The sequence below is a fragment of the Aquimarina sp. RZ0 genome, from assembly GCF_008370685.1.
Taxonomy (GTDB): Bacteria; Bacteroidota; Bacteroidia; order Flavobacteriales; family Flavobacteriaceae; genus Aquimarina.
The window spans coordinates 1-41,927 of sequence record NZ_VTZU01000062.1 but is presented as its reverse complement, the minus strand read 5'-3'; the positions used below and the strand labels follow the sequence as shown (position 1 = coordinate 41,927).

The window sequence follows — 41,927 nt, the reverse complement described above, 5'->3', positions numbered from 1 at the left end:
TACCTCGATCAAAAAAGAAAACTAGGACTAGTGAAAAGAATTAGAAAACAAATTGATAAATTTGGATTAACTAATGATGATTTGCAAATAACTGTAAATCAGTAGTGTAATTTTACGTTAGTCAGAAATACTAAGCAGCGTATTCAAAGGTTTTGAAATTAGATTTTTGAAAGCTAAGTATAACAATTTTATAGAATTATATGTTTGTTGAAATGTGATTTAACTCTTTGGTCATGAGTAATAATGATCAAATTACTTTTACAAATTTGAGCTTCTTTCTTCAATAAGGAAATGACCTTTTCGCAATTCTTATCATCCAAGTTAGAGGTAGGTTCATCTGCTAATATCACCTTTGGTTTGTGGATAACCCCAAGAGCAATCGAAAGTCGCTGCCGCTGACCTTCGCTTAATTCATGAACCTTCTTATTTCTAACTTCGGTTAACTCTAATTGCTCAAGTAATTGCCTCCTTCTGTCTTGATCAGTTGTTTTTTTAGATAGCTTTTCTCGTATCTTCATATTTTCTAATAAGGTCAAAGATTTAATGAAATATGCTCTTTGAAAAATTATTCCAATATTTTTCCCTCTGAAATTATTTAGTTGATTTCTTGTGAGTTGGTGTACACAAGTATTACCAATAAAAACATTCCCTTTTTTAGGAATCAAAAGACCTGCCATAAGATGCAATAAAGTGGTTTTGCCAACACCTGAAGGACCCAGAATTAACGCATTCTGTTCAAATGATAAATCTAGGTCAGGAAAACAAAATGTATGAGTTTTTGTATTCTGATATGTAAACCTTAGCGATGTCGTTCGGATCATAAAATCATTTTTGACAAAAATAGATAAATTTATAAACGCAACAAAGTTGCGTTTATAAAATATATAGTATCTTTGCCCTCATTAAAATATATACACTTTTATTTTGAACATTTTACACATACGTAGCAACTCCGACACATTAGGTATTATAGCCAGTAGTTTATGTTTAGTACACTGCTTGGCAACTCCTTTTTTATTTTTAGTTCATACAGGATTGATAATTTCTGAAGGAACACATCCGTTTTGGTGGAAATCTTTAGATTTTATTTTTTTAGGACTATCTTTTATAGCTGTATATAAAACTACACAGACCACTTCAAATCAAAAAATGAAGTATATTTTTTGGATATGCTGGTCTCTTCTATTCGCAATTGTAATAAATGAAAAACTGGATCTTGCACCATTAGCTGAAGAGTTTATCTATGTTGTTTCAATTTTTTTAGCTAGCCTACATTTTTACAATCAAAAGTATTGTAGATGTAACAATAAAAAATGCTGTACAAATTAATTTATCATGAACACTAGAAATAAAAACAAAATAGAATCCATTGGAGATGCACATATTTCCAATTCGACAGAAACGCCTTTACGAGCAGATGCTTTTGATACGTCTGACGCTGATAAGATTAAAAATATACAATATCATTTTTCGGAAATTATGAAGGAGTTAGGATTAGATTTAACGGATGATAGTCTTTCTGGAACTCCCTATAGAGTGGCTAAAATGTATGTAAAGGAACTCTTTTATGGTTTAAATCCTAAAAACCGTCCAAAAACTTCCATTTTTGAGAATAAATATCAATATGATAAGATGTTAGTGGAGCAAAACATAAATATTGATTCTTCTTGTGAGCATCATTTCCTACCAATTGTAGGTACTGCTCACGTAGGGTATATTCCTAAAGGAAAAGTAATTGGATTATCTAAGATCAATAGGTTAGTTGATTATTATTCTCATCGCCCTCAGGTACAGGAAAGACTTTGTTTACAGATTCTAAAAGACTTGCAGCAAACCTTAGGAACTGAAGATGTCATTGTAGTAATACAGGCTAAACACCTTTGTGTTTCTTCAAGAGGAATTAAAGATAAAAGTAGTTTCACTACTACAATCGAATATAGAGGAAAGTTCGTTGAATCCGATACCAGAAAAGAATTCTTAGCGGTTGTAAATAAACCTTTTGATGTAGCTTAAATGTTGTTGTATATCATAAAATAAAACCCAATAATGAGATATAAACTAGCATGACACACTATATCATATTGGTTGGGCGGTAGAAAAAATAAGGAGTACGGTACCGATAGTATTTTAAGGGAATCTTAGGTACAGTCAGACAATTTTAATTATCCAGATAAAAGTGTCCTTTTATCTTTAGAGATTTTACGTTTTTAAAAACGTCATATTATATTTCACCTGGAAACTTCATCGCAGAGCTTTAATAACATATTTCTTTTCTCAAATATCTGTTTCAATAATCTTATATAAGCTCTAAAGTAGTTGGCTAAATAATACAAAAGATGTTTGACTCTTTTATAATAATCGCATCAATCCCCTCAAAAGTGATTTCAGTTCCGGAATGTTTTCCATATAATACCGTATCACCAACTTTTACAGTCATGGGTTCATCTTTTTTACCCTTTCCTACGGCCAATATGATCTTTTTTTGAGGTTTTTCTTTAGCTGAATCAGGGATAATAATGCCTCCTTTTCATTTTTCTTCTGCTATGTCAGCTTTTACCAATACTCTATTAGCAAGCGGTTGTATTTTGAATTTATGCATACTCTTTTTTTCTTAATTACAAAAATTCAATAGGTTTGTAGTTCCGCAAAAAGCAACTCTAACTCTGCTCTGGTTTTCTTGAGTTTAACAGCAAGATTATCAAACATCATTTCTTTTTGCTCATCTTCAAAATCAAAATCTTTGTCAGATAAAAAAGAAAATCTCCGTTTAAGCATTACCTTTTGCTCTCTCCAACTTCTTGTAATATTTGTTTTAGCCATTTTATTTGTTGCCGTTAAGCATTTTTTTGGGTAGTTGAGTTGTTGAACTTATAATTGTTTTCGGATCTAATAGAATACTTTTTTTTCTATCAGTACTAAACGCTGGAATAAAGTTGACATTCATATTATTAGAACTACTTGATATTTGATCGGTTGTCAAGGCTTCCTCCAAGATGTTCAATATAGATTCATCTACTCCTTCGTCAAATTTTCGTGCGAATAAGTTATCTGCTTGCATTAAAAAGTCAATGTCTGATCCTGTCAAAGTTTTTGGTTTTAATTTCATGTTTTCATCTGGTATCCATATAACAGCTCTTTTATCATCGTTTACAATAATTTCTTTGAATGACGTATTCATGAGTAAAGTCTGAAAAAATGATTTCTCAGCATTTAGTGTATTACGATAAAAAGTTTCGAATTTTTTTACCTCAGGACTACCACAGATAAATTTGCAGCACGCCCGAGTCAAGATCATCCATTGCCCACCGACATACCAAGTCACATTTTTTATAAAAGATTTTTTAAAAGGTATCCTCGAAAAGCCTATATCGATCTGTTGAAAATCGTTTTCAATATGGTTTAATCTATCAGGATACTCTTTAATGTGATTGGTTATTTTTATGAAGTTTTTTTCTTTATTTCTGTGCAAAAAATCAAGAATAGAATTTTGAGACTTTAATGGAAAATCCTGATCGCTTAGATTAATAAAAAAATCCCATTTCAAACAGCGGTTCAGTAAGTATTTCATTCCATTAAGTTGGGACTGTACTGTACTATATCCTCCCCTTTCTATATTTTTACTCGCTAAAAGATAAGCGCTGGAGTAATTTCCTAAAAATGCTTTAATATCTCTTTCTGTGGCGATGTCAACTTCTTTATCGATATGGATCAAGTAGTGATTTTCTGGATGGTAAATGGATTTAAGCAATCGTTCGAGCTGTTTGGGAAAACGATCAACCAATATGAAGTAGGCTATTTTTGGTTTGCTTTTTAGCGTATTAAAATGAATTTTTTGCTCTTTTGTAATGCTTAATCGTTCTGTCATCTGGTATATGTTTTATCTAGAGTTCTTACGTTTTGTAGTAATACACAATAATTATAAAAGTTCTCTTTCAAAAAATACGACTTCTTTTTTATTGGGATCTTTCGCAAACGTACAGTAGTATATTCGCCGGTAGTATAGCCGTACAATCAATTTAACATCAGGGTTTATTTTGGCATAAACCATATCACCTGGCTTGAATTTACTTTCTTGTTCTATCATATCCGTTATATTTAGCTTTTAAATACTTATATCCTCATAACCACTCTTGATGATAATAGATACCATTTTAAAACGCTTATCAGCTTTTACTATATTCCTTGCATGAGCAGGGATAATGATTATCTGACCAGTTCCAATAATATTTGATTCTTCATTAATAATAATCTCAGCTTCTCCTTCAATAATCTGAATAAGATTGTCAAAAGGAGATGTTTTAGAAGATAATGCTTCTCCGCTATCAAATGATGATATAGCTACGACTCCTGTTTTTTTCTTCAGGATTGCTTTTATAACGACAGATCCCGGTATGTAATCAACAGTGTCTGCTAATTCATGCATACAAGATTTTTCTAATTCACTATTTTTCATTGATAAGATGTTAGAAGGTTTGATACTAACTAGTAGAAGGTGATCAGATGGTTTCTTTCATAACATTTAATCATCACTCCTTTTCTGCTTTCTTTTTTCTGCTTTTGCTGCTCTTTTTTCTTTCAAATTTTTTGCAGGTGCTTTTTTACCTGACTTGGCCTTACCTTCTTTTTCTTTTGACATGATTTTCTGTTTTTAAGATTATAAATAATATGCCCATTTATGGACAGTTTCAAAATGTATACAAAAATCAGTTAATTAAAGATTTCATGTGTTACACTGCGCTGAATGGACATTACATATATCACACTTTTAACTATTTCCAATAACAATTGACTTATCTATTTTTTGGCTTGCTATGCTACTGTTGATGACCGTTTCACTGCCAGAGTTATTATGATATAACTAACACCACAATTACCACAGAAATGTTGCTCTATTTAGTTATGAAATCTATTATTTTTCATAGGTAGTGATTTGTATTTATCAAATCCAATATGAAGCTAAAAGCTACTTTTGATTGTTTTAAAATAAAAAAAGCTGATCTTAAAGATTATGCAAGACTATTATATCCTAACCTACTACTTTGTTTTAAAGAATACATTTTGTAATGCTGCATTTTTATTAGTAGAAATCGAATGAATCAGCACAAATAAAATTATCTTATCATTGTTTTAACTTTTTAGCTACATCACTTACTCCTATGAAGGGTATAGCGCCTGCTCCGGTAACTTGTGGCAAAATTCCATTCCATTTTTCTATGGCTTTTAGGTTTGCTTCGATCTTTCTGAGTTCAATTAGATCGGGTGAAATATTCATTTTTTGTAAACGTAGCGCTTCTGCCTCGGCTGTTGCTGCAGCAATAGTTTGCTCTGCTTCGACTTTTATCCTATCCAAATCTCGCTTTGCTTTTAATGCATTTTGTTCAGCGGTTTGTTTTGCTTCAATGGCATCAGTAAAAGTTTGGGAAAAGCTAAAAGAGATAATCGAAAAGGCATCAACGGATATATTTGATGCAAGCAATCTCAAGGTGAGTGCTTCCTGCATTTCGGTACTGACAGCGGGTCTTTTGGTAATTAATTCTTCTGCGGTATACCTGGCAGAAACGGCTTTCATCACCTCTTGAATAGCAGGATCAATAATACGTTCTTTAAATTCTGCCCCAATGGTTTGGTATACAAGATTTGCTTTATCGGGTATGATATGATAATTCAGTGCTACTGATAAATCTACATCCTGAAGATCAGAGGAAGAAGAGGCAGCATCAGTCATTGCTTTTTGGATTTTTACATCTATTAGCGTAACTGTTTGTACTATGGGGATTTTGAAATGAATCCCTTCTCCTAGTACAACATCTTGAACTGCACCAAAATTCTGAACAATTCCTCTTTCACCAGCTCCCACTTGAGTCCATGGCTTAAATGCTATCAATATTATAAGTAGTACTGCTAGAATGAATAATTTTTTCCATTTACCATTTTTTAAAATTTCCGTTATTTTTTTTAAATCTTGATCGTCCATTGTAATTACATTTTGATACAAAAATGTGATAATTATATACATATTACTTTACACTACACTAAACTCATATTACATATATCACACATTATTATATGTCAAAAAAGAAAAGGTTCCTTAGGATGAAAAAATAATGTTCTGAGCTACCTATTGTTTTTAAAAAACAACCTAAACTTTGTGGTGATGAATAAAAAGGTGATGCCCATTAACGTTAACAATAAGGCTAAAAAAAAGAGTAATCATAGAACTTAATGAAGAGTATTTTATAGTCTGTAAGTATCAGGACAATATATCTGTTTATCTGAATGATGCATAATTGAGGAAATGGTATCCTGTAAATTGGTATAAAAGAATGATCTATACGTTGAGAATTTGGTTACTACTTTTTAATCAAGATGAGTTCAATTATAAATCATCCAAATTTTGTTTACGCTTTTCTTTTAGTTGCTTATAAAATGTAGGAGTCAAACCCGTAACTTTTTTGAATTGATTAGATAAATGGGCAACACTGCTATAGTGTAGTTTATAAGAAATCTCAGTAAGATTTAGTTCATCATAGATCAGCAATTCTTTGACTCTTTCAATTTTATGCATAATTATAAATTGCTGAATAGTAATACCCTTCACTTCTGAAAATATATTAGCCAGGTAGGTATAATCATAACCTGTTTTTTCACTTATATACTCAGAATAATTGACTTTAGGCAATTCATCAGTGTAATGAATCATTTCGATAATAACATTTCTGATTTTTTCAATTAGAATACTTTTTTTATTATCCATTAATTCTAATCCTAATTTAATTAGGTTTCTTTTCAGTTGAAAACGTTGTTTCTTAGTTATGTTTTCTAAAACTTCAATACCCCCTAATTCAACAACGATATAATGCAAACCAAGTTTTTTTAGTTCTTCTTTTACCATGAGTTTACATCGTAAACTGACCATATATTTTATGAAGAGTTTTGTGCTCATGATGTTATCAGTTTATATTTTACAAGGTATTTGTTTTATACTACAAATAGGAGGGTTTAAGAAAATAAACGCTATAAGAATCTCTATGCTATAAGTCGCTTTTTCCTGTGGAAACAAGCAAGGGTTCAGATCTTTTACTCGATAATCGAGATTTAAATGCTCCGAGGCTTGCCTCGAAATCAAAATGTTTTTTTCAATAAATGCCTCGTGGGCTTGCCCCGAGGTAGTTTACTATTAAAATTCGGAGTCGTATATCATTCTCAAAAATGTTGCCCAAGCACAATACTCTGTAGGCGTATTATAGTTGATACTTCTCTGCTGCCTTTTTCTTCTGTACGTATATCCCTAGTAAACGAAATGATAAAATTTTCTCCGATATGTGTGTCGATATGTAATGGATATTTTTCGAGTATAACGGACAGGATTTCATTAAAAACCATGGTTTTTTCAAATCCAGATGCAGTTTTAAAACAAAACGAATAACCGTTCTCAACTCGTCCTTGATACCCTCCTTCCAGTTGTTTTATTCGATTTGTTTCCTGGGAAGGGGACATGGCAAATGAAGCTAGTATTATTAGGAATAGTTGTATTCGCATTGTCATTTTTTTACCTTTTGTAATGAGTAATACGTTCTGTATATATATATAAATGCTCTCGTGTAATCTCAATATCTCAATTATGTTTGAACTTGGATTTGGACAATCAAAATTTAAATACATTACCAGCATAGGAGATAAGAGATAAAAGAACTATTATTTAATCAATTCAACATTGACAGCATTCATTCCCTTTTCACCTCTTTCCATCATAAATTTTACGTTGTCGTTCTCACGAATTTCATCTATAATACCGCTTTGGTGTACAAAGACATCCTTATCAGAATCCTTGAGTTTAATAAAACCAAATCCTTTGGCACTATTGAAAAATTTTACTGTTCCTTCTTTCATTTCTTTATATTTATTATTCTATTTAATAGTTGTTAGATATAATTATTTACCCTGTTTATCAATATTTTTTGATAAATATGAGTTCGCTATTTTTGGGGGTTTTTAATACTATCATTTTTTTTAAGCCCGTCCTTGCGTAATTTGGGACAACGAATAATTATAAAAAGATTGAGAAACGAATAGAAATATCTAATTGTGAAGACTTGTTCTATATTGAAAACGATACCCAAACGAATGTTCCTATCCTTACATTTAGCTTAAAAATGTTTTTGCACTATTGCCGAGAAAAAAGAGAGCAGAAAAAGAATATTGAATTTGAGAAAACAAGATTAAATTGGAGCTTTCCGAATTTTAACATTGTAAATATACCTTTAATTTGAATACTATTCACAAATCATATGTTAAATACTGACATACAACATTTAAAGTCTTCAATACAGTAGTTTACACAATAACCTTAAACTATGGATGAATCTTAAATTACTTTATAAAAAAAGAAATGCAAACGCATCCAAAAATTCCTTTAATGCAAAGATAAAAGCCTTGAGAACGCAATTTAGAAGTGTCAAAAATATAGAATTTTCCCTCTTTAGACTAACAAGAATATTTGAATAAACACAACAATTGCTCTTGATCGCAGAAAACTGGATTTAACCGTATAGCTTGAATTTTTTTCAGTCCGAATCATAAAAAAGACCGTTCAAAAAAAACGGTCTTTTTTTAATAAGATTTTATCTATTAAAAGATAAATAGTATTTAGAATTAATCAATAACTTCTACGTTAATTGCATTTAGTCCTTTATTTCCTTGTTCAGTTTCATACTGTACTTTGTCATTTTCTCTAATATCATCTCTTAAACCAGAATTATGAACAAAAATGTCTTCACCTGTTTCTGTTGATTTAATAAATCCGAATCCTTTTGAATTGTTGAAAAATTTTACTGTGCCTTCTTGCATCTTTACTTAATTTTAAATTATTAATTATTTTTTCACAATAAAGAATATCCTAATTAAGAAAAGCATACTAAAGAGTTCTAAATAAAATTATAAAAACTATTCGTATAACTTAAAAACACTATTGAAAAAGTAATTGTAAAAATAAAATTGGAAAGAAGAGAAAAACTCGTAAAAACTAATTGTACTATATACTACCTTAAAATTCTATAGGTATCTTTTATTGTGGTGCAAACTTACGCCATTTATCTGGCACCACCTAATGTTTTATTATAAAAGTTATTCTGCAACAATCAATTAGACTAATCAGATTCCTGAATATGCAAACATAAAACTTCAGAAAAATTAAAGATTAACGAAAGAAAAGCCAATGGGTACCAATGCATTCTATGAAAATTAGTGCTTAAACCGTTATTTTAAATTCTTCTCAAAAGTTTAAAGTATTTTGCATCATAATTCCCTTAGCAAGCTATTAACAAAGCTTGTTCCTCTTTTGCATATTCTGTAATTTCTTCTAAGTATTTTGCAAGAAAGTTTGAAGCGTGATTCATGGAGGTCACGAATAAAATAAAGGTTTCAAAACTAAACCATAAAAACTGATATTCATAATTCGGAATTTAAATCTAAAATTTCAAGATTATAAAACGTATACAAAAAAGCATTAAAACAAGTTCAATGAATTATTAAAACCTACTGATCAGATACCCGTTAAATCCACTTTCATCACTAACAGACCAAGAAGCATCAGAACTTGAAAAGACGATTACTGTTACTTTGTCATTAGAATTTATTAATAGTTTGCTATTTAGTTTATATTGATCTTGATAAAACCTCTTTGTTAATAAGGTTTGAAAGCAATTACTAAATAGTATTAATTATTTAACGATTAATAAAACAGTGTTCGTATCTACAGCAGATGCGTCAGTTACAACCATTGATCCATCATCTATTGTAGCTCCTAATTCCACATAAAATCACCTTCAACAATTTCCTGAGGATTGGCTCCTGTTAAAGTAATTACTGAAGCAGTGGTATCTACTACATTTACTGTTCTAACGAGCTCTTCAGGATTAGCAATTACCTACTAGTAGTTCTGATACCAATGTAGCTACTGTTTCTGGAAATACGGTAACAATTGTTGGAGAAGGTTCTGTTATTATTTCGGCTCATCAATCTGGTAATAAAAATCATCTTTCTGTTAATGTTGTGACTAGAGTTTTAACCATACTTCCTGGAAAAATACAAGAAGAACTCATAAGAATTTATCCTAATCCTGCAGTAAATGAGATTCAAATTTCTGAAATTCAATCAAATAATCGTTTATCGATTTACGACGCAAACGGAAGGTTCGTAAAACAAATAATTGACTATTCGAAAGATGAAACGATAAATGTAACCGAATTACCTTCTGGGATTTATATAGTAGAAATTGTATTTTTTGATTATAAAAGAAAATCAATTGTAAAGAGGTTTATAAAACAATAACTTATTCGATTTTATAGACACTATTCTGGAAAGTATATACTATTTATATCCTCAAAGTATTTTACCTGCAAAGTAATAGCACATATTCATTTTTTAAACTTTGAGCGTTTAAATCACTTCACAAAAAAACGTAATAAAACTAAATCATTGCGTTTTCTTATGTTCACTTTTTAGTTTAGAACGCATCTTGACTTTTTGTTTTTTTAGGAAATAGAAAGTCAAGATGCGTTCTAAATCATAAAATATATTATATGAATCTAGATCATCACATTTTTATAAATTTATGAATCTGTTCCTTATGATTCTCAGGCTTGAACCTTATAATATATATTCCTTTCTGAAGTTGATCAAAATTAAGCAATTCGGCATCATTATGCTTTGTTTTAAACGTACCATTTTTAACAAGTTGTCCAGTAATAGTACTCACTGTATAATAAATGGGTTCGCCCGCATAATTACTTAGATCTACTTTTAATTTTGTCTGAACTGGATTAGGTGAAATTGTAATTCCAGAAAGTACTGCTTCTGATGATCTTGACGTAACGGGTATCAACTTAAATTTTTGATTATTATTAGCAATTGTATAATCCCATAATTTAACATTACCATCATCTCCCGTACTTTTATCTAAAGCCATCGTTGTGCAATGCGTTGGCCTTAAAAAATGATTTTTCCCAATTTTAGTTACATACCATTTTTGATGGTTTGCTCCTGCTGAAGTCCAGGTATTAATATTGGCATTTTTATCACATTTACCAGCAGTTGTTTCTAAAAATCTATTCGTCCCAATGTTTTTAATTTCGTGTATTCCATTTCCTAAATGCCTGAATTGCCATTTATGATCGTTAAAAATTGTATTCGAAGCATACATTCTAACATTATGATTTTCCCAGCTGGGAGCAATAACATTTTGATTATTACCAGTATTCTGAATCAAATACTCGCCATTAACCTCTATATTTTGTTCTCCTTGCCCTTGATTTCTAGATACTTTCATAGAAGAAACTTCGTCATTAAAAGTTTTAGCTGTAAGGCAATTGTCATCAGAGGTTAAAGTAATTGATCTTCCTTCAAAATTATAGTGTTCATATAGTGTAATTTTAAAACCAGATCTTATTTTAAGAGAAGAGGCATCATCATTTTTGAAACCTTCATTTGTGATATTTGGGTAGTCACCGACTCCTAGTTTTATCCTATTTCCAACATAATTGCAATGCTCATATAGTGTGACAATATCATCATTTCCTCCTCCGTTATTTCCTGAAACTGGTACATCAGCCTTTTGAAACCCGGTTCCTGGAACACCTACCATTACAAAAGGTTTATCCTGATTAGATATAGATACTGCATTGCCAAAAGGATATGCCATTCCTTTATTTTGTTTTACCCAATTTGCTCCACCGTCTTTTGAAAACCAAATACCGTTACTTTCATCTTTTAGTCCTCCTGAATATAGGGCACTTGAAGAGGTGGCATACAAAATATTAGAGTTTTTAGGCATAATTGCTACTTTTCTCATAAACTTATCTGTGAGCAACTTCTCCCAGCTATTTCCTTTATTTTTACTTCTGAAAAGACCTCTTTCCTTACCAGCCTCAAATACCGTTACATATACCCAATTTTTATTATTAGGGTCTGTTTTTATATCATAAATACCTTTATAACGATTGTTCCCAAATTCTAACAATGTATTGTCTGCTGGTAAATTCTTATTAAAAGAACCCAATCTATTCCAATTTTTGCCTCCATTTGTAGATCTCCAGAGCCCTTTGGTTCCTCCTGCATATATTAAGTTTCTATCCTGTTGATCGATTGCTGTAAAATTACAATTACCACCAACTAATACCTTTGACCATTTATTACCATCGTTGATACTTTTATACACATCTCCATTAGCTGTTGCAAATAGAGTTCTATTATTTCTTGGACTTTTGACATCTATAGATAACCCATTTACAAATTCTTTTGATTCTAAACCTGTGCTTACCTCTATCCAGCTTGACCTTTCTCCTTTATTGGTGCTTTTTAGAATAAATCCTTTTCTAACAGTAGTCCACACCACATTTTCTCTATCCGGATCTGCAATAATAGAGTGAGCATTCCCTCCTTTACCATTTCCCCATCCGTATTTTATATCATCAGTATTACAATTCTCCCACGTTTGTCCTTTATTTAGGCTTCTCCAAACTCCCATATCAGCGAGAGCCAGATAAATAATATTTGGGTTTTTGGGGCTAATACTCATGTCATAATTTACGATATTATCTACTCCTGTACTTTGCCAACCATTTGCACCTACTTTTTTAGCGTGTAGAACATTAAAATTTTTACCTCCATCTTTGGAGCCCATTACCCATTGAGAGTTTGTCCAATAAAAATTATTTGCATTTGATAAATCTTCTCCAACTGTTCTACTATATCCATCTCCAATACCACTGTAGGTACCTTGTGTTTCTCCATGAAATGTAGTCTGCCACTTTGTTACATCACTTAGTTTTGTGAATGACCTACCTCCATCAGTAGATAATCGAGTACCAGACTTTGGATTCCAACCAGCAACTGCTCTTGTTTCTACAAGTGTAATGTTTGAGTTTTGAGGATGAATAAATATTTGACCTCCCTGATCTTGCATTTTTGTCCAGCTATTTCCTCCATTAGTACTTTTATAAAATTTACTAGCTAATCCATCCATCCAAAAACGATTATCACAATCTGCTTTTACTGCTGTAATATATAATGTATTGGGATTCTTGGGATCTATTGCAAAATCTGCAACTTCTGTAAATCCTTCAAAATTATTATTTGCAGTGATGTTTTTCCAATTGATCCCTCCATTGGTACTTTTATAAACATCAGCAACAGAGCAAACAGGTCTTCCTTTTCCTGTAACCAGATATACCTCGTCTGCATTCTTTGGGTTTACTACTATCTTTATAATTCTTGTTTTAGGCAGATTCCTATCAACTCTAACCCAGGAGTTTCCTGTGTTTGTAGTTTTCCATACTTCGGCATTTAACGTATTCCAATTTCCTTTATGCCGTGATGCATATCCAATCCATGGCTTGTCTGTAGCTAATTCTATGTCACTGACATATCCACCGCCATCCATAACTCTATCCCAGGAATCCCCCCCATTTGTGGTTTTGTATATTCCTCCAGTTGCTATAAACATGATGTTACCATTGGTGCGATGAAACCCCATACCCCCTATATGGGTATCATTAATTCCTCTACTTGCACCACAGACATCCCAGGTTCTGCCACCATTTTTACTTCTGTAGGCACCGCTTAAATCACTTCCCGCCAAGACAATTCCAGATTTACTAGCTCCAATGGAACTAAACCAACCTCCTCCTCCAGGGTTGGTCCGTTTCCATTGATGCGATTGAGAATGAGAAATACTTGAAATAAGTATTAATATCAAAAAAATATAAAGTTTTTTCATAATTAAGTTAGGTTAAGTTGAGTTTGTAGTTTGTAGTTTGTTAATGATAAAGGTACATATGATATTCTCTGACTACTCTTTTCTTATAGTATTCGCATATGATTACTGAGAATCTGTTATCATTTTTAAAGTATTCGATATTATACTAAAAAACAACAACTCACACACCACCTATAACACTAATAATCAAAACAATAAACTACTAACCAATACTTATTTGACAATACCTAAGTACATGTTTAGTTTTGCAGAACTCATCTTGATTTTTTATTTTTTAAGAAATAGAAAAAATCAAGATGAGTTCGTAGTTAATAATCCTGCTACTTTTTTGATTTTTTTCTTTGATTTTGTATCGTTTTTTGGCTTACTGTTCCAATAAAACCTGTAATAATCCAATTGAATCACTGAACTTTATATATTTTTATGATAAAAAAGGAAGATTTTGTAGGTTCGTTAAAAAGCAAAGTTTAGAGTTAAAAAGAATTAGTAGTTAAGTTTTTGTTGGTAAGAATTCCTTGCGTATAAAAACAAAGCCGTTGAAGGCATAGCTCAAAAATAATTCTCAAGACTATGAGAAAAATCTTTCAAAGGAAAAATCATAATAATTTAAGCCGTTCATCTCGTGTTAAAAAAAATACAAAATATGATGAATTATTTAGAAACCAATTAAATAACTTGTGATATATTCGCGGACTAAAGATTTTTTATTAACTTCTCCGAATGTAAATAATTTATTAAATCTGAAATTATTACCACTGCGCGATAAATATCTTCTAGAGATCTATGAAAAAGAAGTCTGTTTGTGAAAAGAAAAATTTTGAATCAATCTTTAATGAATATTCTGCATCATTAAGAAATATTATTTATTATAAATGTGGGGATATGGATCTTGCTGAAGACATTATTCAAGAAGCATTTGTAAAATTATGGGCGAATTGTAAAAAAATATTATTTGAAAAATCCAAGTCTTTTTTATTTACTGTTGCCAATAATAAACTACTAAACCATATAGCACATCAAAAGGTAGTTCTTAAGTATGAACAAAAACCTCATCATTCTGAAGTCAATAATCAAGATCCACAGTTTATTATGGAAGAGAATGAGTTTATGAAAAAGTTAAAAAAAGCAATTGATGAACTACCGGAAAAACAACGGGAAACATTTTTGTTATCCAGAATAGATAAAAAATCGTATAAAGAAATATCAGAAATAACAGGTGTATCTATAAAAGCAATAGAAAAGAGAATACACTATGCTATGTTAAATTTAAGAGAAAAATTAGGAGATGTTATATAATAATTTAGGGTTAAAGCTGTTGTACTTGTTTATTATACACTATGCTATACTAAATTTTAAAAATTTAGCATATATTTTAGAATATAAAGTATAGGGTAAAAGCCTTTAAGTTTGTTTATTAATATGATGGGGGCTATAAACAAAAGATAAGAAACCATGAAAAATCCGTATCCAGATGATAATTTTTTAGCCAGATGGCTAAGTAATAATCTGACTACCAATGAGAAAGAAGAATTTGAAAAATCTGAAGACTATAAGAAATATAAGAGAATTATTGATAAAGTAGATACCCTTGGTTCACTTCCTTATGATAAGAAAAAATTATTCAATTCGATACAAAGAAATATTGAAAAAGAGAGCAAAACAATACAATTAGTTCCAAAATGGATCTATGGTGTTGCTGCAACTTTATTAATGATCATGGGGTTATTTGTTTTATGTGATAGTTCTACCAAGTATTCTACTGATTTTGGCGAACAAACTTCACTAACATTGCCTGATGGCTCTGAAGTTATTCTAAATTCTAAGTCGTCGTTAAAATTTAAAAAAGCTGATTGGGACACTAACCGAACTGTGACATTGACTGGAGAAGCGTTTTTTAAAGTTAAGAAAGGCTCTGATTTTCTCGTAAATACATCATCAGGAGATGTATCCGTACTTGGCACTCAATTTAATGTAAATAGTAGTAGTGATTTCTTTGAGGTAATGTGTCACGAAGGAAAAGTCAAGGCCATTGGCACTGCTGGCAAAACGATTATTCTAACTAAACAGAAAGCTTATAGAATTGTTGGCAATACTGTTGAAAATTGGGATATCAAAGAATTAAAACCCAGTTGGCTATCTGGAGAAACTACTTTTCTTAATACTCCATTAAAACAGGTTATTGAATCTCTTCAGAATCAGTTTGACCTTACTTTTGACAAAAATGACATTAATGAACACAAACGTTTTACAGGGAGTTATAGCCATAATGATATTGAACTTGCATTAAAAACAATCTTTGTTCCTATGGAAATTTCGTTTACTTTAAAAAATAAAAACAACGTGATTTTAACTAAAAAATAAAAACAATGTAGTCTAATTAAAAAAAAATAAAAACAATGTAATCCTAAATAAAAACAGCGTTATCCATATTAAAAAATAAATGAAACTAGTTTATTTTTATCTTTTTATAATATGTATGTATTCTAACTTATTTTCTCAGAAAACAATACAGTTAGAATATAAAAACACGTCTTTAAAAACAGTTTTGGAAACATTAGAAAAATCATGTAACATAAAGTTTTCTTTTAATTCAGAGCTCATAAAAAATAAAAAAATCACCATTAAGGATAACGATTTACTTGGAAATATTCTCAAAAAAATACAGGTCCAAACTTCTTTATTCTTTGAAAAAATAAACAATAGATACTATATAATAAGAAATAAAAAAGCTCCTCATATCTGTGGTTATTTAGTAGATGCTAATAATAAAAAACCTATTTCTGAAGCTTTTATACAGAATCATACTAAGTCTAAAACCGTAATTTCTGATACTGATGGTTTTTTCCAAATAGATGTATCTGAAAATGACACTATTAATATTAGATTCTTGGGCTATAACTCAAAAAAAATAATAGCCCAAGAATTACAACAAACGGACTGCAAAAATATATTCTTATATGAAGAAAGTTTTCAATTAGAAGAAGTATTGATCGAAGAATATGTGACTTCAGGAATTTCCAGAGAAGAAGTTACAGGCGCTATCAACATTAATCCCGATAAATTAGGCATTCTACCCAGATTAATAGAGCCAGATGTGTTACAAACGATACAATTTCTTCCAGGTGTTCAAAGCCCCACAGAAACAGCTTCCGGAATACATATCAGAGGAGGCACACCAGATCAAAACCTGGTCTTATGGGATGGTATTAAAATGTATAGTACTGGCCACTTTTTTGATCTTCTATCGGTGTTCAATCCCTATATAACAGAAAATGTAAAACTCTTTAGAAGTAGTACAGAGGCTAGATATGGTAATCATATTGCAGGAGTTATTGACATCACATCAAAGAATGATGTTCCTAACAACTTTGGAGGAGGGTTTGGTTTTAATATGACCAATATAGATGCCTATCTAGAAGTACCAATCTCTAAAAATTTTGGAGTCATCATTTCTGGAAGAAGATCATTTACAGATGTTTTAAAAACACCTACTTTTGAAAGTTACTCTGAACGCAGTTTTCAGAGTATTCAATTTACGCAAGATGATCAACAATTCAATCCAGAGACCGTAAAGAGCAAAAACAATTTCTATTTTATGGATTTGACGTTAAAAGCAATTGCAAATTTCTCTGATGATGAAAAATTGACGGTAAGTTCCATTTTTACTAACAACACACTAATGCATAAGCTGGACGTACTGAATATCTCAGTTTTAGATGAACCACCCTTTGATAAAAATCAAAAAAATGATCTAGAGTATAGAAATGAAGGACTTAGTATGGATTGGAGCAAAAATTATAATGCAAATTTTTACCTCTCAACCAAGGCTTATTTTTCTCATTATAATTTTGATTATTTCGGAACAAGAGAGTTTACACAATTAAGGGAAAATGACTCTATCTTTATTAGTAATTACACTATACAAAAAAACAGAATCAAAGATCTCGGCGCTTCATTTCATAGTAGTTGGAAAGTAACACCATCCCATAGCATTCATTCTGGTTATGAGTTTTCTACAACCGATGTATTGTATACATCAGGTTTTTTTGATGAAACACCTTTTATTGATAATGATCATAATATAACACATGCATTTTATGGAGAATATCGATTTAATTATAATAACAAATTTTATTTAAATACTGGAGTCCGGGGTAACTATTTTTCTATTGCAGATGAAATTTTCTGGGAACCCAGAATTAGTGCACAATTCCGATTATTAAAAAATTTAAAATCCAAAGCTTCTTTTGAACGCAAAAACCAGGTCATGAGCCAAGTTTTTAACTTTCTGGAAACAGATTTCAACCTTGAGAATCAAATTTGGTTATTATCTGGCTCTGATGCTACATCTATACTTAGTAGCAATCAGATTTCCAGCGGTTTGATTTATAATCAAAATGACTGGTATGTGGATATTGAAGGCTATTATAAAACTACCAAAGGGCTTACGTCATTTTCTAATGGTTTTAATGATTCGTTAATCAGTATTTATCAAGGAGAAGCAGAAATTTTGGGGTTGGATGTATTGATTAAAAAAAGATTTAATAACTACAGAACATGGGTTGGATACTCTCTAACAGATCAAACTTTTAGATTTCCGGATATAAATAATGGTAATAGCTTTCCTGGTAATTTTGACATTTCTCATTATTTATCCTGGGTACATTCATACCAACAGAAAAACTTTGAATTTTCATTGGGATGGAATATAAGAACTGGCAGACCATATACCCCCGCTACTGGTATCACAGAAACAGAAGATTTTATTTTAATTGATTATCAAGGTACCAATAGTAAACGTCTGGAAACTTATCACCGCCTGGATTTCTCAGCTTCTTATTCGTTTGCTCTTTCAAAAAATAAACAATGGAATAGTCAAATTAATTTTTCTTTATTTAATCTATACAATAGAAAAAACATATTAAATAGAACCTACGATATTTCACTTGAAACTGGCAATACTCCAGAAGAAAGCATTTTTTTACTAGAGACAGACACTTTTTCCTCAGGAATCACTCCTAACTTATCGTTTAGAATAAACTTCTAATATTTTAAAAATTATTCCCAACCACTAATGCCCTAAATCTTTATTTTTATTTTATTATCTATAAAAAAAGAGCCATTATCCATTTTTTTATTGAATTTTATTCCATAATCAAATCTATCGATAACCAAATCAGCTTTAATTCTCATTGTTTTCTTTTTTGTCGGGTCTACAAATGGTCCTAATATCTCAGCAGGAAAGCTATTTTTTTTTTGTAATATTTTTTATTGTTAAACTTCCTTCTATTCTATACTTATTGATATCTTCTTTTCTTATACTACTGGAAATAAATTTAATTTCTGGGTAACTTTTGGCATCCAACCACATCGATCCAATAAGATGTTTGTCCCTTGTCTCGTGATTGGTATCCAAACTATTTACATTGATCACAATATCAACTTGTGAAGAATACGATTTATAACTAAAAATTTCGCATATTCATCGTTTCTTTTTCCTTTCTACTTCGTTTAAAAAATAAACCGTAGCTATAGCTATGCTTGATTTTTTTGCCTTGCATAAAGAAAAAATAATTCAATGAATTTATACGAATTTTTTAATCACAAATCGTATGAAACAGATTTAAAATAAAAAAATGTAAGAGGTCCCAGTAAAAACCAAGAACCATAACGTGTGCCATAAAAAACACCTCAATGCACTTTATACACCTGACGAATAGACAAAAACTCAGATAAATACCAAATAAATAGTAAAATTATCAAAAATAAATATCTATTACTCATGCGTTCTCTTTTCTCCTTAGATAGTAAAAAAGTGGATATCACAAACATACCCTGAAAGATGACAACAATGATAAAAATAGACCAAATATCAAGTTTCATATTTATAAACATATGAATTCTTTAGAATAACAAATTGATAATCAACTATCTTTTTCTTAAAAAAAATCCATCTTGATCATTGTGATCAAGATGGATAGCCATAAAAGTTCAAAGCCGGATAATATATTATTAATATAGGTATTCTAGTGCAATCCTATCAAAATTACTTATTCTTCCATCTTCATTCCCAAAACAAGAAATCATAACAGAATCACGATCTAAACCTGGGGCTCCCCACCTATTTTCTGAAGGAGTTCCAGGAATTCTTATTGCTCCAGGAGCTCCACTACCTTCATTACCACCATCACTACATCTTCTTCTGGCATAATCAGTATGTCTAAGTCCAATGGCATGACCCATTTCGTGAATAATAACATGAGTATTCACATTCGAGCTAAGCGAATTCATCCCACCAAAAATTTGGATAAATTTACCTGGTCTTCCGCCACTAGGAAACTCTGCCTTTCCTCCTTGTCCAGAACCACCAGCATTATAGATTACCATATCTGCATTTGTTGTAGCCGCAAATCTTAAATTGAAACGTAATGATATATTCTGTGCATTAAATGTATTTACCGCCCGTTGCAATCCATTTCTCATTACATTAGTAAGTGCAAACCCTGAACCCGTAAATCCAACAACACTAATAGTACGACCTTGACTTACGGTATTCCTGGTTCTATACTGCTTTGTACCATTGGTATCTCCTGCTAAGGCTTGCTCTGCCAATTGATCCAAAGCCATAAAAATATCTCCTGATAAGATCCCATTTGTTTTTTCAATCTCTCCCGGGTGCTGAAGGCTGTGATACTTTGCCCCATTAGGGTTTACTCCTGCATCCCATAATGCAATTTGATGTGCTTTACTGAGCTCTACAGTCTCAGTCTGTATTTCATTTGTTAATTCTTCTTTCTGACAAGATGTTACAAAACCTGTTGCGATAGCGCAAAGCGCCAATAATTTCATTTTTTTCATTTAAAAAAGTTGAGTTTCTGTATTATTATTTTAAGTTAAAAAAGCTTTGAATTTTATGTGATTCTCGAGGGTTCGAAGGTATATTATTTTCAATGAATTACAAAAAAGAATGAATTATTTATTCATAATACAGTTTTTTTATAAAAATAATACAATAAAAAACATAAAAAAGGCTAATTTTTTACATTTTATTTAATTCGTGTTTATCTAAAAGAATCGTTCAACTTTTAGTAGTACCTGATATATTTTGATAAATGAACTGATTCCAAGTTTAGAAGATTTCTTATCCGAAAGAATATGGTAAACCTATATCATTATTACGGCTCCTATTTTGACTTAAATTTGCTAATTGGAATACAAAAAAAATGCAATAGGTTAAAAAGCTAAAAAAGTATAGTTTTAGGTAAATTCAAGTTATAATTACATTATTATACTTGCCTTAGATGAAATCACCAAGAACTGAATCAAATTGTTTTTTTATTCAGACGAGAAAGAAAATTCATAGATAACAGTACTATTGATGCTTATTATTTTTAAATATGAAACGAAAAAAATGATTTTAGCAGGTAATTTTATTTGACGATGGTATTAGTTACTTGAAGAGGTCACTACAAAAAACGATAGTAGAAAGGTTTATTAAGTAAAAAAATCTCTTCTTTCAGAATAAAAGAGATGTTGTATTAGTTTAGCAAAAATGATTAAACCATTTTTAAAGTAGAAAATAATCTAAAATATCTATAGGCGTTGCCATTCTATTAAAAAAAATCCATCTTGATCATATGATCAAGATGGATACTTAAAAAGCTCAAAGCTAAAATATTTTTGAATCTTTACTTTATTATAATCTAAAAATTATCTAGTATAAGAAATTTAAAGCTACAATATCAAAATCACTAAATTCTCCATCTTCACTTCCATCAAAACAAGAAATCATAAAAGAATCTGAATCTAAACCTGGCGCTCCCCATCTATTTTCTGCAGGAGTACCTGGTATACGTATTGCTCCAACACCGCTAGAACCTTCATTACCTCCTCCACATCTTCTTCTTGCATAATCTGTATGACGGAAACCAACAGAATGTCCTATTTCGTGACCGATTACGTGCTCATTTAAATTATTACTTGAATTTGCTAAACCACTCAGGATTCTTACGAATTTATTTGGTCTACCTGCGCTAGGAAACCCAGCTGATCCACCTGATCCACCTTGATTAGCATCAAATACTACCATATCTGCAGCTTCAAAATTAGTGCCAAATGTCAATCTAAAAGTTAATGAATTATTCAATCTGTTATAATTATTCACTGCCCATTGTAATCCTGTACGCATATTACTTGACAATGCATTTACACCTCCTGTAAAACCTAAGATATCAATAGTTCTATTAGAACCTGTCACTAGATTACTGGTTCTATATTGTCTTGTTTGTCCATCCTCAGCTATTCCAAGATCAAACAAACCTTCTTCTAGCATGCTTACATCAAGCATAATATCACCCGATACGGCTACTTTACGAGTAGTACCATCAAGATCAGTTACAGAGCTAATGTATGCACCTCCTGGATTAACTCCGGCTCTAAGTAAAGCATCATTTTGTACTTTTGAAAGCTCTATTGCCTCTGGTTGTACATCACTACTAATTTCATTTTTTTCGCAAGATGTTACAACACCTGCTACAATAGCGCAAAACGCTAAAAATTTGAATTTTTTCATTTTTTTAAAAGTTGAGTTTGTGTAGTTCTATTAAATAATATAAAAGAAGATAGATATACTACGGTATCTATTTACTTTGCAACAATTTTAAGTAAAGCTTTGAACTTTTTTAATCTTAAGCGGGTTGAAGATATGATAATTTTTTTAAAATATTAGCTTATAATTTAAATAATTCTCTGCAATCAAAAGAAATAAATAGAGTAAATGCAATAAAAACACATAATAACTAGTAATCACATATCTTTAAATCATACAATAAAATCGACCAAATACACAATTTATACCGCATAATCTTTATCCGCTCATTCATAAACGATTAGTCTAATTAGCAGTATTTGGAAGATTTTCAAAATGTAGTCAAAAAAACCAACAAAGAAGCTTTTTTCTTACATATCATAAAATTTAATTACACTTTTGTTAAAAAACATTAATACTAGTTTTTTTCGTTGAGTTCTATGCTTAATATGTTGGAAAATCATATTGTAATTTATAACAAACAAAGCACTTGATGCTGATCGAATTTGTAATATTCCCATACGACCCTAATTTCTTTTAATCAACTGATTATTAGAACATAAAATTTTCGACATTTTTTGTTACAGATTCTATTGTTTCAAAATGCTTATAATTCAATTCTCAAGTAAAATTACTTACCAGAATCATTTAAGGAAGGTGTAAACTTGATCTATTAAAATTTTCAGGAATTAGACTTCTCAAAAAATTGCATAAAAAAAACTTAACCACAGTTAAGTTTTAAGAATTTATCTTTTATGATTTTTGATACTATAATTTGATACTATAAATTAATATAACATTACGTTAAACTATCTCAGCACTTAAACCTGCTTGTAATAGTTTAGAGCATCTGGGAACTAATTCTTCATAAACGCCTGTTTTTACAGTACATTTTCCTTTATAGTGCACGAGCATAGCACATTGTTCTGCTTGAACAGGAGTATGTTCGCACGTATAGATTAATGTCTCTATGACATGATCAAATGTATTAACATCATCATTATACAAAACAATTTCATTATTATTCTGCTCTACAGTTTTTTCTAAAACCTCTTCTAAAACCTTTTCTTGAGTGCTCATCTCACTATTTTTATACATTTTCTACAAATATACTATATCAAATACAAAAAATAATCTTATCGCAAATTATTTTACTTTGTAACAAGCTGCAATCCAATTATTTCGTTCTAAATTTTCTATGAATTCTAAATTATTTAATGCACATGTTTCTGTAATTACCTCTAAATCTTCTTTATAAAAACCACTTAAAAGTAAAACACCTTGATCATTCAGTGTTTTAGCATATACAGCGATATCATCTAAAAGTATATTTCTATTGATATTTGCTATCACTACATCATATTTTTTCCCTTCTAATAATGATGCTTCTCCTTCATATGTAGTAATCTTTGAACAATGGTTACGTTCTATATTCTCTAGTGTATTCTGATAACACCAATTATCTATATCAATAGCATCTATTGGTTTAGCTCCTTTCATTTCTGCCAAAATCGCTAAAACTCCCGTACCACATCCCATATCCAGCACCTTTTTATTTTTTAGATCATTCTTTAAGAGATGTTGTATCATCATATGAGTCGTCTCATGATGTCCCGTTCCAAAAGACATTTTAGGCTCAATGACTATGTCATATTCCACTTCTGGCTTTTTATGAAAAGGTGCTCTTACACTACAAATATCATCAACAATAATAGGAGTAAAGTTTTTCTCCCATTCTTCGTTCCAATTAACCTGTTCTATTTCTTCTGTTTTATAGGTAATTTCAAATTCTCCTGAATTTAATATATGAATATCATCTAATATCCCCTCATACCAGGTAGGTTTTTGTATAAAAGCTTCTACTCCATTTTCTGTTTCTACAAAACTCTCGAATCCAGCATAGCCTAATTCTGCTATTAAAATCTCTGCAGCCGGTTGTAATGGTGCTATTTTAAAATAATAACCAATATAAATAGGAGTTGACATCTTTGTGTTTTAAAAAATTCAGCGCACAAATTTACTATTTTTAACTAGCAAAAAAGACATCCGTACCTACGAATGTCTCCTGTGTATGCTAATCTATTACGAATTTTGAAAAACTATATTGCATTCACAATTGCAGCAAAACTTTCTGCATCTAATGCTGCACCACCAATCAATCCTCCATCTACATCAGGTTTAGCAAAAATCTCTTTGGCATTTGCGGGTTTTACACTTCCTCCATAAAGTATAGAAACTTCTTCTGCTATAGAATCATTAAATGCCTTTGCAATCGTGCTACGGATAAAAGCATGCATCTCCTGAGCTTGTTCCGGGCTTGCTGTTTCTCCTGTCCCTATGGCCCATACCGGCTCATATGCCAATACTATATTTTTCCAGGATGCAGCGTCTAATCCAAATAAAGCATTCTTTAATTGGGTTTCTACTACACTAAAATGTTTTTCACTTTTACGATCCTCTAACTCTTCTCCAAAACAGAAAATGATGGTCATATCATGTTTTAATGCCGTTTTTACTTTTTCTAACAATAATTCATCCGTTTCACCAAAATAGGCTCTGCGTTCACTATGACCAAGAATTACAATCTCTATCCCAACACTTTTTAGCATACTTGCAGAAATTTCTCCGGTAAAAGCTCCGTGTTCTGCCTGGTGCATATTTTGCGCTGCTACTTTGATATCAGATCCTTTTAATTCTTCAAAAGCATAGTATAAGTTTGTAAACGTAGGTGCAACAATAATTTCGGCGTCTGATGATTGCTCTAATGTTGTTTTAAGTTCTGAAATTAAAACTCCTGTCTCAGCCAGATTTTTATTCATTTTCCAGTTTCCAGCTACAATTTTTTTTCTCATTAATTTTTAATTTAAGTATTTATATTGTGGTTATAGTTTGGTTACTATTTTAAAACTTATAGAAATATTAAACCCTTATTCTGGGATCCAACCATCTATAGATTATATCGACAAAGATATTAATAAGAATAAACAATGATGCAATGACAATTACAGATCCCATAATAATTGGTAGGTCTGATGTATTAAGTGCATCTACTATCTCTTTTCCCAACCCATTCCAACCAAAAATATATTCGACAAATACTGCTCCTGCCAACATGGAAGCAAACCAACCAGAAATGGCAGTTACAACAGGATTTAATGCATTCTTTACTGCATGTCTTCTGATAACCTGAAACAATGACAATCCCTTTGCTTTTGCTGTTCTTACATAATCCTGACTCATCACTTCTAACAATGAATTACGCATTAACTGAGTAACTACTGCTAATGGCCTTATTCCCAAAACAATAGCCGGTAGTATCAAGTTTTTCCATTGAATATAAATTCCTTCCCCAAAATCATCTACCTCATACAAACTACCAGTCATATTAAGATTTGTATATTCATGTAAAACATATCCGAAAAACCACGCAAAAATAATCGAACTAAAAAAAGAGGGCACACTCATTCCTATTGTACTTACAAACTGAATCAATCTATCGATCCACTGATCTTTTTTCAATGCACTTATAATACCCAGAGCGATCCCTAGAAATATTGCTATCAATATTGCAGATATTGCCAACACAGCTGTATTGGGCATCGTTTCTTTGATAACATCGGTGACTTTTTTTCCGTTTTTCTGAAAAGATTCTCTTAAATAGGGAAACTTAAAAACCACTTCAATACCTCCTATAACAAAAAGCGATACTCCTGAATACTTCTTTTTATCAAAAAATGAAAATGCCTCTACTGCAGTATTATGAAAAGAAATAGGAGAAAGATCATTTACATAGTACCCATATTGAGAGATCAGTGGCAGATCAAAACCATATTTCTTATTTACTATTGCTAGTTGTTCTTTACTTTCGTTCTGTCCCATCATCATCTGCGCAGGATCACCAGGCAGAATAGTAAATAACATAAAAATAACAGTGATCACTCCTAATAATGTAAGTAATGCATACCCTAATTTACTGAAGTATCTAAGCATTCCTTATTCGTTAATATTAGGGTCTAGTTTCTTAACTTCTTCAAGTGTATATATTTTATACTCAAAATTTTCTCCGTATAATCTTTTAGCATTTTCCTCTACCGTTGTTTTATACCCAGCTTCTTTTCTTCGTTCATTTACGGTTTCCGGGTCTTTAATTGGCCAGATTAATTGTATTGGGCTATTTTTATTACTATTAATAGTGCGACCTTGCGTACCATATTTTTGTTCGAGACCTTGTTGCATAAAATACCGATCTTCCATCATAGCAACCGATGTATAATCAAGCTCTCCTTTCTCTCCTGCTTCTTTGATTAGCGGTAAATATTTTCCTATTTTATCAGAATGCTGAATAACCAACCAAGCAGCTATACTAGTTTCTTCTCCAACCAGGCTTCGTCCCGGGTATCCATATCTTTTAAAAACATTTTCTATAAAGATAGTATTGGTGCTATCCACGACTTTCTGCTCTTCCCAGGAAATATTATCAGCATTTCTACCTTCCTGATCTAATTTCACAATACTATCTAACTGTCTTTTAAGGTTTTTATTAATCTTAGGTTTTGATCTTTCTACTTTATCTAATACTAATTTATCTGCGTCATTCCAGTGCAGTTTTTCTGTAATAGTTCCTCTTTTTAATTTAACAATTCCCGGATTAGAGCGTAAAATTGTTTTTAGTGCAGTCTCATCTGTATTATAGAAATCAAATTCTAGATTGTATTGTTGTTTTTTCTGAGAGATCGCTTGTGGCGAAGAAGCGGTAAGACCTATTACATCATATCCCTGAGCATATGCTTTATCAGCTAAACCTTTTATTACACTCATCCCTTCACCTTCACTTTTTGCCAGATTATACATAATGATCAATACCAGGTTTTCTTTTTCAAGAAATTCTATTGTATACTCTTCTCCTTCTTTTTCTATTGCAAAATCGTGAATCGGTGGTATATATCCTTCATCGATCATTTTTGTTTCGACACCTATATATTTACCATTCACTTGTGGATACTCTCCTTTTGTAGTAACTACTTCTTCTTTTCCATCAATTTCGAACTTCCAGAAGTATTGAAAATTTGCTTCTGGAGCACCTTCGGGAACCGACATCCCTTCTTGTATATTTGTTCCTATTTTGTACGCTCTAAAATCAAATGTTGGTAAATGCATTAATACTTGATAGGCAAATGCCAAGCAAGCAGAAAAACTAATAAAAACAATCCACTTATGAGAAGCTACTGGTAAAATAGGAGTTATATACTTTTTTCCAAAAAATAGTACTAATATTAATACCAGGAGAATAAGATCTTTGGTAAATGACTCCCAAGGTGTTAAAGGAAGTGCATCCCCAAAACAACCACAATCTGTCACTTTATTAAAGTATGCTGAGTAAAAAGTAAGAAATGTAAAAAAGGCTATCATTAGTAATAAAGACCAAACAGTAAACTTAGGCAGGTATCCTAACAACAATGTAACCCCAACAATAACTTCAAAAATCACCAGAAAAACAGCAATCAATAATCCATAAGGGATCAAAAATTCCAGGTTTAATACTCCTTCTCCAAAATATTCTTGAAGCTTATAAGAAAAACCTACAGGGTCATTTAATTTTATAAAACCCGAAAACAGAAACAGAGCTGCTACAAATATTCTGGAAAACCAAACTAGTATTTTCATTTTTTGATGGTAGTTTTTAAATTATTGCAGACAAGATACTATGCTTTACACCTTGTCTCTTTTAGTTTAACAGTATTTTATAAATCCTAATCTATCAACTTTCTCCCAGATGTATCATTGCAAAAACAGCATAATTAACCATATCCTGATAATTAGCATCTATCCCCTCGCTTACCAAGGTTTTTCCTTTATTATCTTCAATCTGTTTCACACGGAGTAACTTTTGGAGAATCAGATCTGTTAAGGAACTCACTCGCATATCGCGCCAAGCCTCGCCGTAATCATGATTTTTATTCATCATTAGCTCTTTAGCAATACCACTATGTTTATCGTATAATGTTATGGCTACGTCTGTAGATAAATCCGGTTGTTCTACAACTCCCTTCTCTATCTGTATCAAAGCCATTAAACTATAATTAATAATCCCTATAAATTCTGAGATCTCTCCTTCATCTACTTTTCTTACATCCTGTTCTTGTAAACTTCGTATCCTTTGTGCTTTTATAAAGATCTGATCTGTAAGCGATGGTAATCTTAAAATCCTCCAGGCACTGCCATAATCTTTCATTTTTTTTATAAAAAGATCACGACACTTGGTAATTACTGTATCATATTGTGTAGACGTATCCTGCATAAAACTGTTCAATTTTGCGTAAATTTCGCTTTAATATGGGAATTATACCAATTAAAATCTAAAAAAACAGCTTACTCTCTAATGACAATTAATTGCAAAGGCTCGTTAATCGATCTATCTACACCCAAAGTAATGGGAATTCTTAATCTTACACCTGATTCATTTTATGATGGTGGAGCATATAAAAATGAGTATGATATTCTAAAACAGGTAGAAAAAATGCTGCAAGAGGGGGCTACTTTTATAGATCTTGGAGCATATTCATCAAGACCCAGTTCGGATCATATTACGATGCAGGAAGAAGAGAAAAGAGTTTTACCTGTGGTAGAGTTATTACAAAATAAGTTTCCTGATTGTATATTATCAATTGATACATTCAGAAGTAAAATTGCAAAAAGTTGCATCGATATAGGGGCAGCTATTATTAATGACATATCGGCAGGAAATCTTGATACTGACATGATTCCTATGATAGGAGAATTAAAAGTCCCTTATATAATGATGCATATGGTAGGTACTCCCCAAACTATGAAATCCTTGCATCAATATGATCTCCTCGTAAAAGATATTCAGTTGTATTTTTCTAAAAAAATTGCGGATGCCAGAAAAAATGGTATCTATGATCTCATTATTGACCCAGGGTTTGGTTTTTCTAAAAACGTACAGCAAAATTATGAACTCCTCAAAGAATTAGAAATGCTAAAATTACACGACTTACCGATTCTTACGGGAATATCAAGGAAATCTATGATTTACAAAATTTTAGATATAAATCCAGCTGAATCACTTAATGGAACCACTGTATTAAACACAATAGCGCTGCTTAATGGAAGTTCGATACTAAGAGTTCACGATGTAAAAGAAGCTATGGAATGTATATCATTAATGAATATATATCACAAGTAAATCTTGCGAAATCGTTTAATCAGTACACCACTGTTAATAAGCAAACTACCTTGAGGAAAATCCACAAGGCATTTATTGAAAAAAATATTTCGATTTCGAGGCAAGCCGGAGCATTTAAATCTCGATTATCCAGTAAAGTTTTTTATTCGAATAGCCTTTTTTAAGCTTTTCAAATCAGAGTTTCACTAATTTTTCTATTTTTACAGAAACACATGCAGTTGGATTTAATCAACCTCAGAATATTAGATGTCTTAGATATAGTTCTTGTAGCACTTTTACTATACTATGTCTACAAGTTGGTTAAAGGAACTGCCGCAATTAATATTTTTATTGGCATTGTGATGATTTATCTGGTCTGGAAACTCACTCAGTTTCTGGCTATGGAGATGCTGAGTAGTGTATTAGGTGAGTTCATTGGAGTAGGAATGTTTGCGCTTATCGTTGTTTTTCAACAAGAAATCAGAAAATTTCTATTAATGATTGGCTCTACCAATTTTGGAAGAAGACGCAAATTTTTACGCCAACTAAAATTCATACGTGATACACCAGAAGATAGTATCACAGATATTGCTGCGATTATCAAGGCCTGCGAAAAAATGGCAAGTACCTTTACCGGAGCTCTTATCATAATTAAAAGAAATACTTCACTTGATTTTGTAAAAACCTCAGGTGATGAACTAGAAATTTTGGTTAAAACTCCTATAATTGAAAGCATTTTCTATAAAAACAGTCCATTACACGATGGTGCCATGATTGTAGAAGACAATAGGATCGTAGCTACCAGGGTGATTCTACCTGTAACAAATGATCGAGATATCCCTTTGCGTTTTGGGCTACGCCATCGTGCCGCAGTCGGTATTACCGAAAAAACTGATGCATTAGCACTAGTGGTCAGTGAAGAAACTGGTCAAATATCGTATGTTAAAAATGGAGAGTTTGTTATTTTCAAGACTTCAGAAGAACTCATTGAAAAAATAAAAAAAGATCTTGTTTAATCAGAAAAAATCATAGAACTCCTTACAGAATTTATCTGGAGCACTACCGTTCCCTCCAAAAATTCACGTTTTATGTCCTGATTTTGATTTTTAACCCTAACAAAGGTACCAATGAAAAACTCCCATCAGTATGCTAAAAAAACAGAGGAATGAATATTGTAAAAAACATACTAAACAAAAAATCATTACGTTACGTTTTTCTTAACATAATATTCCTAACTTTTTAAAAAAAAATCTAGCTTGAGTTATTATCCTCTCCCCTTTCTTCTAAAGGTTTCGTTTAAAATTAATTAGCAAACATTATCAATATTTACTGAGCTTAACCTAGGGATTTTTCTCCTAAATCATTTCTTTTGCATCCAGAATAAACTGCTAAAAAGAAGACCTTTTAAGCAACTTAAATTTTATTAACCAAATATTTTAAAAAAAAATGATTCAAATTTTTAAATCCAAATCGTTATTCGTTATTGCATCATTAATTAGCAGCATGATGTTTTTTTCTTGCCAAAAAGATAATGTAAATGACACTCCAGAAGAAAATCTAAAACAAACAAATTTTGATACAGCGAAAGCTGAGACTGCAGCTTATTTCAGCATCCAAGCTCCTAATGGTAATTACTTAAGTAGTGAAAACGGTAATAAACCTGTCAACGCTATTAGAAACACGGTGGGATCATGGGAAAAATTTGAGTTTATTGACATAGGCGGTAGAAAAGTTATTATTAAAGGAAGCAATGGTAAATACCTTACCCAATTAGAAAGAACAAGTAATGGGACGCAAGCCAACAACTACTTATCATGTACAGCAAGTAGAGAAGATGCTGAAGAATTTTTTACCCATAATAGTGGATCATTTCCTCAATTTAGTTTTACAAGTTTAACACACTCGGGAGTAAAATATGCGTTGACTTCTGACGCTAAAAAGTTAGCCAGTAATTCTTTTACAACAACCTTTACTCTTCAAAGACAATAAAAAAACTCATTAGGATGAATCAATATCTAATACCATCCTCAAATGAAATTACCTACTAAAATCATTTCTTTTAGATTCGGTTTATCCTGATTTCATCCAAGAACTGGTATAAAAACAACTTCTGTAAATGGCATAAAATACTAATCATCATTCCATTTACAGAAGTTAATAAAAATTTCATCATGATTTTCAGTATCATTCCTTATATGTAAGTTTTACGAGAAAAGAGTAAAAATCATATATGGATAGATTATAGTCATTTCTTCGGGATACTTTATTTTTTATAAAAAAACATAAAACATCTTTCGCAACCTGAATTTACTTCCTCAGACTACATTTTTTTGTCTATCTCGCTTAAATGTAACTTTTTCATTTTTTTGGCAGACAGCTACATTAAAAAAATATCATATAGTGGATCAAACCTCTTTCATCTCATTAAACTGAACATCATATAGATTTTTGTAGTATCCGTCTGATATTTCTAATAGTTCATTATGATTCCCTTGCTCCACGACGACACCATTATCCATTACTATAATTTTATCTGCATTCCTGATCGTTGCCAATCTATGTGCAATTACTATGGATGTTCTCCCTTTTGTTATCTTATCTGTCGCATCTTGTATTAATTGTTCACTATGAGAGTCTATAGAAGATGTAGCCTCATCTAATACCAAAATATCAGGGTTAGCTACATAAGCTCTTAAAAAAGAGATCAGTTGTCGCTGACCAGAAGAAAGCATGGCTCCTCTTTCTTTTACATTATAATAGTATCCTCCAGGAAGGCTTTTTATAAAATCATCAATTCCTATTTCTTTTGCTGCCTGATGTACCTGGTCTTCACTAATATCAGGATTGTTGAGTGTGATATTATTAAGAATCGTATCTGCAAATAAAAATACATCTTGCAATACTACTGCTATATGACTTCTTAAGGATCTTAAATCCAATGAATCTATATCCTTGCCATCAATAAAAATAGTACCACTGTCTATCTCATAAAATCTGCTGAGTAAATTAATAATGGTAGATTTTCCGGCGCCTGTTGCTCCAACAATTGCAACTGTATTTCCTTCTTTTACAGAAAATGAAACACCTTTTAACACTTCTTCATCTTCAATATAACTAAAACGTACTGCCTCAAAATCAATAGCTCCTTTCACGTCTGTTAATATCAATTCACCACTATCATCAATTTTAGAATCTGTATCTAATATTTCAAACACTCTATTAGCAGCTACCATACCCATCTGCAGTGTATTAAACTTATCAGCTATCTGGCGTAAGGGTCTGAAAAGCATCTGTGATAATTCGATAAAAGCGATCACCACTCCTAATGTAATCACACCTCCTTGTGTAGCTTGCAAGCCACCATACCAGACAATCATCCCAATCGCTATTGAACTGGTCATTTCTGCAATAGGGAAAAAGATAGAATTATACCAAACGGTTTTGATCCATCCTTTTTTATGTTTTTCATTAATTTCTTTAAAATTTCTATATTCTCTGTCTTCTCTGGTAAATAATTGAACGATCTTCATTCCTGTAATACGCTCTTGTACAAAAGAGTTTAAATCAGAAACATGAGTTCTTACTTCTTCAAAAGCAGTTTTCATTTTTTTTTGAAAAATTCTTGTAGCATACACTATAATTGGGAATATTAATAGTACTATCAAGGTAAGTTGCCAACTTTTATACATCATGTACCCAAGAATAACTGACATTTTTAGTAAATCACTAACAATCATAAAAAGCCCTTGACTAAATATACTAGCAATAGTTTCCATATCACTGACTGCTCGTGTTACTAATCTACCTACCGCTGATTGGTCATAATATTGTTTTTTAAAGCCCAACATATGCTCAAAAAGATCCACTCTAATATCTTTGATTATCCCTTGTCCTAACCAATTAGCAAAATAAATAAACATGAATTGAAAAATAACCTCCAATAATAAAACTGTCAGCATTAAACTGATATAATACACAATTAGATCTTTATCTTTTGGAATAAAACTTTCATCAATAGTTTCCTGCAAAAGATACGTCTTTAGCACAGCAAATATAGATAGTAATATAGCAGATAATCCAACAAAATAAAATGTAAAACGATAAGAATCAGTATAACTAATTAATCGTTTAAACAACTTAAAATCGAATGCATTTCCGGCCTTTTTTGCCATATTTATATTGAATATATTGTTATTGGGTATTGCACTTTAGTCAAATAAAGACCGTGTGCAGGCACAGAATATCCAGCCTCTCCGCGATCTTCGCTTTTGATGATACGTATTAAATCGTCAATACTTAGTTTATTTTCTCCGATCTCTATAAGAGTACCGACAATTGCCCTCACCATGTTTCTCAAAAAACGATTAGCAGAAATGCTAAAAATCAATACGTCTTCTTTTCTTTCCCATTTAGCTTCTGTTATGGTACAATTATACGTTTTTACATCGGTTTTAGACTTACTAAAACATTTAAAATTAGTGTAGTTTAACAGTAATTTAGCACCCTTATTCATTAAATTAATATCTAAGTCTTTCTTTATATAATATGCCCTCTTTATCTTAAAAGGGTCTTTGGAAAGAGTTACAATATATTCATAAGATCTGCTTATTGCATCAAACCTGGCATGCGCATTTTCGTGAACCCGGCTAATCTTCTTTACAGCTATCTCGGCAGGAAGAATTGCATTTAACTTATATACTAACCGATCAGCATCCAATGAGGCTTCATGATTAAAATGTGCGATTATTTGTTTTGCATGCACTCCAGCGTCTGTCCTACCGGCGCCAAAAACCTCAGTTTTACTACTTAACAAAGTAGATAAAGAACTTTCCAGCACTTCCTGAATAGTAATAGCATTCGGTTGTTTTTGCCATCCATGATATGAAGTACCGTTATAGGATAATTCTACAAAATATCTCAAAGGTTTATCTTATTTTTGTTTAAAATTCTAAGCACAAATATACTTCATAAAATAGAGAAGTATCGTGTAGCTTACTCTCAGTTTACTAAATATCATAAATAGTTCTTATTACTTATTTTGAAAAAAATACTTTTACTCAGCGATACGCATAGCTATATAGATGACCGTATACTCCATTACATAGAAGCAGCAGATGAAGTCTGGCATGCTGGAGACATTGGAGATCTAAAAGTTACAGATGCAATTGAAAATCTTAAACCATTAAGAGCCGTATATGGAAATATCGATGATGACAAAGTCAGAGTTTCTTTTCCTTTACATCAACGATTTATATGTGAGCATGTTTCTGTTTGGATAACACATATCGGAGGTTACCCCCCAAAATATAATATCAATACAAGAGAAGAAATAAAATCTAATCCCCCAAAACTTTTTATTTGCGGACACTCCCATATTCTAAAAGTAATTCTGGATAAAAAAAACGGAGTATTACATATGAATCCCGGAGCCGCAGGAAAACACGGGTTTCATAAAGTACGTACTATGCTCAGGTTCACCTTAGATACCGGAAAGATCGAAAATCTGGAAGTTATCGAATTAGGAAAAAAATAAGACTCGGAGTTGGCATACTCCGAGTCTTAACGCACTAATACTACTAAGATTTTAGGTTTATCGCAATCGATCTACAGATTTTACGAGATTCTCATCCTTCTTGATAGCCTTATTGGCTACCACTAATAAAACGATAGAAATAACAGGAATCATCATCCCAATACCTTTCTCAGAAACAACAGTTTCTCCAGATAATGTTAGTGACCAATAAACAAATACTCCTAGTAAAATAAAGTTTAATAAGATATTGATACGCCCCAATACAAATTGAAGCTGTCTGTTTTTAAATAAAAATATAGTTATCAAAGCCAATATAGCCGATCCAACATATAATCCCAATACTAAAAAATTATCCTGAGCCAACAAAGCTTCTCCATTTTTATCAGTACCATAAGGTAAGATTGCCATAACTCCTGCACTCAATATCCCTACTAATAATAAATAAACAGTCTGTATTCTTTGTATCATTTAAACCCCTTCTATTTTTTAGAGAAGCAAAAATAAGAGTTTCTTTTTATAATTAAATGTAAATAATCAAAAATAAAGTCGTATACTTGCAATTCAAAATATGTAACTTATTATATTTAGGTTACTTACCTTCATAACGAAATTTTCCTAGAATTCTTCTTTAGAAAATTTAATACCAGAACCTAAATTATATAACAAATTTAAATGTTAGAGATTTCTGAATTAAAAGCGAAAAAGCTTCCTGAGCTACAGGAAATTGCGAAAAGTTTAAATGTACCTAAATTTCGCACCATGAAAAAATTAGACTTGGTATACCAAATACTTGATTATCAAGCCACGAATCCAACTAAGGTAAAAGAAGTTATTACAGAAGAACCTTCTGATAAAACTGAAAACAAAAAACCGAAGCCAACTCCTGTGCCTCGACAAAGAAGACCTCGAAAAGCGTCCAGTACTCAGAATTCTTCTACTAAAAAAGAGGATGATACTCCTAGAGAAAAGGACAACACCTCAAAACCGATACCTAAGGAAGCGAACACTTCCAAGAACAATGACATCACTAAGAATAATGATACCGTTAAGAACAATGATACCGTTAAAAACAGTGATACCATAGAAAACAAAAAACCTCAACCCAAAAGGGAAGATAAGAGAGAAGACAAAAAAGAAGTTAAGAAAGAAGACAGAAAGGACAATAAAAACCGAAGTAACGATAAGCCTCAAAACAAAAACCGTAATAACAACAAAAAAGAAAATAACGGTAACAGTCGAGACAATGGCAATCGAGATAATAGAAATCGTTACAAAGAACCTGATTATGAATTTGATGCAATCATCCAAAGTGAAGGTGTATTAGATATCATGCAGGATGGCTATGGTTTTTTGAGATCAAGTGACTATAACTATCTTTCTTCTCCGGATGATATATATGTATCACAGTCTCAAATCAGACTTTTTGGTCTTAAAACTGGCGATACAGTTCTGGGACAAGTAAGACCTCCTAAAGAAGGAGAAAAATACTTCCCATTAATTAAAGTAAATAAAATTAATGGATTAGATCCTCAGGTAGTAAGAGACAGAGTTTCTTTTGAACACCTCACACCTCTTTTCCCTCAGGAAAAATTTAAACTAGCAGAAAGACAAAGTACGATCTCTACCAGAATAATGGATCTGTTCTCCCCAATCGGAAAAGGACAGCGTGGGATGATCGTATCGCAACCTAAAACTGGAAAAACCATGCTACTGAAGGATGTTGCAAATGCTATAGCAGCAAATCATCCCGAGGTTTACCAAATGATCCTTCTAATCGATGAAAGACCCGAAGAAGTAACTGATATGCAACGTAATGTGCGTGGCGAAGTTATAGCATCTACATTTGATAAAGAAGCTCACGAACACGTGAAAATTGCGAATATTGTACTAGAGAAAGCAAAAAGACTTGTAGAATGCGGTCATGATGTGGTGATTCTACTTGACTCTATTACACGACTAGCCAGAGCTTATAACACAGTACAACCTGCATCCGGTAAAATTCTAAGTGGAGGTGTTGATGCCAATGCATTACACAAACCAAAACGTTTCTTTGGTGCAGCCCGTAATATCGAAAACGGAGGTTCCCTAACAATCATTGCTACAGCATTAACAGAAACCGGATCAAAAATGGACGAAGTTATTTTTGAAGAATTTAAAGGAACCGGTAATATGGAATTACAATTAGATCGAAAAATTTCTAATCGTAGAATTTTCCCAGCAATCGACCTCACTTCTTCAAGCACAAGACGGGATGACATTCTTCTGGACGAAACTACCATACAAAGAATGTGGGTAATGCGTAAATACCTTGCAGACATGAATCCTGTAGAAGCTATGGAGTTTATCAATGATCGTTTTAAACAAACAAAAAACAACGATGAGTTTCTTATATCTATGAATGGATAAATTAAACTCCAAATAATTTTAACAAAACAAGGTTATCAAGTTTGATAGCCTTTTTTTTATACCTATTACTTTCTTAACTCAAAACACTTATTCATAATCAATAGCTCATCATTATCAATACTTTAAAAATAATCGATATATTTATAAAACACCAACCAAAAACAAGATCTAATAATTCAATCTTATTTTAAAAACACCCGAATAAAAAGCGGCAATTTATTGTTTTTGTAAAAAGAAAATCAAAACATTACTATAACAGTCTCATTTTATTTTGAAGTAAACTACCTCTAGGCAAGCACGAAGCATTTATTGAAAAAAAAAGTTGATTTCGAGGCAAGCCCCAGAGCATTTAAATCTCGATTATCGAGTAAAAAAGAAAAAAAATAGTACGTAATTTTGAATTAGAAACAACAAAAAACACTTGAATAATTTAATATCTAAAAATGAAAGGTTTAAAATCAAAACAAGACTATTCTATACAAAATAAGTTATTTATGAAAACTCTCTTATATAGTATTTTAAGCATTTCACTTTTATTTAGTAGTTGCCAGGGAAATAGTCAAACTCAGAATCAAAAAACCGCAACATCGCCCGCAAAAAACATAAAACCGGTACAAACAGAAACTATTAATGGATTAGAAAGAGCCTATTTTGCAAGCGGATGTTTTTGGTGCGTAGAGGCTATTTATGAAAACATAGAAGGTGTAGAAGAGGTGATATCCGGATATGCTGGAGGACATACAAAAAACCCAACATATGAATCCAGCAACACAGGTCGAACGGGCCATGCTGAAGCGGTAGAAGTACTATATAATCCTAAAATAATTTCTTTTTCTTCTTTGGTTGACGCATATTTTGGATCTCAAAACCCTACACAAATAAATGGACAAGGTCCAGATAGAGGTTCACAGTACAGATCTATTATATTTTACCAAAATGACGAACAAAAAAAGATAATCACAGAAAAAAAGAAATCACTTAGCCAAAAAATAAACCGAAAAATAGCTGCAGAGATCACTCCTTTTCAAATATTCTGGAAAGCAGAAGGTTATCATCAGGATTATGAAAAAAGGAATCCAAATAACAGATATATCCAAAACGTCTCAATCCCCAGGTTAAATAGATTTAAAAGAAAGTTCCCCAACTTGATAAAGAAAAAACACTGAAATCGATTTCTCGATACATATATACACATTCTAACGAATCACTATCATATTCTCAGTAAGTTCTCACACTATAAAAAAGTCATATCTTTCTGACTTTTTTATTTTAAATGTAAAAAACACGTTTTTTTCCCACAGAATAATTAAGTTAAATAACACCGCTATTAAATCAAAAATTATGAATTCATATAGCGCGACCAAAGAACTACTACGTTACAACCTAAACAAACCCAAAAACACAATAAACACTTCGAAACAAGCTAAAACAATGAGCTTTACAGTCTTTTACTATAGATTTAAAAACACAAAAACTATGCACGCATAGCGTAAATCACTCAAAAAAGCGCACCACTAAACATAAAAATACTGAGTACAAATTTTCTAGAAAAAAGCGGGGAATTTCATATTTTTAGCCGTCTAAAAATCACCGACATGACGGCTTTAAAATTTTAGATAAATCAGACATAAGAGCACAAAATATCGTTAAAAAACACAAATCCATGAAAAAAAAAGTTTATTTTTATACAAATAAACTCAAAACAAGTTGTGTTTTTCAGATTTATACATTACTTTTGTTTATGATTTAACAGTTTTCATTACAGCTAATTAAAAAATAAAATTGAAGTTTTACTAAAGAAAACTAACTATAACTAGCTGAAAATAAAGTGTTTAATCACGAATAAGTTCTTTAAAAAACCTTGTTTTTCTCACACTTTTAATAGTGTTTATGAAGAGGTCAAAATTGTCGTAAAATTGTTTTGGCATGTTTTTTGGAGATTCAATTATTGAATATTAACTTTTAAAATCGTTTAAAAATTAAAAAGCATTAAAAGGATAATACCTAAATTATTAAAGACAACCCTAATCTGCTTTAATTTTAAATTTAATTATGTAAACACAGAAAGATTATGAAATCAATTTTTACATTTATTTTGTTATTGGTGATGACCTCTACCACTTTTGCACAGATAAGCAAAATGGATAGATATTTAATGGCTACCGCCAAGTTAGAATTACGAACTGGACCAGGTGCTAATTTTGATATTATAGCTGAGATCCCTCAAGGAACTCAAGTATATGTTATTAGTTCTGGGTATGGAGACTGGAGTACTGTACAGCACAAAAATGGTAATGGATTTGTACAAACCCAATTATTAGCACAAGATAGTAGTATAGCAGAAGCTGAAAGAGCTGCAAAAGCTGCTGAGGCTAGAAAAAATGCTGCCAGAATGGCTGCAGAAGAAGCTATTAAAGCTGCTGAGGCCGCAAAAATTGCAGCCGCAGAAGCAGCACGAAAAGCTATCGCTAATGCAGAAAGACAATTAAGATTAGCTGAGGCTGAGGCCACAGCCGCAGCAGCTGAAGCAGCTGCCGCAAATCAAAATAAAACTGCTGCCGAAAGAAGAAGATTAGCAGAATTAGCAGAAACGCAAAAAGCTTTAGAAGAAGCAAATAAAAGAACTTTAAGTAATGGTAAGTCTGGAAGAACTCAGATTGAATCAAGTACTGCATCAGCAGGCAAAAGCGCAAACTCTAGTACCGCTAGAAATAGAGCAAAAGCGGCTCCGTCAAAACTAACTCGAGAAAGTAAGTTTGCTAGTTGGGAGAAGAAGACTTATAGGACTGGTGATACACCAAAGTCATTTAATAAATTCAAAGGAAAGTTTGAATATAAATTAGACAACTATCTTAAAATCGAAGTTGGTAAAAATACTGATGTTGTTGTGAAGCTTGTAAAAATGGCTGAAAACACAAGAGACAAAGACGAAACTATAAGAATTGTTTATATAAACAGTAATCAAACTCAATATATAAGAAACATTCCTGAAGGAGAGTATTACTGTGTAATTGCATACGGTAAAAACTGGAAGGAAACTAAAATTAGCGGAAAAGTTAAAGGTGTATTCACAAAGAATGCTTTATACGAAAGAGGAGAAGATATTTTAGATTATCACACTGTTAAGACAGAAGATGGTATTAATGTTCCTTCTTTCAGTTTATCTTTGGATTTATTACCTAACGGAAGTTTAGGGTATGATGCAGGAACAGAAGCAGATGATATCTCTGATGATAAATTCAATGACTTCTAGAAATTAGTTTACACATACATAATTAAAATATCATATTTATTATCACCAATAATAAATTGTAAAAATAGAAGACGCCCATGTCAAAATGGGTGTCTTTTCTTTCTTTACATAATTTACCTGCTACCTAACCTCTCACAAATAAAAGCGACTAACAAAAATACTTTTCTTTAATTTTTCCAAAAAAACTTCATCACTATATCATTTTAATAGTGAAATTTTATCCGGAACATATTGTATTTCTCTATTCGCATCGATTTCAAAAAGAAATTCAAGTTATTTAAAGAACTAACTTTAAGGGATTTCTACAAAGCTATTAACCTATTTACTAAAGTGTTACCTACCTTAATCCCTATAACATAGAATTGATATAAAACTACAAGGATTTTTAACTTGCAATCCTACCTCCAATTTAAAAATGAAACCATTCATGTTTCTTGTTTTTTCTTAAAACCGAAAACATATTATTATTTCTGTTTTAGAAATACTCAAATAAAAAACTGCAATTTCTTGTTTAAAAAAAACGGAAAGCATTAAGTTGTAACCATAGCCTAAGACTTCTTTTTATTTTCAAGCTATACCAACATTAGATGAAATCACCATAAACTGAATTAAATTATTTTTTAATTCAGACAATAAAGAAAATTCATAGACAGCAACACTATTGATCCTTTTTTATTTTGAAGTGTGAACAAAAAGAAATGATTTTAGCAAGTAATACGATTTATAACTAAAAATTTCGCATATTCATCGTTTCTTTTTCCTTTCTACTTCGTTTAAAAAATAAACCGTAGCTATAGCTATGCTTGATTTTTTTGCCTTGCATAAAGAAAAAATAATTCAATGAATTTATACGAATTTTTTAATCACAAATCGTATAATTTCCATTTGAGAAATGGTATTGTAAACGAATAAAAACAAAGTTAACTAGTTGATTTTAGATCAGAAATGGTACAATATCATATCAGGGCAAACTCATGCTTTGTTAATTTTCTTAAATTATGATCTATTTAATTTAATATCATGTCCTTACATTTAGGACTTTTATCAAATAGTCTTGATCCCAAGCTGCTTTGAGTCTTTTTCTTTTGACACCTTGTTTTTCTGTTTTTTCATTTTTCAATAAGTTGAGTGCCATTTTGAGCAATACAGAATAGTTCTGAGTTGCATTTCCTGCTCTTTTTCTGGAAGCAT

At 31.4% G+C, this 41,927-nt stretch carries 37 protein-coding genes; 13 read left to right on the top strand and 24 right to left on the bottom strand.

The genetic code is table 11. The annotated features are described in order from the left end of the window. Positions 1–188: 188 nt before the first annotated feature. Positions 189–821, bottom strand: coding sequence for an ABC transporter ATP-binding protein (locus tag F0000_RS20510; RefSeq protein ID WP_149626594.1), 633 nt, complete (start codon positions 819–821; stop codon positions 189–191). A 103-nt stretch (positions 822–924) separates the two neighbouring features. Between F0000_RS20510 and F0000_RS20505 the strand changes: the two genes are divergently transcribed. After that, entirely contained in the window at positions 925–1,329 is a 405-nt protein-coding gene (locus F0000_RS20505) for a MerC domain-containing protein (protein WP_255452823.1), read from the top strand. Between the two features lie 6 nt (positions 1,330–1,335). Further along, on the top strand, positions 1,336–2,013 hold the full coding sequence (gene folE / locus F0000_RS20500) for a GTP cyclohydrolase I FolE (protein WP_149626593.1): 678 nt from the start codon (positions 1,336–1,338) through the stop codon (positions 2,011–2,013). A gap of 307 nt (positions 2,014–2,320) precedes the next feature. Here the strand turns inward: folE and F0000_RS20495 are convergent, their stop codons facing one another. From F0000_RS20495 to F0000_RS20450, 9 genes are all read right to left on the bottom strand, one after another. Then, positions 2,321–2,515 (bottom strand): co-chaperone GroES, encoded by a 195-nt coding sequence (locus F0000_RS20495; protein WP_368668123.1) that lies wholly within the window; start codon positions 2,513–2,515, stop codon positions 2,321–2,323. Positions 2,516–2,625: 110 nt separating this feature from the next. After that, the gene (locus F0000_RS20490; RefSeq protein WP_149626592.1) at positions 2,626–2,820 is read right to left on the bottom strand and encodes a general stress protein CsbD; all 195 of its coding nucleotides are present in this window, start codon (positions 2,818–2,820) and stop codon (positions 2,626–2,628) included. 1 nt (position 2,821) lies between these two features. Continuing rightward, positions 2,822–3,865, bottom strand: a complete 1,044-nt coding sequence (locus F0000_RS20485; RefSeq protein ID WP_149626591.1) for a beta-1,6-N-acetylglucosaminyltransferase — start codon at positions 3,863–3,865, stop codon at positions 2,822–2,824. Positions 3,866–4,102: 237 nt separating this feature from the next. Further along, entirely contained in the window at positions 4,103–4,453 is a 351-nt protein-coding gene (locus F0000_RS20480) for a cupin (RefSeq protein ID WP_149626590.1), read from the bottom strand. A gap of 666 nt (positions 4,454–5,119) precedes the next feature. Continuing rightward, complete coding sequence (locus F0000_RS20475; RefSeq protein ID WP_149626589.1) at positions 5,120–5,974, bottom strand: prohibitin family protein; 855 nt, start codon at positions 5,972–5,974, stop codon at positions 5,120–5,122. A 402-nt stretch (positions 5,975–6,376) separates the two neighbouring features. Next, a complete protein-coding gene (locus tag F0000_RS20470; protein ID WP_149626595.1) occupies positions 6,377–6,916 on the bottom strand; it encodes an AraC family transcriptional regulator in 540 nt (179 codons plus the stop codon). A 287-nt stretch (positions 6,917–7,203) separates the two neighbouring features. Next, a complete protein-coding gene (locus tag F0000_RS20465; RefSeq protein WP_149626588.1) occupies positions 7,204–7,539 on the bottom strand; it encodes a hypothetical protein in 336 nt (111 codons plus the stop codon). 156 nt (positions 7,540–7,695) lie between these two features. Beyond that, a complete protein-coding gene (locus tag F0000_RS20460) occupies positions 7,696–7,890 on the bottom strand; it encodes a cold-shock protein (RefSeq protein WP_149626587.1) in 195 nt (64 codons plus the stop codon). Between the two features lie 762 nt (positions 7,891–8,652). Further along, positions 8,653–8,847: a cold-shock protein gene (locus tag F0000_RS20450; RefSeq protein ID WP_149626586.1), complete on the bottom strand. Its 195-nt coding sequence runs from the start codon at positions 8,845–8,847 to the stop codon at positions 8,653–8,655. Between the two features lie 1,203 nt (positions 8,848–10,050). Between F0000_RS20450 and F0000_RS20445 the strand changes: the two genes are divergently transcribed. After that, a complete protein-coding gene (locus F0000_RS20445; protein WP_188112200.1) occupies positions 10,051–10,329 on the top strand; it encodes a T9SS type A sorting domain-containing protein in 279 nt (92 codons plus the stop codon). A 265-nt stretch (positions 10,330–10,594) separates the two neighbouring features. Here the strand turns inward: F0000_RS20445 and F0000_RS20440 are convergent, their stop codons facing one another. Continuing rightward, entirely contained in the window at positions 10,595–13,774 is a 3,180-nt protein-coding gene (locus F0000_RS20440) for a beta/gamma crystallin-related protein (protein ID WP_149626584.1), read from the bottom strand. Positions 13,775–14,557: 783 nt separating this feature from the next. Here F0000_RS20440 and F0000_RS20435 point away from each other — a divergent pair. The 3 genes from F0000_RS20435 to F0000_RS20425 all read left to right on the top strand — a co-directional run bounded on the left by F0000_RS20435 (position 14,558) and on the right by F0000_RS20425 (position 18,821). Beyond that, positions 14,558–15,070, top strand: a complete 513-nt coding sequence (locus F0000_RS20435) for an RNA polymerase sigma factor (protein ID WP_149626583.1) — start codon at positions 14,558–14,560, stop codon at positions 15,068–15,070. A gap of 156 nt (positions 15,071–15,226) precedes the next feature. Continuing rightward, positions 15,227–16,135 carry a FecR family protein gene (locus tag F0000_RS20430; protein ID WP_149626582.1) on the top strand — a complete coding sequence of 303 codons (909 nt, stop codon included), beginning with the start codon at positions 15,227–15,229 and terminating at the stop codon, positions 16,133–16,135. 115 nt (positions 16,136–16,250) lie between these two features. Further along, positions 16,251–18,821 (top strand): carboxypeptidase-like regulatory domain-containing protein, encoded by a 2,571-nt coding sequence (locus F0000_RS20425; protein WP_188112199.1) that lies wholly within the window; start codon positions 16,251–16,253, stop codon positions 18,819–18,821. A gap of 198 nt (positions 18,822–19,019) precedes the next feature. Here F0000_RS20425 and F0000_RS20420 read toward each other — a convergent pair whose 3' ends face one another. From F0000_RS20420 to F0000_RS20380, 9 genes are all read right to left on the bottom strand, one after another. Further along, positions 19,020–19,247 carry a YceI family protein gene (locus F0000_RS20420; protein WP_255452824.1) on the bottom strand — a complete coding sequence of 76 codons (228 nt, stop codon included), beginning with the start codon at positions 19,245–19,247 and terminating at the stop codon, positions 19,020–19,022. 539 nt (positions 19,248–19,786) lie between these two features. Next, a complete protein-coding gene (locus F0000_RS20415; RefSeq protein WP_149626579.1) occupies positions 19,787–20,632 on the bottom strand; it encodes a M57 family metalloprotease in 846 nt (281 codons plus the stop codon). A gap of 856 nt (positions 20,633–21,488) precedes the next feature. Continuing rightward, positions 21,489–22,346, bottom strand: coding sequence for a M57 family metalloprotease (locus F0000_RS20410; RefSeq protein WP_149626578.1), 858 nt, complete (start codon positions 22,344–22,346; stop codon positions 21,489–21,491). 819 nt (positions 22,347–23,165) lie between these two features. Next, positions 23,166–23,441, bottom strand: coding sequence for an ATP-dependent Clp protease adaptor ClpS (locus F0000_RS20405; RefSeq protein WP_027392496.1), 276 nt, complete (start codon positions 23,439–23,441; stop codon positions 23,166–23,168). 66 nt (positions 23,442–23,507) lie between these two features. Further along, positions 23,508–24,347, bottom strand: coding sequence for a 50S ribosomal protein L11 methyltransferase (gene prmA / locus F0000_RS20400; RefSeq protein ID WP_149626577.1), 840 nt, complete (start codon positions 24,345–24,347; stop codon positions 23,508–23,510). A 113-nt stretch (positions 24,348–24,460) separates the two neighbouring features. Next, entirely contained in the window at positions 24,461–25,213 is a 753-nt protein-coding gene (gene tpiA, locus F0000_RS20395; protein ID WP_149626576.1) for a triose-phosphate isomerase, read from the bottom strand. A 67-nt stretch (positions 25,214–25,280) separates the two neighbouring features. Beyond that, positions 25,281–26,351 (bottom strand): ABC transporter permease, encoded by a 1,071-nt coding sequence (locus F0000_RS20390; protein WP_149626575.1) that lies wholly within the window; start codon positions 26,349–26,351, stop codon positions 25,281–25,283. Between the two features lie 3 nt (positions 26,352–26,354). Next, a complete protein-coding gene (locus tag F0000_RS20385) occupies positions 26,355–28,025 on the bottom strand; it encodes a BT_3928 family protein (RefSeq protein ID WP_149626574.1) in 1,671 nt (556 codons plus the stop codon). 94 nt (positions 28,026–28,119) lie between these two features. Further along, entirely contained in the window at positions 28,120–28,659 is a 540-nt protein-coding gene (locus F0000_RS20380) for a DUF1599 domain-containing protein (RefSeq protein WP_149626573.1), read from the bottom strand. Positions 28,660–28,740: 81 nt separating this feature from the next. Here F0000_RS20380 and folP point away from each other — a divergent pair, with 81 nt between their 5' ends. The 3 genes from folP to F0000_RS20365 all read left to right on the top strand — a co-directional run bounded on the left by folP (position 28,741) and on the right by F0000_RS20365 (position 31,533). After that, the gene (folP, locus tag F0000_RS20375; RefSeq protein WP_149626572.1) at positions 28,741–29,565 is read left to right on the top strand and encodes a dihydropteroate synthase; all 825 of its coding nucleotides are present in this window, start codon (positions 28,741–28,743) and stop codon (positions 29,563–29,565) included. Between the two features lie 212 nt (positions 29,566–29,777). Continuing rightward, on the top strand, positions 29,778–30,560 hold the full coding sequence (locus tag F0000_RS20370) for a diadenylate cyclase (RefSeq protein WP_149626571.1): 783 nt from the start codon (positions 29,778–29,780) through the stop codon (positions 30,558–30,560). Between the two features lie 430 nt (positions 30,561–30,990). After that, on the top strand, positions 30,991–31,533 hold the full coding sequence (locus F0000_RS20365; protein ID WP_149626570.1) for a hypothetical protein: 543 nt from the start codon (positions 30,991–30,993) through the stop codon (positions 31,531–31,533). Between the two features lie 416 nt (positions 31,534–31,949). Here F0000_RS20365 and F0000_RS20360 read toward each other — a convergent pair whose 3' ends face one another. Both F0000_RS20360 and truA read right to left on the bottom strand, forming a co-directional pair. Continuing rightward, the gene (locus tag F0000_RS20360; protein ID WP_149626569.1) at positions 31,950–33,716 is read right to left on the bottom strand and encodes an ABC transporter ATP-binding protein; all 1,767 of its coding nucleotides are present in this window, start codon (positions 33,714–33,716) and stop codon (positions 31,950–31,952) included. Between the two features lie 2 nt (positions 33,717–33,718). Continuing rightward, positions 33,719–34,465: a tRNA pseudouridine(38-40) synthase TruA gene (gene truA, locus F0000_RS20355; RefSeq protein ID WP_149626568.1), complete on the bottom strand. Its 747-nt coding sequence runs from the start codon at positions 34,463–34,465 to the stop codon at positions 33,719–33,721. 117 nt (positions 34,466–34,582) lie between these two features. Between truA and F0000_RS20350 the strand changes: the two genes are divergently transcribed. Next, a complete protein-coding gene (locus F0000_RS20350) occupies positions 34,583–35,077 on the top strand; it encodes a metallophosphoesterase (protein ID WP_149626567.1) in 495 nt (164 codons plus the stop codon). A 57-nt stretch (positions 35,078–35,134) separates the two neighbouring features. Here F0000_RS20350 and F0000_RS20345 read toward each other — a convergent pair whose 3' ends face one another. After that, positions 35,135–35,545: a DUF4293 domain-containing protein gene (locus tag F0000_RS20345; protein WP_149626566.1), complete on the bottom strand. Its 411-nt coding sequence runs from the start codon at positions 35,543–35,545 to the stop codon at positions 35,135–35,137. Positions 35,546–35,749: 204 nt separating this feature from the next. On the opposite strand from F0000_RS20345, the gene rho reads away from it, so the two are divergent. The 3 genes from rho (at position 35,750) to F0000_RS20330 (ending at position 40,736) form a co-directional block, all read left to right on the top strand. Further along, complete coding sequence (gene rho / locus F0000_RS20340; protein WP_149626565.1) at positions 35,750–37,483, top strand: transcription termination factor Rho; 1,734 nt, start codon at positions 35,750–35,752, stop codon at positions 37,481–37,483. Between the two features lie 494 nt (positions 37,484–37,977). Continuing rightward, positions 37,978–38,649, top strand: coding sequence for a peptide-methionine (S)-S-oxide reductase MsrA (msrA, locus tag F0000_RS20335; RefSeq protein WP_149626564.1), 672 nt, complete (start codon positions 37,978–37,980; stop codon positions 38,647–38,649). Between the two features lie 905 nt (positions 38,650–39,554). Continuing rightward, positions 39,555–40,736, top strand: a complete 1,182-nt coding sequence (locus F0000_RS20330) for an SH3 domain-containing protein (protein WP_149626563.1) — start codon at positions 39,555–39,557, stop codon at positions 40,734–40,736. Between the two features lie 1,018 nt (positions 40,737–41,754). On the opposite strand, the gene F0000_RS20325 is transcribed toward F0000_RS20330, so the two are convergent. Then, a partial coding sequence (locus F0000_RS20325) for a transposase (RefSeq protein ID WP_368668122.1) occupies positions 41,755–41,927 on the bottom strand: 173 nt, incomplete at its 5' end.

Excerpts from the sequence above, each read along its gene's own strand:
- F0000_RS20510 (WP_149626594.1), bottom strand. The coding sequence starts at position 821 with ATGATCCGAACGACATCGCTAAGGTTTACATATCAGAATACAAAAACT.
- folE (WP_149626593.1), top strand. The coding sequence starts at position 1,336 with ATGAACACTAGAAATAAAAACAAAATAGAATCCATTGGAGATGCACAT.
- F0000_RS20490 (WP_149626592.1), bottom strand. The coding sequence starts at position 2,820 with ATGGCTAAAACAAATATTACAAGAAGTTGGAGAGAGCAAAAGGTAATG.
- F0000_RS20485 (WP_149626591.1), bottom strand. The coding sequence starts at position 3,865 with ATGACAGAACGATTAAGCATTACAAAAGAGCAAAAAATTCATTTTAAT.
- F0000_RS20480 (WP_149626590.1), bottom strand. The coding sequence starts at position 4,453 with ATGAAAAATAGTGAATTAGAAAAATCTTGTATGCATGAATTAGCAGAC.
- F0000_RS20475 (WP_149626589.1), bottom strand. The coding sequence starts at position 5,974 with ATGGACGATCAAGATTTAAAAAAAATAACGGAAATTTTAAAAAATGGT.
- F0000_RS20470 (WP_149626595.1), bottom strand. The coding sequence starts at position 6,916 with ATGGTCAGTTTACGATGTAAACTCATGGTAAAAGAAGAACTAAAAAAA.
- F0000_RS20465 (WP_149626588.1), bottom strand. The coding sequence starts at position 7,539 with ATGCGAATACAACTATTCCTAATAATACTAGCTTCATTTGCCATGTCC.
- F0000_RS20460 (WP_149626587.1), bottom strand. The coding sequence starts at position 7,890 with ATGAAAGAAGGAACAGTAAAATTTTTCAATAGTGCCAAAGGATTTGGT.
- F0000_RS20450 (WP_149626586.1), bottom strand. The coding sequence starts at position 8,847 with ATGCAAGAAGGCACAGTAAAATTTTTCAACAATTCAAAAGGATTCGGA.
- F0000_RS20440 (WP_149626584.1), bottom strand. The coding sequence starts at position 13,774 with ATGAAAAAACTTTATATTTTTTTGATATTAATACTTATTTCAAGTATT.
- F0000_RS20435 (WP_149626583.1), top strand. The coding sequence starts at position 14,558 with ATGAAAAAGAAGTCTGTTTGTGAAAAGAAAAATTTTGAATCAATCTTT.
- F0000_RS20430 (WP_149626582.1), top strand. The coding sequence starts at position 15,227 with ATGAAAAATCCGTATCCAGATGATAATTTTTTAGCCAGATGGCTAAGT.
- F0000_RS20425 (WP_188112199.1), top strand. The coding sequence starts at position 16,251 with ATGTATTCTAACTTATTTTCTCAGAAAACAATACAGTTAGAATATAAA.
- F0000_RS20415 (WP_149626579.1), bottom strand. The coding sequence starts at position 20,632 with ATGAAAAAAATGAAATTATTGGCGCTTTGCGCTATCGCAACAGGTTTT.
- F0000_RS20410 (WP_149626578.1), bottom strand. The coding sequence starts at position 22,346 with ATGAAAAAATTCAAATTTTTAGCGTTTTGCGCTATTGTAGCAGGTGTT.
- F0000_RS20405 (WP_027392496.1), bottom strand. The coding sequence starts at position 23,441 with ATGAGCACTCAAGAAAAGGTTTTAGAAGAGGTTTTAGAAAAAACTGTA.
- prmA (WP_149626577.1), bottom strand. The coding sequence starts at position 24,347 with ATGTCAACTCCTATTTATATTGGTTATTATTTTAAAATAGCACCATTA.
- tpiA (WP_149626576.1), bottom strand. The coding sequence starts at position 25,213 with ATGAGAAAAAAAATTGTAGCTGGAAACTGGAAAATGAATAAAAATCTG.
- F0000_RS20390 (WP_149626575.1), bottom strand. The coding sequence starts at position 26,351 with ATGCTTAGATACTTCAGTAAATTAGGGTATGCATTACTTACATTATTA.
- F0000_RS20385 (WP_149626574.1), bottom strand. The coding sequence starts at position 28,025 with ATGAAAATACTAGTTTGGTTTTCCAGAATATTTGTAGCAGCTCTGTTT.
- F0000_RS20380 (WP_149626573.1), bottom strand. The coding sequence starts at position 28,659 with ATGCAGGATACGTCTACACAATATGATACAGTAATTACCAAGTGTCGT.
- folP (WP_149626572.1), top strand. The coding sequence starts at position 28,741 with ATGACAATTAATTGCAAAGGCTCGTTAATCGATCTATCTACACCCAAA.
- F0000_RS20370 (WP_149626571.1), top strand. The coding sequence starts at position 29,778 with ATGCAGTTGGATTTAATCAACCTCAGAATATTAGATGTCTTAGATATA.
- F0000_RS20365 (WP_149626570.1), top strand. The coding sequence starts at position 30,991 with ATGATTCAAATTTTTAAATCCAAATCGTTATTCGTTATTGCATCATTA.
- F0000_RS20360 (WP_149626569.1), bottom strand. The coding sequence starts at position 33,716 with ATGGCAAAAAAGGCCGGAAATGCATTCGATTTTAAGTTGTTTAAACGA.
- F0000_RS20345 (WP_149626566.1), bottom strand. The coding sequence starts at position 35,545 with ATGATACAAAGAATACAGACTGTTTATTTATTATTAGTAGGGATATTG.
- rho (WP_149626565.1), top strand. The coding sequence starts at position 35,750 with ATGTTAGAGATTTCTGAATTAAAAGCGAAAAAGCTTCCTGAGCTACAG.
- msrA (WP_149626564.1), top strand. The coding sequence starts at position 37,978 with ATGAAAACTCTCTTATATAGTATTTTAAGCATTTCACTTTTATTTAGT.
- F0000_RS20330 (WP_149626563.1), top strand. The coding sequence starts at position 39,555 with ATGAAATCAATTTTTACATTTATTTTGTTATTGGTGATGACCTCTACC.